The organism is Bacteroidota bacterium (genome assembly GCA_016715425.1).
Lineage (GTDB): Bacteria > Bacteroidota > Bacteroidia > Chitinophagales > BACL12 > JADKAC01.
In genome coordinates this window covers 535,858-593,528 of the sequence record JADKAC010000002.1, presented here as the reverse complement: position 1 = coordinate 593,528, position 57,671 = coordinate 535,858, and the positions used below count along the sequence as shown (strand labels likewise).

The 57,671-nt window shown below is 35.7% G+C and carries 42 protein-coding genes (2 of these 42 only partly in view); 20 read left to right on the top strand and 22 right to left on the bottom strand.

Annotation, left to right across the window (positions count from 1 at the left end; translation table 11 throughout):
- On the top strand, positions 1-256 hold the final stretch of the coding sequence (locus IPN31_04355; GenBank protein MBK8681134.1) for a DUF4411 family protein. The gene continues 266 nt to the left of window position 1, outside the view; the window shows 256 of its 522 coding nt (coding positions 267-522); its start codon lies beyond the left edge, outside the window; it ends in the stop codon at positions 254-256.
- Between the two features lie 366 nt (positions 257-622).
- Here the strand turns inward: IPN31_04355 and IPN31_04350 are convergent, their stop codons facing one another.
- The gene (locus IPN31_04350) at positions 623-2,440 is read right to left on the bottom strand and encodes a M2 family metallopeptidase (GenBank protein MBK8681133.1); all 1,818 of its coding nucleotides are present in this window, start codon (positions 2,438-2,440) and stop codon (positions 623-625) included.
- A gap of 191 nt (positions 2,441-2,631) precedes the next feature.
- On the opposite strand from IPN31_04350, the gene recA reads away from it, so the two are divergent.
- Positions 2,632-3,645 (top strand): recombinase RecA, encoded by a 1,014-nt coding sequence (gene recA, locus IPN31_04345; protein MBK8681132.1) that lies wholly within the window; start codon positions 2,632-2,634, stop codon positions 3,643-3,645.
- A gap of 66 nt (positions 3,646-3,711) precedes the next feature.
- Here the strand turns inward: recA and IPN31_04340 are convergent, their stop codons facing one another.
- Positions 3,712-4,881, bottom strand: coding sequence for a hypothetical protein (locus IPN31_04340; protein ID MBK8681131.1), 1,170 nt, complete (start codon positions 4,879-4,881; stop codon positions 3,712-3,714).
- A gap of 333 nt (positions 4,882-5,214) precedes the next feature.
- Between IPN31_04340 and IPN31_04335 the strand changes: the two genes are divergently transcribed.
- Positions 5,215-6,831 carry a hypothetical protein gene (locus IPN31_04335; GenBank protein MBK8681130.1) on the top strand — a complete coding sequence of 539 codons (1,617 nt, stop codon included), beginning with the start codon at positions 5,215-5,217 and terminating at the stop codon, positions 6,829-6,831.
- A 308-nt stretch (positions 6,832-7,139) separates the two neighbouring features.
- Here IPN31_04335 and IPN31_04330 read toward each other — a convergent pair whose 3' ends face one another.
- Positions 7,140-8,039: an rRNA pseudouridine synthase gene (locus tag IPN31_04330; GenBank protein MBK8681129.1), complete on the bottom strand. Its 900-nt coding sequence runs from the start codon at positions 8,037-8,039 to the stop codon at positions 7,140-7,142.
- A gap of 70 nt (positions 8,040-8,109) precedes the next feature.
- Positions 8,110-8,889 (bottom strand): SMC-Scp complex subunit ScpB, encoded by a 780-nt coding sequence (gene scpB / locus IPN31_04325; protein ID MBK8681128.1) that lies wholly within the window; start codon positions 8,887-8,889, stop codon positions 8,110-8,112.
- A 410-nt stretch (positions 8,890-9,299) separates the two neighbouring features.
- On the opposite strand from scpB, the gene IPN31_04320 reads away from it, so the two are divergent.
- A complete protein-coding gene (locus tag IPN31_04320) occupies positions 9,300-13,400 on the top strand; it encodes a hypothetical protein (GenBank protein ID MBK8681127.1) in 4,101 nt (1,366 codons plus the stop codon).
- Positions 13,306-14,655 carry a T9SS type A sorting domain-containing protein gene (locus IPN31_04315; protein ID MBK8681126.1) on the top strand — a complete coding sequence of 450 codons (1,350 nt, stop codon included), beginning with the start codon at positions 13,306-13,308 and terminating at the stop codon, positions 14,653-14,655. The genes IPN31_04320 and IPN31_04315 overlap by 95 nt, the downstream gene beginning before the upstream one ends.
- A gap of 483 nt (positions 14,656-15,138) precedes the next feature.
- Here the strand turns inward: IPN31_04315 and IPN31_04310 are convergent, their stop codons facing one another.
- The 8 genes from IPN31_04310 to IPN31_04275 all read right to left on the bottom strand — a co-directional run bounded on the left by IPN31_04310 (position 15,139) and on the right by IPN31_04275 (position 25,637).
- Positions 15,139-16,161, bottom strand: a complete 1,023-nt coding sequence (locus tag IPN31_04310; GenBank protein ID MBK8681125.1) for a 2-oxoacid:ferredoxin oxidoreductase subunit beta — start codon at positions 16,159-16,161, stop codon at positions 15,139-15,141.
- A 12-nt stretch (positions 16,162-16,173) separates the two neighbouring features.
- A complete protein-coding gene (locus tag IPN31_04305) occupies positions 16,174-18,021 on the bottom strand; it encodes a 2-oxoacid:acceptor oxidoreductase subunit alpha (protein MBK8681124.1) in 1,848 nt (615 codons plus the stop codon).
- A 117-nt stretch (positions 18,022-18,138) separates the two neighbouring features.
- Entirely contained in the window at positions 18,139-19,653 is a 1,515-nt protein-coding gene (locus IPN31_04300; protein ID MBK8681123.1) for a GH3 auxin-responsive promoter family protein, read from the bottom strand.
- A gap of 480 nt (positions 19,654-20,133) precedes the next feature.
- Positions 20,134-20,883 (bottom strand): LPS export ABC transporter ATP-binding protein, encoded by a 750-nt coding sequence (gene lptB, locus IPN31_04295; GenBank protein MBK8681122.1) that lies wholly within the window; start codon positions 20,881-20,883, stop codon positions 20,134-20,136.
- 1 nt (position 20,884) lies between these two features.
- Complete coding sequence (gene recJ, locus IPN31_04290) at positions 20,885-22,591, bottom strand: single-stranded-DNA-specific exonuclease RecJ (protein MBK8681121.1); 1,707 nt, start codon at positions 22,589-22,591, stop codon at positions 20,885-20,887.
- Positions 22,592-22,596: 5 nt separating this feature from the next.
- Positions 22,597-24,240, bottom strand: coding sequence for a S8 family peptidase (locus tag IPN31_04285; protein MBK8681120.1), 1,644 nt, complete (start codon positions 24,238-24,240; stop codon positions 22,597-22,599).
- A gap of 41 nt (positions 24,241-24,281) precedes the next feature.
- Complete coding sequence (locus IPN31_04280) at positions 24,282-24,914, bottom strand: DUF5011 domain-containing protein (GenBank protein ID MBK8681119.1); 633 nt, start codon at positions 24,912-24,914, stop codon at positions 24,282-24,284.
- A 66-nt stretch (positions 24,915-24,980) separates the two neighbouring features.
- Entirely contained in the window at positions 24,981-25,637 is a 657-nt protein-coding gene (locus IPN31_04275) for a DUF5011 domain-containing protein (protein ID MBK8681118.1), read from the bottom strand.
- Between the two features lie 97 nt (positions 25,638-25,734).
- Here IPN31_04275 and IPN31_04270 point away from each other — a divergent pair, with 97 nt between their 5' ends.
- Complete coding sequence (locus IPN31_04270; protein ID MBK8681117.1) at positions 25,735-26,130, top strand: hypothetical protein; 396 nt, start codon at positions 25,735-25,737, stop codon at positions 26,128-26,130.
- 50 nt (positions 26,131-26,180) lie between these two features.
- Here IPN31_04270 and IPN31_04265 read toward each other — a convergent pair whose 3' ends face one another.
- On the bottom strand, positions 26,181-27,527 hold the full coding sequence (locus tag IPN31_04265) for an FAD-dependent monooxygenase (GenBank protein ID MBK8681116.1): 1,347 nt from the start codon (positions 27,525-27,527) through the stop codon (positions 26,181-26,183).
- 152 nt (positions 27,528-27,679) lie between these two features.
- Between IPN31_04265 and IPN31_04260 the strand changes: the two genes are divergently transcribed.
- Positions 27,680-28,264, top strand: a complete 585-nt coding sequence (locus IPN31_04260) for a diheme cytochrome c-553 (GenBank protein MBK8681115.1) — start codon at positions 27,680-27,682, stop codon at positions 28,262-28,264.
- Positions 28,265-28,319: 55 nt separating this feature from the next.
- Positions 28,320-28,871 carry a DinB family protein gene (locus IPN31_04255; protein ID MBK8681114.1) on the top strand — a complete coding sequence of 184 codons (552 nt, stop codon included), beginning with the start codon at positions 28,320-28,322 and terminating at the stop codon, positions 28,869-28,871.
- A gap of 7 nt (positions 28,872-28,878) precedes the next feature.
- On the opposite strand, the gene kynU is transcribed toward IPN31_04255, so the two are convergent.
- Positions 28,879-30,150 carry a kynureninase gene (gene kynU / locus IPN31_04250; protein ID MBK8681113.1) on the bottom strand — a complete coding sequence of 424 codons (1,272 nt, stop codon included), beginning with the start codon at positions 30,148-30,150 and terminating at the stop codon, positions 28,879-28,881.
- A 92-nt stretch (positions 30,151-30,242) separates the two neighbouring features.
- Positions 30,243-33,371, bottom strand: a complete 3,129-nt coding sequence (locus IPN31_04245; protein ID MBK8681112.1) for a T9SS type A sorting domain-containing protein — start codon at positions 33,369-33,371, stop codon at positions 30,243-30,245.
- A gap of 116 nt (positions 33,372-33,487) precedes the next feature.
- Here IPN31_04245 and IPN31_04240 point away from each other — a divergent pair, with 116 nt between their 5' ends.
- Entirely contained in the window at positions 33,488-35,668 is a 2,181-nt protein-coding gene (locus IPN31_04240; GenBank protein MBK8681111.1) for an AAA family ATPase, read from the top strand.
- Here the strand turns inward: IPN31_04240 and IPN31_04235 are convergent.
- On the bottom strand, positions 35,661-36,677 hold the full coding sequence (locus tag IPN31_04235; GenBank protein ID MBK8681110.1) for an amidohydrolase: 1,017 nt from the start codon (positions 36,675-36,677) through the stop codon (positions 35,661-35,663). The two genes, IPN31_04240 and IPN31_04235, sit on opposite strands and share 8 nt — an antisense overlap.
- Positions 36,678-36,744: 67 nt before the next feature.
- On the bottom strand, positions 36,745-37,263 hold the full coding sequence (locus IPN31_04230) for a 3-hydroxyanthranilate 3,4-dioxygenase (protein ID MBK8681109.1): 519 nt from the start codon (positions 37,261-37,263) through the stop codon (positions 36,745-36,747).
- Between the two features lie 76 nt (positions 37,264-37,339).
- Between IPN31_04230 and IPN31_04225 the strand changes: the two genes are divergently transcribed.
- Entirely contained in the window at positions 37,340-38,131 is a 792-nt protein-coding gene (locus IPN31_04225; GenBank protein MBK8681108.1) for an SDR family oxidoreductase, read from the top strand.
- A 6-nt stretch (positions 38,132-38,137) separates the two neighbouring features.
- Here the strand turns inward: IPN31_04225 and IPN31_04220 are convergent, their stop codons facing one another.
- Positions 38,138-38,647 (bottom strand): peptidylprolyl isomerase, encoded by a 510-nt coding sequence (locus IPN31_04220; GenBank protein MBK8681107.1) that lies wholly within the window; start codon positions 38,645-38,647, stop codon positions 38,138-38,140.
- Between the two features lie 199 nt (positions 38,648-38,846).
- On the opposite strand from IPN31_04220, the gene IPN31_04215 reads away from it, so the two are divergent.
- The 7 genes from IPN31_04215 to IPN31_04185 all read left to right on the top strand — a co-directional run bounded on the left by IPN31_04215 (position 38,847) and on the right by IPN31_04185 (position 47,988).
- On the top strand, positions 38,847-40,808 hold the full coding sequence (locus tag IPN31_04215; GenBank protein MBK8681106.1) for a peptidylprolyl isomerase: 1,962 nt from the start codon (positions 38,847-38,849) through the stop codon (positions 40,806-40,808).
- Between the two features lie 112 nt (positions 40,809-40,920).
- On the top strand, positions 40,921-41,679 hold the full coding sequence (locus IPN31_04210) for a hypothetical protein (protein ID MBK8681105.1): 759 nt from the start codon (positions 40,921-40,923) through the stop codon (positions 41,677-41,679).
- 1 nt (position 41,680) lies between these two features.
- A complete protein-coding gene (locus IPN31_04205) occupies positions 41,681-43,045 on the top strand; it encodes a peptidylprolyl isomerase (protein MBK8681104.1) in 1,365 nt (454 codons plus the stop codon).
- 54 nt (positions 43,046-43,099) lie between these two features.
- On the top strand, positions 43,100-44,065 hold the full coding sequence (locus IPN31_04200) for an AAA family ATPase (GenBank protein ID MBK8681103.1): 966 nt from the start codon (positions 43,100-43,102) through the stop codon (positions 44,063-44,065).
- A 105-nt stretch (positions 44,066-44,170) separates the two neighbouring features.
- Entirely contained in the window at positions 44,171-46,066 is a 1,896-nt protein-coding gene (locus IPN31_04195; protein MBK8681102.1) for an amidophosphoribosyltransferase, read from the top strand.
- 156 nt (positions 46,067-46,222) lie between these two features.
- Entirely contained in the window at positions 46,223-46,474 is a 252-nt protein-coding gene (locus IPN31_04190; GenBank protein MBK8681101.1) for a hypothetical protein, read from the top strand.
- A gap of 20 nt (positions 46,475-46,494) precedes the next feature.
- On the top strand, positions 46,495-47,988 hold the full coding sequence (locus IPN31_04185) for a glycosyltransferase family 39 protein (protein MBK8681100.1): 1,494 nt from the start codon (positions 46,495-46,497) through the stop codon (positions 47,986-47,988).
- A 1,067-nt stretch (positions 47,989-49,055) separates the two neighbouring features.
- On the opposite strand, the gene infB is transcribed toward IPN31_04185, so the two are convergent.
- The 3 genes from infB to IPN31_04170 form a co-directional block, all read right to left on the bottom strand.
- Positions 49,056-51,896, bottom strand: a complete 2,841-nt coding sequence (infB, locus tag IPN31_04180) for a translation initiation factor IF-2 (GenBank protein ID MBK8681099.1) — start codon at positions 51,894-51,896, stop codon at positions 49,056-49,058.
- Positions 51,897-51,994: 98 nt separating this feature from the next.
- Positions 51,995-53,236, bottom strand: a complete 1,242-nt coding sequence (gene nusA / locus IPN31_04175; GenBank protein MBK8681098.1) for a transcription termination/antitermination protein NusA — start codon at positions 53,234-53,236, stop codon at positions 51,995-51,997.
- 37 nt (positions 53,237-53,273) lie between these two features.
- Complete coding sequence (locus IPN31_04170; protein MBK8681097.1) at positions 53,274-53,735, bottom strand: hypothetical protein; 462 nt, start codon at positions 53,733-53,735, stop codon at positions 53,274-53,276.
- 243 nt (positions 53,736-53,978) lie between these two features.
- Here IPN31_04170 and IPN31_04165 point away from each other — a divergent pair, with 243 nt between their 5' ends.
- The 3 genes from IPN31_04165 (at position 53,979) to IPN31_04155 (ending at position 56,848) form a co-directional block, all read left to right on the top strand.
- The gene (locus IPN31_04165; GenBank protein ID MBK8681096.1) at positions 53,979-54,581 is read left to right on the top strand and encodes a hypothetical protein; all 603 of its coding nucleotides are present in this window, start codon (positions 53,979-53,981) and stop codon (positions 54,579-54,581) included.
- A 149-nt stretch (positions 54,582-54,730) separates the two neighbouring features.
- Positions 54,731-55,837 carry a Fic family protein gene (locus IPN31_04160; GenBank protein MBK8681095.1) on the top strand — a complete coding sequence of 369 codons (1,107 nt, stop codon included), beginning with the start codon at positions 54,731-54,733 and terminating at the stop codon, positions 55,835-55,837.
- 402 nt (positions 55,838-56,239) lie between these two features.
- Positions 56,240-56,848, top strand: coding sequence for a hypothetical protein (locus IPN31_04155; GenBank protein ID MBK8681094.1), 609 nt, complete (start codon positions 56,240-56,242; stop codon positions 56,846-56,848).
- Positions 56,849-57,046: 198 nt separating this feature from the next.
- Here IPN31_04155 and IPN31_04150 read toward each other — a convergent pair whose 3' ends face one another.
- A protein-coding gene (locus IPN31_04150) for a PDZ domain-containing protein (GenBank protein ID MBK8681093.1) crosses the window boundary here: on the bottom strand, positions 57,047-57,671 show its final stretch. It continues 845 nt past the right edge of the window; only the last 625 of its 1,470 coding nucleotides appear in the window; its start codon lies beyond the right edge, outside the window; it ends in the stop codon at positions 57,047-57,049.

Sequence of the window (57,671 nt, the reverse complement as noted above, 5' to 3'; positions counted from 1 at the left end):
GCAAAGAATACTACAAGCTGATCCATCCCATAGGCTATTAGTTCACAATATAAAAGGTCGTTCATTGGCAGACCCTTGGTTAATAGCTCATGCAATGGACACAATTGCGACTGTTGTAACCAAAGAAAATATTGATAGTGCCATGAACTCCAAAAGAGTTAAAATTCCAAATGTTTGCAAAAACATGGGAGTAAGATGCATTGATGATTTTAAATTTATAAAAGAAATAGGAGTAAAGTTTTCAGCAAAACTTTAAGTCATCGACGTGTATAGCACGAACCGCCAACATTGGATCTGCCAAAATATGAGCATGACCTATCTATCTTATAATTTCAGCAGTGTTTTTGACTCCAAAGAAATAAATAATTCGCAAAACCCTTCTTAGTAAAAGACACTACTAAAGCCGATAGGTTAAAATTGTATTGCATTTTTAGCCCCGATAGTAGTGGAAAGCCCGCACCCCGTTTTTCACGGGGGCGGACTTGGAACGGATAGCGGGAAATAGCTCCTAAATTTTTTTCTTATTTACTTACTTCCGCCACAAAAAAAAACCCGGCAGCATCTACCGGGTTTCTAATATTATGTCCTTGGTTGGCATCCACGCCAATGCGAATAAACTACATCAAATTGTTTCAGGCAAAGTATAAGTTCTGCCGGCATTTACTTTCTTTAAATATTCCATCAGTGGTGCAAAATAATCTACCATTGGTTTTGCACTCATGGGGCTGCCAATACTTGTTTGCATGGCATCTCTCCAGTCTTCTGTTGCACCTGTTTTCATAACGCCACGCAGGAAGTCACCTGTTTCTTTACTTCCCCAATAATTAGTGGCAGTGGGTGGTTGTTTTAAAATATTGTTTGCGATATACACATGAAATTGAAACAACAATACATTGCTGATACTGTAATCATAATATTGCGCAGCATCATCATTAATATGTGTTTTAGTGGCAGCATCACAATACATTTCACCACGCTCTGTCGGAGGCACTATACCCTGATATTTTTTTACGAGTTCCCACCACTTTGCATTGTATTGATCTTTCGGAAGATTGTTGGCATATAACTCATATTCAAATTCTGTCATCACTCCACTTCCCCAAGGAATATGCACGATAAAATCCAATGCTTCACTCAGCATTTTTAAAGTATCATTGGATACTACACCGGCAGGAATTAATCCCTGACTTTCCAACAATGGTTTTTGTAAAGATGCTAACCCGATCATGCTACCGAATGCTTCATGAAATCCTCTGTTTGCTCCGCCTCTTAATACCATCGGCACATCCGGATTTGAATATTCTATGTAATAATAAATATGTCCTAACTCATGCAACACTGTACTCCACCATTCTGTATTTGCTTCTACACTCATGAGCGAACGCACATCAGCGCCAAGATCCATATGCCATGCAGAGGCATGATTATTTTTATTATATCCTGCATTTTCAGGTAGTGGATACAATGAAGATTTATCCCAAAAACTTTGTGGTAATTCCGGGAAGCCCATGCTCACCCAAAATTCTTCGCCTGTTTCCATTACCCACTTATCACCTTTTTCTGCAAGCACAGGATCAATATTTAATCCTTCCACATTCACCATTGCAGTCCAGTCTTGTCCCCAACGATTCGGCAACCAATGTGCAGGAATATAATCCGGAACAGGCTGTTTGTATTTAGCCGCTAATTCATAACGAGCCCACGTATGTAATTCACGATACAAAGGCCAAACATCCTGAATTAAACTCTGTGTAAGATCACGCATTTCTTGCGTAGTCATTCCATATTCAGAAACCTGATATGCAAAGAAATCAGAATAACCCAGAGGCTGCACACATGCATTTCTTTGATTCCGCAATTCTGCTAATCCATCCTTTAAAGTAGTGCCTACTTCCTTACTTGCTTCCCAAGCGCTCTGACGTTTTTTTACATCCGTTTCATCACGCAATATTTTATCCAGATCATTTGTGCTTACTTGTTTTCCGTTCAGCATGTATTTATATCCGTAAAGTAATTCCACCTGTTTGTTTGTAGCATCAATTCTTTTTTTCACAGCATCACCTGCAGTTTCAGGATTGTTGCCCGCCATAAATAAAATGGCTTCAAATTGTTTTGCTTGTAATGGAGTGAGTTTATCTTTTTCAGCAATAAATTTTTTTGCGCTGTCAATATTTGCAGTGCTGCCTGTATATTTTGCATACGCTTCATCTGCAATTGCAGCATTGTGTGATGCAGTGGTATCACCTTCAATAATTTTTGTATTTAATACCCATTGCCCTTCAGCAGATGCGTAATAGAGTTTTTGATATTCCGCATTGTAATTGTCTAAATATTTTTGTGCATCAGCTTGCACTTTGCTGTTGTCTGCAACTTTTTCTTTTGGAGCACAAGCAGCAATGCTGATTGCGATTAGTGTTAAGTAAAAATAATTTTTTATCATGCTTTTGATTTTAAGTCTGCGAATTTACAATGAATGATTGCGATAGCGAAGTATTTAACATACTTTGTGAACTCTACAGGGAATAGAATGTATTATCAATGCAATTCATTTCCCCGGAAAAAATGTTCTTCAAAAATCCCTACTTTCGCAATACTAATTTTATTTATTCTTAAAAATTTTAAATCCTCTATATGGCAGAGTCTTCAGATAAATTAAAGGCGTTGGGTTTGGCAGTTGACCAACTAAATAAAACATACGGCAAAGGCACAATTATGAAACTGGGAGATTCTCCAGTAGTAACCGGAGATACAATTCCTTCTGGTTCACTCGGATTGGATGTAGCTCTCGGCATTGGTGGTTACCCACGAGGAAGAGTAATTGAAATTTATGGACCTGAATCTTCAGGAAAAACTACACTGGCAATTCATGCAATAGCCGAAGTGCAAAAGAAAGGTGGTATTGCTGCAATGATAGATGCAGAACATGCATTCGATAAATCGTATGCAGAAAAATTGGGAGTAGATACAGAGAATCTGTTAATATCTCAACCCGATAATGGTGAGCAGGCTTTGGAAATTGCCGAGCATTTAATTCGGTCGGGTGCATTGGATATTGTGGTGATAGATTCCGTGGCTGCATTGGTACCAAAAAGTGAATTAGAAGGTGAGATGGGTGAAAGCAAAATGGGTTTGCAGGCAAGGCTGATGAGTCAGGCATTGCGGAAGCTTACAGGTACAATAAATAAAACCGGATGTTGCTGTATTTTCATCAATCAATTGCGAGAAAAAATCGGAGTGATGTTCGGAAATCCTGAAACTACAACCGGAGGAAATGCACTGAAATTTTATGCATCCATACGTTTAGATATTCGCCGCATCGGACAGATAAAAGAGAAGGAAGAATTTATCGGCAACCGGTCGAGAGTGAAAGTGGTGAAGAACAAAGTAGCACCACCATTCCGACAAGCCGAGTTTGATATTATGTATGGAGAAGGTATTTCTAAGTTAGGAGAAATTGTTGATCTCGGTTCCGATACCGGAGTAATTACAAAAAGTGGTTCATGGTATAGCTATGGTGAAACGAAATTAGGACAAGGCAGAGAATCAGTAAAGGAATTATTAAAAGATAATCCTGATTTATGCGCCGAGTTAGAAACGAAAATAAAAGAGAAAATGAAATTGATCTCGGAAGAGAAAAAGAAGTAAAAAATTAAATCCCGGGCGACTGGGATTTTTTGTTGGTTATGAAACATTACTTTAATGCAAAACCATTTATAGCTTTTTAAACAATAAATTTTGAAGCTCAAATGGTACATGAATATCATCAATGCCATCGATTATTTCAATGTCTAATTTTCTTTGAGCTACTCCTTCAATTCTACTTTGAATAGTTTTTTTATCTTTTTCTTGACACTGCAAGTATATTTTTTTAATATTTGTTCCTTTAAAGAATGCCTTATCAACTAAGCTGTTTAAAGTTGGAAATGAATAACCAAATACAATTAAAGTTGAAGCTTTTTCAGGGATAGATATTTTTATATTTCTAAATAATTGTTTTCTATCATCAAGCCATGAATAGGAAATAGAATTATTGAATGATTTTTCTTTTGATAATAACTCATCATTATACTCAATAATCACATTAATAAATTTTGCAATGTGGTTTAAATCATTAATTTCATTTATGTTATTATAAATTGGATTAGATGCAACTATGATTTCTTGAATAATATTTTTATTACTTGAATTGAGCGGATTTGTCAAAGTCGCACAACAACCGTTTATTTTATATAGTAAAGTCTTTGTTAATTGTTCCGGTGCAGGGCTATCCCAAATTTTATTATATCTAACTATACGTTTTGTAATAATATTTTCTTCAAAAGTTTTCTTTTCATGAAGCCAATGAAATCGTTTTTCTATCATCGCTTCCTCTAATTGGTAATCATAATTCCAAGTGAAAAACTTAACTTCATCTGGAATATGGCCACTTCTCGTTAACGACATTAAAGTAGTGAAAAGTGTTTTATACCTTGTATCAACTCCAAAAAAGCATTGATTTAAAAGAAAAAAAATTGAAGTGATTCTTGTTAGTTTAAAAAAGTTTTCCTTATTTAATGTGTTGTATTCTGTTTCTGCCAGAATATCGAGATATGGCTCATGAGACAGCTTATTATTCAGCCATTCGAAATCATGCATAATTTCAATCAATTTAGAGATATTATTTCCTATTCTAATTTGACTTTTTAATTGATTAATTCTAGTTATTAAAAAATTTAACCTATTGGAAATATTAAAAGTTGTTGGTGTTACCTGTAATATACTTTCATGTTCTTTAACCCAAGCTTTATTTTGACCTTCAATTAATTTGTTTATATAACTAACATTTCCATAACTACTGTTTCTACCAGCACTTGCGCCAGCTCCAAATAAATAGATATACATCCTTTTAAATTTTCAATAAAGCTATCTTATATATTTATATCAAGGATTTGATTTGCACAAATTGTTTAAAATTGAGGTACTCACTTTCGTTTTCGCAGCCTATAAAACTCCATTAAGAACAATAATCAGTTTTAACCCTGCGCAATACCATATCAATTTGTTTTGTTTTAAAAATTCCTTTAACTCTGCTTGCAAACCCGCTATTTTGTACTTAATAATTAATATTAATAAAATCAATTATTTCCATCAAGCGCAATGCAAATTGTCTCATTTCCTTTTTAAATATTAAGAGCTTCGTTTATTTTTAGCCTTCAAATTAAACCAACTTATAAAATGAAACCACATTACTCCTCACAATCCTCAACATTCCAATTCCATTATATTTTAATAACTCTATTTTTTACCATAGTAACTTTTACTGCAACAGCTCAACATAATGTGCGTGTTGAACTTAGTGAACAATATTCAGAACCAAATAACTCTACAGTATTTGATGTAGTGGGTTACGATGACGGAGGCTTTGTATTTAGCAGATATAATAGAAAGGGAATATATAATCTGGAAATTTCCTTAGAGAAATACAATAACGCATTAAAATTTTTAACACTAAGAGATTATGAATATGAAATAGATGGAGAAGAAGTGGAATATAACAGTCCATTTTATTTTAATGATAAGCTCTATTTATTGGCAACAACACAAGTTAAGAAAACAAAAAATACAAATGTCTATTATCACGAAGTAGATGCGAACACACTCAATACAAATCGGGATCCTGTTTTATTAAAATCAATTCAGGAATTGGATAATGGTAGTGTGGCTCTTGCGAGTTATGCAATCTCTCGTGATGAGCAAACACTTGCATTTTATGGTTTGCCAGGATATATAAAAAAAGGGATGGCTTTAGCAGGAATTCCCATTAAGTTTAGTTCCGAAAAAGATGAAACAAAGGGAAGCATTTCTGTCTTTGTTGGAAATATGGAGAAAAAATGGGAGCTTGACTTTACATTACCTTATCAAGAAAAATTATATAGCATAACTGATGTAGATATTGACAACAATGGCAATTTTTATTTCATGGGATTATTATATAATGAAAAGGCAAAATCGAAAGTGCGTGGATTGCCAAATTATCAATATATACTAACTGCATTCAGAAATAATGGCAAAGAAAAAGCAGAATATAATATTTCATTAGATGAAAAATTCATTACCGATTGCAGTTTTATTTTAACAAATGATAATAAAATTGTTTGTGCAGGATTTTATTCAGATAAAGGAACTACAACCATTAAGGGTACTTTCTTTATGACCATAGATCCGGAAACTAAAGAAGTATTATCAAAAGGCACCACTGATTTTGATACTGAGTTTTTAAAATTATTTGTATCAAACAGTAAAGCAGAAAAGGGTTCGGAATTAGCAAGTTTCTCTCTTGATGAAATTATAGTGCGTTCAGACGGCGGCGCATTATTAATAGGTGAAAAATTTTATGTTACTACAAGTACATATAGGGATCCCAATACTGGCAAAACTTCTACATCTTATCACTACCATTACAATGATATTATGGTTATAAATATTAATCCTGATAACACTGTTAAATGGGCTACTAAAATTCCGAAAAAACAAACTGCCAGTTCGGGATTTTATTTATCTTATGTATCCCATGTAAAGGATGATATGGTTTATCTGATTTTTAATGACAACGAAAAGAATCTCGATGAAAAGAATCCGGATAAAATTTATTCTTATGATGGAAAGAATTCATTTGCAACTATAGTAAGTATTCAGCCAGATGGCAAGTGGGATAAAAAAGCTCTCTTTAGCAATAAAGAAGTTGGTGTAGTTATGCGTCCCAGCGTTTCGGAGCAAATCAATGATGATGAATTGCTTTTTTATGCAGAGAAAGGAAAAAAGTATGTGGTTGGAAAAGTGACGTTTGATTGAAAGATTTTCGTTCAGCAGCTTACACAACAACATTATAAATTAGCCGAGTTTTGTTTCTGTATAGTTCAAGACTCCTTTAAAAAAATCAATCAATCAGATTTAACTCTGCCCAATCCCAAACTAACTTATTTAATAATAATGAGTAAGCATTTTAAAAATCTCAAAGAAAAATTTTTGCAATAATATTTAAAGCAGATGCGCTTTATTTTCAATAGGAAATTTGCAAAATAAATAGAAGGATTTTATTTTTTTTATTCACCATTCATCTCATTATGCATCGGGACTTTCAGCCATTCACCATTCACCACTCACTTACTTAGGTGTTTCAAAAAAACAACTTCTTTCGGCGAGAGATGTCGCCATCTTCCTCTCGGTAAATCTTTTTTAGTAAGTCCGGAATACACCGTGCGATCTAACTTTTCAATTACATAACCCAAGTGTTCAAAAATGCGGCGCACAATTCTATTCTTGCCAACATGCAATGTAATACCAACGATATTTTTTTTCGTTGGATGTGAATATGCAATATCATCAATTGCTGCAATACCATCTTCTAATTCTACACCATTTGCAATTTGCTGCATATGTTTTAATGATACTGCTTTATCTAATTCAACTTCATATATTTTCTTAGCACTATGCTTCGGATGCGATAACAATTGTGCAAGATCACCATCATTGGTAAACAATAATAAACCCGTTGTATTTCTATCCAATCTACCCACAGGATACACTCTTTCATTTGTGGCATTGGTAATTAAATCCATCACGGTTTTTCTGCCACGTTCATCATCCAAAGTGGTTACAAAATTTTTCGGTTTATTTAAAAGTATATAAACATAATTGGCGGGCTTTATAGTTTTATTTTTATAAGTAACTACATCTTTTGGTTGCACACGATAACCCATTTCTGTAATTACTTTTCCATTCACTTGCACTAATCCGTTTGCAATTAATTCATCCGCTTTTCGCCTTGCAGTAATTCCCGCATTAGCTAAATATTTATTTAACCGAATGCTGGAATCTTTTTTTATTTTGACAGAATTATCTGGAAGAGATTTATTTTTTGTTCCTCGTGATGATTTAGTTTCTGTATCCAATAAATTCTTAGCTACTTTTTTTTCATCTCGTTTTTTATACTTTTCCTTTTCTACTTTTTGGGCATAGTAAGTTTGCTTACGTTCTTTATTTGTTCCTGATTTTTCCATCTCAGGTTCAGTACCATGTTCTTTTTTTAATCGGGAAAAACGAATTGCACGTTCTAATTTTTCCTGCTGCTTAAGCTTGCTCTTTGGATGCAGATCCTTCGGAGTTATCTTCTCCGGTGTTGTTTTCTTCGGAGTTATCTTCTCCGGAATTATCCTCTCCGATGTTGGTTTCTTGGGTGTTGGTTTCTTCGTTGTTTTTTTCATTGTATTCATTTTGTGCGTCATCACGACGCTCGTCTTTTTTTACTTTTATTGTGAAAGTATGATCTTCATGTTCCTCCACATTCACCATTATATCTCCCGGATCACCAATAGCCATATCCTTTTCAAATTCCTTTAATTTGGGTAATTCTTCTATCGAGTTAATTCCAAAGTAATCCATAAAATATTGTGAAGTTCCATATAATAATGGTTTACCTGGTTGCTCAGCTCTTCCTGTAATTTTTACGAGATCACGCTCCATTAATTTTTGAATTGTATAATCGCAATTCACACCACGAATTTGCTCAATATCATTTTTAGTAACCGGTTGAGAGTATGCTATTATTGATAAGCACTCCAGCGCAGCAGTACTTAGTTTGCGTTTTGCTCTTTGCTGTAATAATGCAGAAATAGGTTTATGAAATGCGGGCTTTGAAAGAAATTGGTAACCGCCTCCACTTTTTACTATTTCAAATATGTAGATATCATCTTCATATTTAAGTTCTAGTGCATTTACATATTCTTGAATTGCATCAATACTTATTTCTTCACCACTGTAGGTGAATAAAACAGTCTGCAGTTCTACCAGTGAAATCGGTGATTCCGAACTGAAAATCATCGCTTCAATAATTTTTGATAAATCATTCATCACTTTGCAAAGGTAGATTTTGAGTTTTGTATTATTAATACTGGCTTAAAATAAGAATTAAACAGAGTTTAAAATTTCTTAATATCTAAATGAGGTGAATATTAGATTTGGATAACTCAAGAAGGTAGTCTAGTAACAAATATAAAAATTGTTGCATGTTACAAATATTAGTAAATGCCAACATAAATTAAGAGGAAAATCACTATCAACAGTCTTAAAATGCCTTGAATTGAGGTATTTATAGCCCTAAGTGGGTAATTTTTCCATAACATGCCACAGGTCACATTTCACAATTTCATGTAAATTAATTGTGCTTCAAAGAAATTATTGCAGCCATTTTTAAAAGCTATAGAAAGTCAATTTATTTTTGGCACATCATCACCATTATTTTAACTTTTAAAACTTTATTTATGAAACAGACTTTACCCCTATGGAGAATGTGTCTTTTAATGACAGCATTCGTCCTGATGAGTATTGTTGGATCTGCACAAGCGTTGATTAGCACATGTTGCGAAACAACGGTTTGTGAAGGTGATTCAGTGATTCTCACATCGAGTCCTGGATACGAGTATCTGTGGAGTAACGGTGCAACCACCCCCTCAATCGTCGTGTACGAGTCGGGAGATTTCACAGTTACTGTTACAGATGCAGAAGGTAATACTAGCGTATCACCTGGCGTATCCGTTACCGTTAACCCATTACCTGATGGTAGTTTAAGCCCTGCCGGGCCCATTACCTTTTGTAAAGGCGAATCCACAGAGCTAACTGCAAGTGGCGGCGTTTCTTACGTTTGGAGCAATGGAGCTACCACTTCATCTATTACAGTAACCAAAGCTGGATCTTATTACGTAGAAATAACCAATGAATTTGGTTGTAGCGTAACTATGGGTCCTGTAGTTGTTACTGTTAACCCTAAACCTATAGCCGTTATTACTGGAGGAATTTGCAACTTTTGCGAAGGTGGCTCAGTAATTTTAACAGCAAATTCAGGTGCTTCTTATTTATGGAGTACTGGTGAAACTACTCAATCAATAGTAGTAACCACCGGTGGAGATTATACTGTAACAGTAACCAATGCATTTGGTTGCTCAAATACATCTCTACCTACAACAGTTACAGTTTATGATAATCCTGAACCTGTAATTAGTGCAGATGGTCCAACAGAATTTTGTGATGGTGGTTCTGTTACCTTGACTTCAACTGCAGGTGCTTCATACTTATGGAGTACAGGTGAAACTACTCAATCAATTACTGTTGATGGAACAGGTTGTTATACTGTTACAGTAACCAGCGAATATGGTTGTGAAGGATCTGATGAAATTTGTACAACAGAATATCCAAATCCAGAATGTTCAATAGAAGGTGTCTTAGAAATATGTACAGGCGAATGCACTACATTATCAGCACCAGAAGGATACAGTTACTTATGGAACACAGGTGCAACTACTTCATCGATTGAAGTATGTACAGGTGGTGTTTACTCAGTAACTATCACTAATGAATATGGTTGTTCATCTACTTGCGAAGTAGAAGTAATAGAACATGAAGTACCAATGGTACATGTAACTCCAGACGGTCCAACAGAATTCTGTGAAGGCGGCTCAGTATTATTACAAGCCTCACCAACAGGACCAGGTTATACTTACGAATGGAGATATAATGATGGAAGTGGCTGGGTAGTAGTAGGCTACGGAGACACTTATCTTGCATCATTACCAGGAATGTATCATGTTAGAGTAACGAGTGAATATGGTTGTGAATCAGAATGTGAACCAACTGAAATCATAGTATATGAGAACCCAGTATGTTCAATAGAAGGTGTACTTGAGTTCTGCGAAGGCGCATGTACAACACTGACTGCATCAGGTGGAGTAAGCTATGAGTGGAGCACAGGAGAAACTACAGCATCAATAGAAGTTTGTGCTGGTGGAGTTTATTCAGTTACAGTAACCAACGAATACGGATGTACATCATCTTGTGAAGTTGAAGTTATTATGTATGATACACCAGACCCTGATGTTACAACAAGTTCTTCAACCCCTTATTGTGAAGGACAAACAGTTACATTATGTGCCCAGCCAGACGGTCTGGATTACATGTGGAGCACTGGCGAAACAACACAGTGTATTGAAGTAACAGAAGGCAATACCTATAATGTAACCGTTACTAATGAATATGGCTGTAGCGCTAATTCAGATGAAGACGTTACAATTTTCCATCCGCTTCCTGAAAATGTGGAAGTATCTATTGATGGAGACAATGTTATTTGTGAAGGCGAATGTGCCACATTAACTGTTTCTGCAGAAGGCGATGGTCCATTTACTTATGAATGGAGTACTGGCGAAACAACAGAATCTATTTCAGTTTGTGAAGGTGGTATGTATAGCGTAGTTGTAATGAGTGCTTCTGGTTGTGCTTCAGATTTTGCTTCAATTGAAATAATTGAAAGTGAAATTCCAGTTTGTACAATTGAAGGAATAATTGAATTATGTGAAGGTGGATGTACTACTTTAACCGCACCAGCAGGCTATACATATTATTGGAGCACCGGCGAAACGACTCAATCAATTGAAGTTTGTGAAGGTGGTGTAATTGTATTAACTGTAACTAATGAGTATGGTTGTTATTCAACTTGTACAGCATTGGTTGTTATTAATCCAAATCCAGAATGTTCAATAGAAGGTGACTTAGAAATATGTACAGGCGAATGCACTACATTATCAGCACCAGAAGGATACAGTTACTTATGGAACACAGGTGCAACTACTTCATCGATTGAAGTATGTACAGGTGGTGTTTACTCAGTAACTATCACTAATGAGTATGGTTGTTCATCAACTTGTGAAGTAGAAGTAATAGAACATGAAGTACCAATGGTACATGTAACTCCAGACGGTCCAACCGAATTCTGTGAAGGCGGCTCAGTATTATTACAAGCCTCACCAACAGGACCAGGTTATACTTACGAATGGAGATATAATGATGGAAGTGGCTGGGTAGTAGTAGGCTACGGAGACACTTATCTTGCAACACTTGCAGGAACCTATCATGTTAGAGTTACAAGTGAATATGGTTGTGAATCAGAATGTGAACCAATTGAAATCATAATACATGATAATCCAGTATGTTCAATAGAAGGTGAGTTAGAAATATGTACAGGCGAATGCACTACATTATCAGCACCAGCAGGTTATAGCTACTTGTGGAGTACAGGTGAAACAACTCAATCCATTGAAGCATGTGCAGGTGGTGTTTACTCAGTAACTATCACTAATGAGTATGGTTGTTCATCAACTTGTGAAGTAGAAGTAATAGAACATGAAGTACCAATGGTACATGTAACTCCAGACGGTCCAACCGAATTCTGTGAAGGCGGCTCAGTATTATTACAAGCCTCACCAACAGGACCAGGTTATACTTACGAATGGAGATATAATGATGGAAGTGGCTGGGTAGTAGTAGGCTACGGAGACACTTATCTTGCAACACTTGCAGGAACCTATCATGTTAGAGTTACAAGTGAATATGGTTGTGAATCAGAATGTGAACCAATTGAAATCATAATACATGATAATCCAGTATGTTCAATAGAAGGTGAGTTAGAAATATGTACAGGCGAATGCACTACATTATCAGCACCAGCAGGTTATAGCTACTTGTGGAGTACAGGTGAAACAACTCAATCCATTGAAGCATGTGCAGGTGGTGTTTACTCAGTAACTATCACTAATGAGTATGGTTGTTCATCAACTTGTGAAGTAGAAGTAATAGAACATGAAGTACCAATGGTACATGTAACTCCAGACGGTCCAACCGAATTCTGTGAAGGCGGCTCAGTATTATTACAAGCCTCACCAACAGGACCAGGTTATACTTACGAATGGAGATATAATGATGGAAGTGGCTGGGTAGTAGTAGGCTACGGAGACACTTATCTTGCAACACTTGCAGGAACCTATCATGTTAGAGTTACAAGTGAATATGGTTGTGAATCAGAATGTGAACCAATTGAAATCATAATACATGATAATCCAGTATGTTCAATAGAAGGTGAGTTAGAAATATGTACAGGCGAATGCACTACATTATCAGCACCAGCAGGTTATAGCTACTTGTGGAGTACAGGTGAAACAACTCAATCCATTGAAGCATGTGCAGGTGGTGTTTACTCAGTAACTATCACTAATGAGTATGGTTGTTCATCAACTTGTGAAGTAGAAGTAATAGAACATGAAGTACCAATGGTACATGTAACTCCAGACGGTCCAACCGAATTCTGTGAAGGCGGCTCAGTATTATTACAAGCCTCACCAACAGGACCAGGTTATACTTACGAATGGAGATATAATGATGGAAGTGGCTGGGTAGTAGTAGGCTACGGAGACACTTATCTTGCAACACTTGCAGGAACCTATCATGTTAGAGTTACAAGTGAATTGGGGATCGGCCTTGGGTGTAGTAGGCTACGGAGACACTTATCTTGCAACACTTGCAGGAACCTATCATGTTAGAGTTACAAGTGAATATGGTTGTGAATCAGAATGTGAACCAATAATAATTACAGTTTATCCAAACCCAGTATGTTCAATAGAGGGAGTACTTGAATTCTGCGAAGGCGAATCAACTACCCTAACAGCATCAGGTGGGGTAAGCTATGAGTGGAGCACCGGTGAAACAACAGCATCAATAGAAGTAATGTCAGGTGGAGTTTATTCAGTAACAGTAACCAACGAATACGGATGTACATCATCTTGTGAAGTTGAAGTTATTGTAAACCCAAATCCTGATCCTGTTATTGTTATCAATTGCTATACTACTGTATGTGAAGGAACAGTGGCAACACTAACTTCAACTCCGGCTACTTCTTATTTATGGAGCAATGGAGAAACAACTCAAAGTATAGATGTAACTGAAGCTGGAAATTATTCTGTTACAGTTACTAATGAATACGGTTGTACAGGTACATCAAATGCAATTGTATTAACAATTATTCCAGCTCCTGAAGCATCAATTACTCCGGAAGGAATTACAGAGGTTTGTTATAAAAACCCTGTAGTATATTGTGCTAACGCAGGTGATGGATTAACCTACCAATGGTATAAGAATGGTATGATAATTCCAGGTTCAACTGGTATGTGTTATACTGCTTACATGGCAGGTGATTATCAAGTTAAAGTTACGAATGCTGCTGGATGTAGCTCATGGTCAGGTGTAGGAACAATTTCCTTACTACCTAATCCTGTAGTTAAAATCACAGCACCTTATGGCTTAGATCTTTGCTGTCTTGGAACAGTGGAATTACATGCTAAGCCGATGGCAGGTTATACATACCAATGGTATTTGAATAACGTAGCTATCCCTGGTGCAACAAGCGATGTATATTATGCAACTGAAGAAGGAGCATATAATTATAGAGCTTGGACAGAAGACGGTTGCTCTCGCAGATCTAAATACAAAATTATTTCTTGCGGTTGCGGTCGTGAAGCTGATATAACTGGAACTGAAATTCGTAATTCTTGGATTGAAGTATTCCCTAACCCAACATCTGAACTTACAAACGTGAAGTTTGCACTGAAAGATGCTAAGTCAGGGGTATCTCTTCAGATAATATCAGTTGAGGGACAGTTAGTATACGCTGAATCGTTCAATGATGGTGATGACATCATGTTCACTACATTGGATCTTGGAGACCTTGCAAAAGGAATCTATTTCATAACTATTACTTCAGGTGCCGAAAGGTTAACCGAAAAGTTAATTGTGAACTGACGCTTCTGAAAACAAACATTGTCCTTAAAAAAACCGCTGTCCTTGGACAGCGGTTTTTTTTTTCAACAGTAAAATCTTGAAACAAGAATTTTAATTACATTTCAATTGATAAAGAGGATGTAATGATATTGGATTTATTGCAAAACTGTAATGTCCAAACAAATGATACAAACACGCACAAATTCATAGAGGATAGGCTTTTTCGCCAAATGGAATTTTAAGTTGGACTCTAATTACCAATAAATATCTTCAACAAATAGATTCTTTAATAAATTGGAATAAGGAATTTTTTAATTCAATTTCAAGAAAAAAGAAATGTAATGAATGGAATTGAGAATGATTATTTAAGATTGAATAGTAATGTTATCAGAATTTAAAAATCCGCACACTGTATTCCAATAATAATTGCAAAATGCATTTCCTTCTTTGATTAAAGGTTTTGAAAATTCATTTAAAATTTAGAGTATTCACACTTACTATGAATTATTTTATCTCCCAGGTTTCATTCCCCATTAGCAAAGCATCTAAATCGCCTTGTCCATGTTTTTCGATAGAGAGATGTAATTGATGATTTAGCATATATTCATAAGTTGCACGCTCTGTGGCATAGAATACACCAAAAGGACGGGGAAGATGACCTTCAATAGTTGGATTGTCGTGAATACGAGTAAGTATTTGTGCTTTGTAAATATCTTTTTCATCATGTACCCAACAATCGTCCTTGGAATAACCATCACTGAATTTTATTATCACTGGCGTAAATCCGTCTAGCTTCAATCCCATGTCATCATTTTCACCAAATACCAATGGCTGACCGTCGTGTACAAATATATCATTCAGCTTCTTGCTACTTTTTTCTGTAAAAACTTCAAAAGCGCCATCATTAAAAATATTACAGTTCTGATAAATTTCTAAGAATGATGCGCCCATATGGTGATAAGACCGAAGCAATGTTTCCTGCAAATGTGCCGGATCTCGATCCATACTGCGTGCAACAAATGTTGCATCTGCACCCAATGCTAAAGCAGCGGGGTTGAACGGATGATCAATAGAACCCATTGGGGTACTCTTTGCTACTTTGCCAAGCGGTGAAGTAGGAGAATATTGCCCTTTTGTTAATCCATAAATTTCATTATTGAAGAGTAGAATATTTACATTAAAGTTTCTTCTCAATAGATGAATCATATGATTGCCTCCGATTGATAAGCCATCTCCATCGCCGGTAATAATCCAAACACTCAGATCAGGACGGGTGGCTTTTAATCCGCTAGCAATTGCAGTTGCCCGGCCATGAATACTATGCATTCCAAAGGTATTGGTATAGTATGGAAATCGGGAAGAACATCCTATTCCGGAAATAACCACAATATTTTCACGTGGTAAACCTAGTTTGGGTAGAATTGTATGCACTTGTTTCAGGATGGAATAATCACCACAACCGGGGCACCAACGTACCTCTTGATCTGTGGCAAAATCTTTTGCTGTTAATTGAGACACATCGCTCATATCTTTTTGTTTTTATGCTTGTTCAGCTAGTTCTTTTACAATAATTTCTTTTAATTCCGCACTGGTAATTGGTACGCCTTTTATTTTATTATAAGCGATTGCTGGAATCATAAATTTATCCCTTATCACTTTTACCAATTGACCATTATTAATTTCAGGAATAAGCACTTTATCAAAATTGAATAATATCTCACCCAAGTTTTTGGGGAAAGGTTTAAGATGACGCAGATGTACATGACTTACTGCATATCCATCATTCAATAAATCAGTTACGGCACTTTGAATGGCGCCGTAAGTAGATCCCCAACCTAAGACAAGTAACTTTCCTTTATCATCTCCAAGATCTATTTCCTGATCGGGTAAGAATTGAGCGATGCGCTCCACCTTTTCTTCCCGAAGTTTTACCATGAATTCATGATTGTCCGGGTCATAAGAAATATTACCTGTGATATTTGCTTTTTCTAACCCACCGATACGATGCTCTAAACCTTTTGTGCCGGGAATTGCCCAAGGCCTTGCAAGTTTTTCGTTGCGCTCATACGGATGAAAGACTTCACCATTCATTTTAGGGGGAGCAAATGAAACAGGGATCTCCGGTAGATCTGCAGCTTTAGGAAATTTCCATGGTTCAGCACCATTGGCTATATATCCATCACTTAATAAAATCACCGGAGTCATGTGTTGCATTGCAATACGACATGCTTCAAAGGCTGTGAAAAAAGCATCACTCGGAGTTTTTGCAGCAAGCACAGGCATAGGACATTCACCGTTTCTGCCGTAAAGTGCTTGTAATAAATCTGCTTGTTCTGTTTTTGTAGGTAAGCCTGTACTAGGTCCTGCCCGTTGGATATTAATAATAACCAAAGGCATTTCTAGCATAACTGCCAGGCCCATTGCTTCTCCCTTTAATGCCATACCCGGACCGGAAGTAGTGGTAATTGCCAATTGCCCGCCAAATGCTGCTCCGATGGATGCGCTGATTGCTGCAATTTCATCTTCTGCTTGAAAAGTGCGCACACCAAAATTTTTATATCGGGCAAGATAATGCAGAATATCTGATGCAGGTGTTATAGGGTAAGAGCCAAGAAATAATGGTAATCCGGATTTTTTTGAAGCGGCTATCAAACCCATTGAAACTGCTTCGTTACCCATAATGCTGCGATAGACACCTTTATCCATTGGTGCTGCTGCAACACGATATCTGGAGGTAAACACTTCTGTGGTATCGGCATAACTAAATCCCGCATTTAATGCAATTTTATTTGCTTCCAATATATCAAGTTTCCCTTTGAATTTAAGTTCGAGAAAACGGATAGTGCTATCCAGACTGCGGCTGTACATGTAATATAAAAAGCCGAGTACAAACATATTTTTGCAACGGTCTTTTTCTTTTACCCCGAGCGGAATATCTTTTAATGCTTCTCTTGTAAGTTTTGTAACATCAATTTTTATTAGCGGGTAATTATCTAATGAATCATTTTCCAGTGGGTTTTCAGCATATTCTGCAAGTCGCAGATTTTTACTGTCGAATCCATCGGTATTCACAATAATAGTAGCACCAGGTTGCAATGCTTTTAAATTCACTTTTAATGCAGCTGCATTCATAGCAACTAATACATCACAATTATCACCAGGAGTAAATATTTTCCGACTTCCGAAGTGCAATTGAAATCCCGAAACGCCGGGAAGTGTACCTGCGGGGGCACGAATCTCGGCAGGAAAGTCAGGGAATGTTTGCAGGTCGGAACCTAGCAGTGCTGTGTTGTTTGTAAACTGTCCGCCGGTGAGTTGCATACCGTCACCACTGTCGCCGGCAAACTTAATTACCACATGTTCCAGTTCTTTAATATTGTCAGGCATAGCCTATAGAAATTTCGGTTAAAATAATAAGGCGCAAATTAGTTGAAAATCATTGCATGTTTAATGATAGATGTTATCATTTTCTACATTGTATAAACTTTGTGAATCAGAAATAATTCATTTAGGGAGCATAGCAAGAATTTCTTCAATATAATTCCGCTCATTACTCAGTCGGGGTACTTTATGCTGGCCTCCAAGTTTGCCTCTGGATTTTAACCAATTGTAAAAAGTGCCTTGTGGTGCAATATGAATTACAGGCAGTTCGAGAGCTATATTTTTATATCGCTTTGCTTCGTAATCGGAATTAATGGATTGCAAAGTATTGTCTAAAACTTCTGTAAATATTTTTATATCGTTGGGTTGTTTATCAAATTCAATAATCCATTCATGACCGCCTTTTCCTTCACCAGAAAAATAAATGGGAGCTGCGGTATAATCTTTTATGATTGCACCGGTGGCAAGACATGCTTTGCGAACGGCTTCATCCGAATTATCTACAATTACTTCTTCGCCAAAAGCATTAATAAAATGTTTGATGCGGCCACTTACCTGCACACGGAAAGGATGTGTGGAAGTGAAACGAATGGTATCACCTACTTTATATCTCCACAAGCCGGCATTGGTAGAAATTACCAACCCATAATTTTTGCCCACTTCTACTTCAGCTAAAGAAATGGTTCGGGGAAATTCTTTATCAAATTCTTCCACCGGAATAAATTCATAGAAAATGCCATTGTCCAAAATCAATAGCATATCATCTGCTTTTAATCTATCCTGAAAAGCAAAAAATCCTTCGGAGGCATTATAGGTTTCGATATAATTCATATCATCACCACGAATTAATTGATTGAACTGTTCACGATAGGGTTTGAAACTTACGCCACCATGAATATATAATTCGAGGTTTGGCCAAACATCTCGCAAATTATTTTTTCCGGTTATTTCAAATAGGCGGCGGATTAATACAATGGTCCAGGTGGGGACGCCGGCAATATGAGTTACATTTTGCTTAACGGTATGCTGCGCCATCTTTTCTATTTTCTCCTCCCATTCACTCATAAGTGCAATAGATAGGTTTGGTGTTTTTACAAGATGTGCGAAAATGGGCAAGTTCTGCATCATCACCGCACTTACATCTCCAAAACGGGAATATTCATTGAGTTGATTTACCTGATGGCTACCACCCATTACCAAACCTTTGCCGGCAAATAGATTGGATTCAGGTTGATTGGTTAAATACATTGCCAACAGGTCACGACTCCCTTTGAAATGGCAATCGTCGAGAGACACTTTTGTAACCGGAATGAATTTACTTTTATCGCTGGTGGTGCCTGATGATTTTGCAAACCAGGAAGTGGTGCCAGGCCACAACACATTGTCTTCTCCTTTCATAATGCGTTCGATTTCTGTTTTAAAGAAATCATAATCCTGAACGGGAAAACGATTTTGATAATCTGAAAATGTTTTGATGGAGGTGTAATCAAATCTTTGCCCCCAATTGGTATCTTTTGCTGTTTGCACCAGATAATTGAACATACGCTCCTGCGCATCTAAAGGGTTATCCGCAACGGATTGGATGCGGGAAACTTCCCGAGTAAAAAACCAACTTGCTATGTTATGGAGTAGGTTCACTTGTGATTTTTAAGCCGCAGAGTTACTTACGGGAAACTCTGTAGGAACTGTAAAAATACTTATTGACTGTTGAACATTGAGCAAGAACTTTGACTATTGACTATTGATCAAGAACATTGACTATTGACCATTGACTATTGAGAAGACTAATCAATCAGATTGTAAATTCAAGAGCCCAGATTGTGTGTTCAATTGTTCAGATTGAATATTCGATAGTCCAAATTGAATATTCAATGACCCAAATCGAGTGTTCGATAGCCCAGATTGAGTATTGAATTGTCCAGATTGCGTGTTCAATAGCCCAAATTGAATGTTCGATAACCCAGATTGCATATTCAATAGCACAAATCGAGTGTTGAACTGTCAAGGAGGCGGATTGAGCTGTCAAGGAGGCGTGTTTTTGGGGTTTTTAAAGGCAAAATAAGAGCGCTGAAAACTGGTGAAACGCAATCGGGGCTTATATTACAACAAAATTTTATTCTATTCCCCCTTCACTCCAACCACTTTCTTTCTCAGTTCAAAATTTTGACCGAGATATACTTTGCGCACTTGCGGATCGGCGGCTAATTCTTCGGCTGTTCCTTTTAATAATATTTTACCATCAAATAATAAATAGGAATGATCTGTAATGGAAAGTGTTTCTTGCACATTATGATCGGTTATTAATACACCGATATTTTTGAATTTTAATGTCTCTACAATTTTCTGAATATCTTCAACAGCTATCGGATCAATTCCTGCAAATGGTTCATCCAATAAAATAAATTTCGGATCTGTTGCCAATGCTCTTGCTATTTCTGTTCTTCTTCTTTCACCTCCGGATAATACATCGCCATTGCTTTTGCGCACATGATTTAATCCGAATTCACCAAGCAATACTTCTAACTTTTCTTTTTGTTCTTTCTTCGTCAACTTCGTCATTTCCAAAACAGCAGCAACATTATTTTCAACCGACATTTTTCTAAACACAGAAGCTTCTTGAGGTAAATATCCGATACCGAGTTGGGCACGTTTGTACATCGGTAATCGTGTAATGTTTTTATCATCTAAAAACACATTGCCGCCGGCAGATTTTATGAGTCCAACCATCATATAAAATGTGGTTGTTTTACCTGCACCATTTGGACCAAGCAAACCGACAATTTCACCTTGTTGTACTTGTAGGGAAACATCGTTTACAACTACACGAGTCTTATATCTTTTTATTAAATGTTCGGCACGTAAAATCATATTAGGCTTCGTTGAATTTTATTTCTTTCACATTTAATTGCAGTGTGGTGTTATTATTAAAAACATTTTCTTCTATGGTATAACACAAATTAAAAATAGTATTCTGAGAAATCTTTTCATACAAGTCTCCCATTTGCCACGCAATAGCATCAGCAGCAAATTTTCTATTATCTTTTATTCCCAATTTTAAATGACCATTACCCACAGGTTTTGTGCGACCATTACTCATTACATTTTTGGTCATAAAAACAGGATACATATTTCCGGGACCAAAAGGAGCTAATTGTTTTAGAATATTAAAAAATGCAGGAGATATATCACCGAGATTTATTTCTGCATCAATTTCTATTTGCGGAATTAATTGTTCGGGTAAAATACTTTTACTTACTACTTGCTCAAATTTATTTTGAAATGCTTCTAAATTTTCGGGCTTCAAAGTAACACCTGCCGCATACATATGTCCACCGAATTGCTCCAACAAATCACTACACTCTCTTATCGCTTCATAAATATCAAATCCTTTTACTGAACGAGCAGAACCGGTTAGCATATTATTGGAATGCGTTAATAAAATTGTAGGCCGATAATAATTTTCTAATACACGGGAAGCCACAATTCCAACTACACCTTTATGCCATGTATCGCTGCATAATACAGTGGATTTTTTATCGGGAGTTGCAGGATCATTTGCCAACATCGCCAATGCTTCTAAAGTAATTTGTTTATCAATTTCTTTGCGATTATTATTATGTTCCTGCAATCCATCTGCATTATCTTTTGCATCAATTTCTTCTTGCGATAACAACATGCGCACCGCTTCTTTTGCATCATCCAATCTGCCGGCGGCATTAATGCGGGGACCAAGTCCGAACACAATACTTGAAATAGAAACAGGTGCTGCAACACCACTTACTTGCATCAATGCTTTTATTCCGGGACGAGGATTTGAATTGAGAATTTCCATTCCATAAAAAGCAAGAACACGATTCTCATCAATGATTGGAACAATATCAGAAGCAATACTTATTACGACAAGATCGAGCAAATTAAACACTTCTGATTCGGGAATTCCGTGCGTGGATGCAAAAGCTTGAGCAAGTTTAAAACCAATACCGCAACCACTTAATTCTTTACATGGATAATTACAGTTGGGTTGATGTGGATCGAGCACAGCATACGCAGCAGGAATTTTTTCGCCGGGTAAATGGTGATCGCAAATAATAAAATCTATGTGCAGTGAATTTGCATAATCCATTTTATCATTTGATTTGATACCACAGTCTAAAGCAATTACAAGAGTGCAATTATTTTCTTTTGCATAATCAATTCCTTTGAAAGAAATACCGTAACCTTCTTTATAGCGATCGGGAATATAAAAATCAATATTGGGATAAAATGAGTGAAGAAAAGTGTACATCAATGCTACCGAAGTAGTGCCATCCACATCATAATCACCATACACTAAAATCTTTTCATTATTGCTGATTGCACGTTCGATACGATGCACGGCTTTATCCATATTCAACATTAAAAATGGATTGTGCAAATCACTTAATTCAGGCCGGAAAAATGATTTTGCTTTATCATAAGTATCAATACCACGTTGCACTAATAATTTACAAAGTACAGGGTGAATATGTAATTGATTCTGCAATTGATTAACTGCTGCTTCCTCTGTCGGCTTTACTACCCATCTCTTCTGCAGCATATATTTTAATGTTGAATGATAAATGATTTATTTGCAATTGTGTTTCCTGAATTATCTGTAAGTAATAATTGATAAATTCCATCAGGAAAATTTGCAACAGGAATTTGCAAAGTATTAATATTTGTTGTACTGATTTTTTGAATCAATTGTCCCTGCATATTATAAATTGCAATTGTAGAATTATTATTTAAAACTGCATTTGTATTTAATTGCAGATATGTATTTGCAGGAATTGGAAAAAGTTGAAATTGATTATTTTGAATGATGGTATTTATATTCACCATGCAATCACTATCCATTAATGCAAGCAAAGCATTATTTACATTTAATCTGCCATTAGTAACTGTTATACCATTTAGATCAGGAATAAAATCTGTGGTAGTCATAAAATAATTTTTTAATTGCAATGCAATAGTTTGCGGATCATTTTTATACGCTTGAATAAATCCTTCGCAAGGCGCAGACATTAATAATGCAACAGCCCCAGCAATATGAGGAGCAGCCATAGAAGTACCACTTTGATAATTATAAGCATTGCCAACAATAGTGGAAAAAATTAAAGAACCTGGCGCACCCATATCAATAGATATTTCTCCATAACCCGAACTTGATTTTTCATCATTTTTATTTAGAAGATTTGTTGTTATTAAAAAATCACTGGGACAAGCAGTTGGCATATCGCCAAGCACATCCACATTCACATTTGAATTAATTGTTGCAGCAGCATTTAAAATTCCAAGTCTGCCAAGTGAATCATACATAGCACACCAGATAGGATAATCTTCAGGCAATTGATAATCAATTCCAAAAGAAGAATTGGTAACTACAACAAAAGCACCTTTCTCTCCATTTGTTTCATCATATAATTTACGTTGGTCAAAAACATACGCATACGCTTCTAATGCATTTGATTCATACACTGCCAGACCAATGGATACTGCCATAATTTTTACATCCCAATTTACACCAGTTACACCAAAACCGTTATTTCCTTTTGCACCTGCAATTCCACTCACATGTGTTCCATGAAGATACTCGTCTAACACATCAGTTTCAGTAAGTACATTCCAACCATTAAAATCATCAATGTAACCATTGCCATCATCATCAATTCCGTTGGATGGAATTTCATTATAGTTTTTCCAGAAATTTAAATCCAGATGATTGATATCAAACCCATCATCTATTACTGCAATAACAATAGAATCACCTAATGCAGTTAAACCTCCGGTTGTAATATCCCATGCTTCATCCGCATCAATATCTGCATCTGCAATTCCACCTGTTGTTCCATCATTATAAAAATTCCATTGCAATGGAAAAGAAAGATCATTGGGTATAGTACTTCGCATTTGTAATGTATGATCAAATTCTACCTGCAAGACATCGCTATTGCGAAAGAATAAATTTTTTGTATTTATTGGATTATAAATAAGCGTATCAAATTCTATCAACCATAAATGCATTGATTTAGAAACAGGTTTTATTATTTGAAATGCAATTCCCTGTTTTAAAAAATCATTTTGCAAATTCTCAATAGTAGAATTTGAAGTTAATTGTACAATGAGTCTGTTTTGAATTGTGCTTTGTGAGAAGGCCACTGCATTTGCAAACAAGAAGATACTAATAATTAAAAATTTATATTTCATATTCACTTTAAAGTTAGTGAAATAACCCTGTGCCTGATTATTTATTGCTTAATCCAGATGGATGAACATACTTCAGTTTTGACGCTATCTGTAATACTATAATTCCAAAACAGTGTGTCTGCATTGGTACTCATAATTGCATTGCCAATAAATGTTACAGATGCTTTAGCGGTATCCATCAAAATTATTTCATTATACTGACCGGATAATGTCAAAGTAAAAATTGCTGATAAACCAAAGTTGGAAATATTAGCAACGGTAACTGCATTTTGCGGGCAATCACAATCCTGAATTAATCCGGTATAAATAAAATTTCCTGAGCTACAAGAGTCAAACGCCGAATAGGTAAGGTGATAATAATTTTCTTTATTCAAAATAATATCTACATCTCTGGATGCAGTTCCGGTATTTCCATTTTCATCTTCTACTGAATAAGTAATTGTGTAAGTGCCATAAGTATTTATATCAACCGGATTATTTACAACTACATTTTTTTCCAAATCACTGCTTTTATTATCTGCAACAGAAAATCCCGGATCAATATATGGTACGTTTAAGTAGTGTAAAATTGTATCTGTATTTAATGTAATAACAGGTGCTTGTGTATCTGGTCTCTTACATGCAGATGAAAGAAAAAACAATAAGGCTAAACTTGAAATATAAAACTTGCTCATCTCAGCAAATGTATAAAATAAAAAAACCCGCCAATGAGGCGGGTCTAATTTAAAAATTGTTTAAGATTATAATCTATTGTAGGTTGCATCACAATTAAGTGAAGAAGAACCGTCAGAAGCTACATAATCAATGTTCATTTTCATTGTGGTAATAGTACCTTCAGTTAAAGTACCAGTTCCTGTAAAAGTGGCACCGCCAGTAGTATAATTTACAACTAATACATCTCCTAAATCACCACTGATTGTAGTTAATACATTAACAGTAGTTCCGTAACCACCGAAGTTGTTAATTAAAATCTCGTCAGATCCACTGCCGGGACTGATAGAAGTATCGTAAGTGTAAGTTCCACCATCAGAACATGTTTCAGAAACACTGTATGTTCCGGTATAGCTTGTTTTAACAGCAGCTACCCATACATCACGAGTTTCAGTTCCTGTATTTCCAGCTTTGTCGGTTACAGAGTAAAGTACATCATACTTACCAATCATATCAGTATTAACATCAGATTCATCAGATGTTACAGAAAGAGTCAAGTCACCGTCTTCATTATCTGTGGCAGTGAAGCCGGGCTCAACATAAGTACCACCTAATACAACAGTCATAGGACTATCACCATCAAGTGTAATCACGGGGGAGGTAAGATCATCGTCACCACATCCGGTTAAAACAATAGCACCAGCACCAACAATAAGTGCCGCTGTAAACAATTTAGTAATTTTCATAACGTTTTTTGATTTAAAATTTAGGTAAAAATAATTTGAGTTTTTTAAATATCGTACCTTTGTAGTCAAATATTGTTCCAACATAAAATTAAAAGCAATGAAAATTAGAAATTTAGTAATCATTTTTACGATCGGCCTAATGGCTGCATCCTGCACCGATAAGGCTGCACAAGAAGAAAACGAAAAATTAAGAGCCGATATGATGGCTGCTGACAGTATTTGTACTGCCGATAAGCAAATGTTATTAGACTCTATTAACGCCATTCAATTGAGATTAGACAGCATTATGATGCCACCAAATACTACAGGTGGTAAATCTACATCCTCTACAAAAACTACAACAACAACTACCACAACAGATAAAGGTGGTGTGGATGTAAATAAAAAAGAAGGTGCTAATCAAACTATTGATGTAAATAAGAAAACAGGCGCCAACGAGAAAGTGGATGTAAACAAGAAAACGGGTGCAACCAAAACAGGGGATGATAAATAATCCATTGTTTTAAAAATCATAACCGCTGTGTATTATGCATAGCGGTTTTTTTATGCTTTTACGATTAACTTATTTGCAATCTCATCTAAATATTCCTTATCCCATTTTTCCTCAATCTGTGGCATATTCATTATTTCCGATAACACATTTGCTTGCCGGGTATATTCTTTTAGTGCATCCGCATACGGAAGTTGTGTGAAGCTGACCATACTATATACCGGGATAAATTTATCCGGATGGAGTTGACCAATCTTTGCAGAAATTTTTCTTTTAAATAAAAATTCAGGGTCAGCAACCAGATCACGCATTTCAATAAAATTAAGTCGTGCGAGATCTGCAATAGCATCCGCATTTGGTTTACGGCTTTGCTGAAATTTCTCAATAATTATATTCCAATCTTTCTCACCGGAATCCAATAAGTCATTTAGAATAGTACAATCTTCAAAACCACAATTCATTCCTTGTCCGTAAAACGGAACCACTGCATGGGCAGCATCGCCAATAAGTAAATTATTGCCAACTATCCATGGAAAGCATTTCACTGTTACTAATGAGCCTGTTGGATTTGTAAAAAAATCATTTACTAAATCCGGCATGATAGGCAAAGTATCAGGGAAGTATTTTATAAAATAATTGCGTAAAGAATTCTCATCAACAATTGTTTCAAAACTTTCCGGTCCTTTTGTCGGAGCAAATAAGGTTACTGTAAAACTTCCATCTAAGTTTGGCAGTGCTATCATCATAAAACTTTTTCTCGGCCAAATATGCAATGCGTTTTTTTCAATTAAAAATTCACCTGCTTTACTTCCCGAGGGAATACTTAATTCTTTATAACTATGTGCTTCATAAAGTTGACTGTAATTAAACCCTTCAGTTTTCATCATACTATTGCGAACCATACTGAATGCGCCATCAGAACCAATAATTAAATCTGAATTGTGTTGATACTCTTTTCTGCTTGAATCATCTTGCATTAGTGCGGTATTTCCAAATGGATTTATTTCTAACACTCTTTGATTAAAATGAATGGGTACACCTAATTTTTCCGCCGCATTTATCAATACAATATTTAATCCTCCACGAGAAACAGAATTAATAAATTCTCCTTCTTTGCCATACGGTTGATAAGTGAGTTTACCTTCAATACTATGCATCATTCGCCCGGGCATAGGTATTGCAAGTTTGCGCACTTCCTCCTCCAATCCCACACCTGCCAACGCCTTCCAACCTCTATCACTGATTGCTAAATTAATGGATCGGCCTCCGGCGGTTCCCGCTAACCGCATATCGGATCTGCGTTCAAATATTTCAACTGCATATCCTTTGCGCTTCAAATAAATACTGAGTAATGATCCAACTAAACCTGCACCCATTATTGCAATTGTCTTTACTTCCATGTTATAGTTTTTTATTATTGAACTACCGCAAATTTAGAATTAATAAAAAAGGAGAAGGAGACTAAAAGTGGCTCTAAAAAAAATATAATTTAACTAAAATATTTTTCCGATATCCTTAGCTTCGATAATTCTTTTTACCTAAAACCTAACTAATGAATTACAAAATCTATGGCTTAATTGCAATTATAGCAATTGCAATTGTAGCATGTCAACCGACAACAAAGGACTCAAAGAATGTAGAACTCACAGAAATGTCTCAGGATGAAATGGCTGTCAAAGGCAAGTATCTTGTTTCCATTTTGGATTGTAACATTTGCCACACGCCAAAAATTTTTACTCCTGACGGCCCTGTTCCTGATACTTCAAAAACATTATCGGGACATCCTGCCGATTTTCCTGAGGCTCCTTTTGATCAAGCAACAGTGGGTGCTTATACTTTGGCAAACGCACATTTCAGTTCTTGGAAGGGTGCCTTTGGAACATCTTATGCCGCAAACCTGACACCTGATTCAACAGGTTTGGCAAGATGGACAGAAGAAAATTTTATCAATGCAATTCGTAAAGGCAAGCACTTGGGAATGGATCAACAACGCCCCATTATGCCACCGATGCCCTGGCAGGCATATAGGAATTTGCCTGATGAAGATCTGAAAGCAATTTGGGCTTATCTGCAATCGTTGCCACCAATTAAAAATGCAGTTCCGGTTTATATGCCACCGGTACAAAGCAAGATGTAAAACAAAAATGAGGAGATTGTCTCCCCAAACTTTAATTTTATATAAAATTTTATTTATGCAACAACTTGAAGAACTAAAAACCGTAATTGATTCTGTTTCGCTTGAAGTAAAAAATACCTTCAGCAATTTATCTTCAGAACAATTAAATAGAAAGCCATCTCCTGAATCATGGAGTATCGGGCAAGTATTAGATCACATGATTGTAATTAATGAATCCTATCATATTGTTGTGCAAAATGTGCGCAATGGTTTTTATAAAGCAGGTTGGCTAGGCAACAGAAAAATGATAACTGATTTTTGGTTTAATATGATTTATAAATCTATTCATCCGGATAACCGCAAAAAATCAAAAACTCAAACAATTTGGGAGCCATCAGAAAGTGATGTGGATGCAGATATAGTAAAACAATTTTTAGATCAACAAGAGCGATTGAAGAAATTAATGGATGATAGTAATGATCTTGTTCTTAGTAATACTGTTATTCATTCACCCGCAGCAAAACTTATTACTTATACAATTGGAGATGCATTTAAAATAATTGCTGCCCACGAACAACGACATTTAATTCAGGCAAAAGAAGTGTTGAAAAAAATATTACAGAATTAATATTTTTCTATTTATTCAACAGTTGAACAAATTGCCATACATCTTCAAAAGTATTATACATAGGAACAGGTGCTACACGAATTACATTTGGTTGTCGCCAATCTGCAATCACTCCTTGCTCAGATAATTTGTCGAATAATTGTTTACCATTATTTCCTGTAAGCAAGGATAATTGACATCCTCGTTCACTGGAATTTGCAGGGGTAATAATTTGTAAATGTTGAATGTTATTATGCTGAATTAAATATTCCAAATATCCTGTAAGCATCAAACTTTTTTTACGCAATGCATCCATACCTGCAGTATCAAATAATTCTAATGAAGCACGATGAATTGCCATCGGAAATATTTGCGCATTGCTTTGTTGCCAACCTGCAGCACCGGGTTGAGGAATAAATTTTTTTATCATTTTAAATCGAGTGTCTTCTGCATTGCCCCACCATCCTGCAAAGCGGGGTAAATCAACATTATTGCAATGACGTTCGTGCACAAAAATTCCACTTACACCGCCGGGTCCGGAGTTTAAATATTTATAAGAACACCAACATGCAAAGTCAACATTCCAATCATGTAATTGTAAGGGTACATTACCGGCCGCATGTGCTAAATCAAATCCTGCAACAGCCCCCGCTTTATGTGCAGCATCGGTAATCATTTTCATATCGAATAGTTGACCTGTATAATAATTTACACCGCCAATTAATACCAATGCAAGTGAATCTTTATTTGCATCAATTAACGCAATAATATCTTCAGTACGAATTGTATTTTCTCCCTGTCTGGGTTTTGCTTCTATTATTGCATCATCGGGATTGTATCCATGAAAACGCACTTGCATTTCCGCTGCATATTGATCAGAGGGAAATGCCATGTGTTCCATTATAATTTTATTCCGCTGTTTTGTCGGGCGATAAAAAGAAACCATCAACAAATTCAAATTCACAGTCAGCGAATTCATCACCACCACTTCTAAAGGAGAAGCACCAACTAATCTTGCAACAGGCTGTTCTAAAAAATGATGATAATACAACCATGGACTTTTTGCATGTACATGTCCTTCCACTCCCAGATTTTTCCAATCGGTTAATTCGCTATCAATAAATTCTTTTACTTTTTTTGGTTGCAATCCCAAAGAGTTGCCGCATAAATAAATTGCTTGTTTGCCATTTATCTCCGGTATATGAAATTGATTGCGATATGTATTTAAACTATCATTGAGATCGAGTGACTTCGCATATTCAATGCTATTATGATAATCTGCAGCAGTATTGTGTAACATGTTATAAAGGTAAAGAGTAAATTTTGGTGTAATAAAAAAAGCAGCGGTAAAATTTTATTCACGCTGCTTTTTCTAATATATTATTCGAGATGTTATTCTATTACAAGATTTGTTTTGTATTCAGTATTTCCTGAAATTAATTTCAACACATACATACCTGCCGATAAGCTTTTGCAATCCATTTCTATTGTACGATCTCCAGCACTCAACCATCCGCTGTAAACTAATAATACTTCTTTACCTGAAATATCAAATACAGTAATTGAACAATCTCCCGGTGTCAAAACTGAGTAGTGAATTACCGTTTTGTCTTTAGCCGGATTTGGAAATACGGAGATTAATTCGGAATCAATATTATCCACAGAAGTTTGTAGTGTATTGAAAGTTTCATCTGCAGAATAGCCGGAAGTAATTTCAATAGGAGAAGTTAAACATACACTCTGTACACTCCATTCATATTCTGTATTAATTGTTAAACCAGAAACAACTTTCGAATTAGTGGATGATGTTAGTCCAAGCCAAGTACCACCAACTTCTCTGTATCGGATATCATAAGATTCAGCACAATACATTTCATTCCAATTTAGAGTTACAGAAACATCAGCAAGTTCACTTACTGTTAAGCCTGTTGGTGTTTTACATCCTATTGAAATATTAAATGCATTATCATTTCCGGTTAATGCATAATCAGAACTGTTTACACGAATTCTGTACAAACTACCTTCCACTGCATCAACAGGAATTATGCAAGTAATTACACCAGTTGCTGCCGTGCCTGCCAAAGTTCCGATTACAACAGGTGAAGAAAAACTGCCGCTTGCATCTGATAATTCTGCAGTAAAAATATTGGATGGATTAAATGTGATTGTAGAAGTATAACTTACATCGACACTTTCATAATTACAATATTGTGTAGCTGGGACTATTGTATTTATAACCGGACCTTCTGCAAGATCACTCTGCCAAATTCCACGACCATAAGTAGCTGCAACTATTTTGTTTGAAGTATAATTTATTTCCAATTCATGTATCATCACATTGGGCAATCCGGTTTGAAATAAAACCCAGTCGCTTATAAAATCATCTTTATAAAATACTCCGAAATCTGTTCCGATATATACTCTGTTCGGACTATTATTTTCATACACAATTGTATTCACCGGAACATTTGGAAGTGTGCCTGAAATATTTGTCCATGAGGTTCCTGCATCTTCAGAATAGTATACTTTCTCTCCATCGGCATATCCGCTTAATGCAACATAAACTTTTTCTTCATCCAAATTATTTACAGCAATATAATTTATACCAATGGTGCCCACAGGTAATGTGCTTGTTATATCCGACCAAGCATCGCCTGCATTTGTAGAAATTTTTAAAACATTTAATGAGGCCGCATACACATAATCAGAATTGGATGGAGCTACTGCAAGAGCAAACGCATAATTACCTAATGCAGCCGGTTTTGCTGACCATGAATTTCCGGCATTTGTTGTTTTATAAACACTGCCCAAGGCACCATAATATAAAATCGAACTATTGTTTGGATCCATCACATAAGGTGTTACCCATCCGCCATAAGTTGGCGCTACATAAGTCCAACTTGACCCTCCATTATAGGTTCTATAAATATCACCGTATTGATGCGATAAATACATGGTATCCGGATTTGTAGGATGGATAATTGCTTCCATTCCATCCCAAGTACTCAAGTCCACTTCTTCCCAACTTGTACCATCAAAAAGATTTGTTCCGTTATCTTGCCAACCACTAATTACTCGAGTAGGATCGGCTGCACATAATCCAATTCTATACACTTGTGCAATACGTAATCCATTACTTAAATCTGTCCAGTTACCGCCTTTATCAAATGAAATAAATAAGCCACCATCATTGCCGCTGTAAATAATATTTTCATCTGTAGGATGACAAGCAAAAGCATGATTATCTGCATGCACATAAGATGAGCTTCCGGGTGAATCCCAATTAGATTTTTTTGTCCAACTGCTGGCGCCATTTGTTGTGCTTGCAATTTCAAGTCCGCCGGCAAATATTAAATTTCCATTTACATCCGATACTGCAAATGCATTATCGTAATATCCGTAAAAGTAAGTTTTTGAGGAAGGTGATGTTACACTTGTCCAATTATCTCCACCATCAACTGATTTATAAAAATAGGTTGACCAATTACCTGTAAGCAAATAAATTAAATCTGGATCTGCATCAGTTGTTTCTATAGACATTCTATCACCTGCTGACCCTATATTATTTTCAAATAAACTCCATGTCGCACCGGCATCTGTACTTTTATATACATCCTGATCACCCACCGCATACATAATATCAGCATCACCAGAATTAATAGCCAAATCATGAAAATGTGTATTTTCAACTAAATTCCATGTTGTTCCACCATCACTTGTGCGAAATAATCCGTTGCGAGTTGCTGCCAATAAAATATCCGGATCATCAGGATAAATAATTAAACGTTGCACAATTTCCATTTCCTCTTGCAAGTAAGATAAACCAGTTGGTTCCCAAGTGAAACCACCGTCAGTACTTTTCATTACACCTGCACTATATAATCCACCCCAAAAATCATTATCCGTTTGCCATGTTGCTTCATATCCATAACCATCACCGGTAGCGATATAAATAATATTGGTATTAATTGGATCTATAGCAATATCAGCAATACTTGTTACAGGAATTCCATCAGTTAATGGCAGCCATGTTGCACCTGCATCCGGCGATTTCCAAACGCCTCCGCCGGCAGTACCAATAAAAATAATATCCGGATTAGAAGGATCTAATTGAACTACATTTATTCTTCCTACACCACCACCGTCCGAAGGTACTTCATCAGTACCAAAAGGCTCCCAACCTGCGGATCTTGTTCCATTATTTATTGGTGGATGTGCAAGTGTGTACTCATGCCATTCACGGGCAGCAGTTGCAGGGTCAGGTAATCTTCCTTCTGCATCCAAACGAGTTTGCATTAAATAATACCAACGCATAAATTTTGTGCGCATACCATCCATTTCATTTTCTGTTTGATCCAACAGTGGTTCTTTTTCTTCCTGAGATTCAAGCCAAGAATCAAAATGTGTTTTGATATCTTCAAGTTTTGGCGAGTTACGCATTACAGGCCATGGTTTCACTTGACTGAATGCATTAGTTTGAATCAGCAAACAGGCGATGAGTAATGTGTAAAAAGTTTTCATAGATATAATTTTAATTAAAAATACATCTATTTTTTTGGGTATCAATTTTTGAATCAATAAAAAAAATGAAAATGTATTTTAGAATTTCTGTTAGAGAATTGTAACTTCAACTTTCCATGGAGCCTGATATCTACAACGAAAATTTTAAGCTTGCTGCCGACCTTGTAAATTTTACTTCACAAAATATTTTTCTTACAGGAAAAGCAGGAACCGGTAAAACCACTTTTTTAAAACATATTCGCAATACTTCTTTAAAAAACATGGCGGTTGTTGCACCTACAGGAGTTGCTGCAATTAATGCCGGCGGTGTTACAATGCATTCTTTTTTTCTGTTGCCATTCGAGCCATTTCTTCCAGTCCGTGGCGGATGGGATGCAGGTTACGCAAATCAATCCAACTTGTTTAGTAAAGTGAGATTGAGCAAAGCCAAACGTGAAGTGATGGAGCAGTTGGAATTATTAATTATTGATGAGATCAGTATGGTGCGTTGCGATAAATTAGATGCGACGGATGCAATACTTCGCTATGTAAGAAAAAGTAATTTACCATTTGGTGGAGTGCAAATGGTTTTTATTGGTGATATGTTTCAATTGCCTCCGGTAACTAAAGATGATGAATGGGCAATGCTGAAAAATCATTATGAAAGTCCGTTTTTCTTTCATTCAAAAGTAGTGCGACAATTTCCTCCACTGCATATCGAATTGAAAAAAATATATCGGCAAAAGGAACAGCAATTTATAGACTTGCTAAATAATATCCGCAACAATACAATGGAGCAAAATGATTTTGAAATTTTGCAAAGCAGATATAATCCGAATTTTAAACCGGGAAAGGAAGAAAATTATATTACCATCTCCACACATAATTATAAGGCGGATGCTATTAATGATATTGAATTGCAAAAATTACCCGGCAAAGCTTATACATACACAGGAAAAGTGGAGGGTGAATTCAATGAAAATAATTATCCCACGGATTTGCATCTCACTTTAAAAGAGAATGCACAAGTAATGTTTATTAAAAATGATTCGGGTGAGGATAGAAAATATTACAATGGAAAATTAGCCCGAATAAAAGAATTATCTAATGACAGCATTACCGTAATTACTAATGAAGATAATTTTGAAATAGAATTAGAAATTGAAGAATGGGAAAATGTAAAATACAATTTCAATAAAGAAAAAAATATATTGGAAGAGGAATTGATCGGCAAGTTCCAACAGTTTCCAATTCGGTTAGCATGGGCAATTACAATTCATAAAAGTCAGGGACTCACTTTCGATAAAGTAATTATAGATGCAGGTCAATCGTTTGCAGCCGGGCAAGTGTATGTTGCGTTAAGTCGTTGCACTACTTTAGATGGTATGGTGTTGCTCTCATCTATTCGCAGCAATGTTATTAATACCGACGAACGCATTCTTAATTTTTCTGGAAATGTAGATAAGGAACATCATCTGCATTCTGTTTTGGATTTGGAAAAAAATAAGTATATGTCGGAGCAATTAATAAAAGCATTCGACTATCAAAAAATTATTGATGAATTAACAGAATATGTAACTCTGATTCCTGAAAAAAATATTCCGGATAAATTAGAAACCTATACACTTGCAAAAACTTTATTGGATGCAGCAAATGCACAAGGGGAAATTGCCCGTAAATTCAAAGAGAAATTACCTGCATTGATTGCAGATTATCAGAAATTTCAAAGCACTGCATTTGAACAGAAAGTGCGCAGTGGTGTGCAATGGTTTGCGCAGTCATTAACTGATGAAATTATTCAACCGCTGTTTGATCATTACAATGCACTCTCGTATGCAAGCAAAGTAAAAACGTATAGAAAAGAAGTTGCTGAACTTGTAAAAACATTACAAGGACAATTAAAAAAAATATTACAGGCAAGGTATGGTGATTTATTATTTGCAGATGTAAATGCGTATGAAAAGTTTATTCCGAAAGAAAATAAAGTAGTAGATGTAAAAAAATCAAAACCTGCCAAAGGCGACAGTAAAAAAGAAAGTCTGCAATTATATAATGAAGGTTTAAGTTTAGAAGAAATTGCAAAAATGCGCAATCTTGCAGTAAGCACTATCGAAGGTCATCTTGCGGATTTTGTGCTGACAGGTGAAGTAGATATTTATAAATTACTTACTGAAAGTCAAGTAAAAGAATTATTGGAGATTTTGGAAATGCCCGGAGTAAACTCTGCATCCGATGTGCGCAATAAAGGTGGAAGTAGTTTTAATTACAGTCAAATAAAAGCAGTGATAAATTATAAGGAGAAAAATAAACCTAAATAAATTTTTCTTTGTGTAATCCCAACCATTCTAATGCAGTGCCGTGTAATAATCTTTCTTTAACAGCATCACTCAACGACATACTTTCAATTAATTTTCCGGGATGATGTTCACCTAATGGAAACGGATAATCACTTCCCAAAGCCAATTGATTTTCTCCAAACAATTCAATTAAATATTGCAGCATCATCGGATCGTGTACTAATGTATCGAGATAAAATTTTTGCAGATAATTTCTTGGATTTATTTTATTATCGACCGCAACTAAATCAGGACGTACATTAAATCCATGTTCTATTCTTCCGATTGTAGAAGGGAAACTTCCACCACCATGTGCAAAGGCTACTTTCAAATTTGGCAATCGCTGAAATACACCACCGAAAATCATTGAGCAAATTGCCAAAGAAGTTTCCGCAGGCATACCCACTAACCATGGCAACCAATATTGTTTCATTTTATCTGTGCCCATCATATCCCAGGGATGCACAAAAATTGCCATCTGCATTTTTTCAGCAGCTTCAAAAAAAGAAAATAATTCAGGTGCATTCAGATTCCAATCATTCACATGACTGCCGATTTCAATGCCCGGTAAATGCAATTCATTTTTACAGCGCTCCATTTCTTGAATTGCTAATTGTGGATCTTGCATTGGCAAAGTGCCTAAGCCGATAAATCGTTGCGGATTTCTTGATACTACTTCTGCAATAAAATCATTTTGATAACGGCTGGTTTCCATTGCATGTTCTGCCTTACCCCAATAATGAAACATCACAGGAATTGCACTCAACACTTGTACATTTACTTGTGTTGCATCGCAATCCTGAATGCGCACAGCACCATCCCAACAATTGCTTTCTATTTCACGAAAAAATTTATCACCTTGCATCATCTTCGCACAACCCGGACAGTGATGATCTAAATGTATATAGCGATTATCAAAAAACTTCTCACTCCATTTTGGTAAATGCTCGGGAATTATATGCGTATGAATATCAATTTTAAACACAACAATGTATTCTTTAATAAATAAAAAAAATAGATAATGGTAAAATACGTATTTGCTTTTTTAGCAATTAGAATTATTTCGGTGGCTCCATTATATAGCCACAGCTATTGCAAGTGCGCAATTGTGCATTGCTGTAAAACTGATTCATAATTTCCGGCAATTGTGTAACAATATTATCTAACGGAAAAAATTCTTCATGTAATTTATTATTACACTTTTCGCAGAACCACATGCATGCATCCAACTCATCATCTTTGCGATAGCGTTCAATTACTAATCCAACAGTATTAGGACCACGACGTGGTTGATGAGGAACTCTTGGAGGTAATAAAAACATTTCACCTTCTTTGATAGGAATTGTTTTGGAAACGCCGTTTTCTACAATCCCTACTTCGATATCTCCTTCCAACTGATAAAATAATTCTTCGCCTTCTTCATAATGATAATCTTTTCTACTGTTAGGCCCACCAACAATCATTACGATATAATCATCATTTTTTAAATACACTTGTTTATTGCCCACAGGAGGTTTCAACAGATGTCTGTTTTCTTCAATCCATTTCTTCAAATTAAGAGGTGCTGCTACTGACATAATTTTTTATTTTTGAACGGTATAAATTTAAAGAATTCTATTGCAATCAATTCTTTTCAATTAAATAATACGATATATGGACTTGAACTTACACAATAAAAACGCAATGGTTTGCGGCAGCACACAGGGAATTGGATTGGCAATAGCAGAAGAGCTGGCAAGTGCAGGAGCACAACTCATTTTAGTTGCCCGCAATGAAGCTAAACTTCAGGAAGTTATTTCCACATTACCTGCAAAATATGGGCAAACACATCAATATATCACTGCGGATTTTAATTCACCCGGTGATCTTAAAGTAGCAGTAAAATTATTTTTAGATAAATATGCAGCGCCCATTCATATATTGGTTAATAATACCGGAGGCCCTGCATCAGGTCCGATTACGGCGGCACATGAAGAAGAATTTCGCATTGCTTTTAATGCTCATCTTATTTGCAATCATATTCTTGCCACTGCATTAATTCCCGGCATGCGTGAAAGTGGTTATGGCAGAATAATAAATATTATTTCCACTTCGGTGAAACAAGCCTTACCAAATCTTGGTGTTTCCAATACCATTCGTGCTGCGGTTGGAAATTGGGCAAAAACAATGGCGAATGAATTGGGTAAGGATGGAATCACAGTAAATAATGTGTTGCCCGGTGCCACTAAAACTGTGAGGTTGGAATCCATTATTAAAATCAAAGCGGAAAAAACCGGTAACAAAGAAGATAAAATAAGTAAAGAAATGTTGCACGAAATTCCACTTGGGCGATTTGCTGAAGCGGCGGATATAGCAAATGCAGTTGCATTTTTGTCTTCTCCTGCTGCAGCCTATATCACCGGTATCAATTTACCGGTGGATGGAGGCCGCACTTCTTGTCTGTAATTTTTATTAATGATGGTGATGACCATCCGGACCATGCACATGGCCGTGTTGAATTTCTTCTTCAGTAGCTTCACGTACATCAAGAATTTCACCACTAAAAAACAGGTTCTGTCCTGCTAATGGATGATTAAAATCCAGCAATACTTCTGCATCACCAATATCTGAAATACGGGCACGCACTAACTGACCTTCATTATCACGAAGATTCACAAAAGAATTTACCACTAACAAATCTTCAGCGAGTTTACCATCAATCATAAAAATATCCTTAGGTACATGCTGCACTGCAGTTTCATCCATTTCTCCATAAGCATTGCTTGCAATAATGCCGAATTCGAATTTTTGTCCTGCTGTTTTTTCGGCCAAATTTTCTTCAAATTCAGGTAATAAACTTCCTGCACCAAACAAGAATACAAAAGGACTCTTGTCGTCAACAGTTTCTATCATTTCACCTTTTGCATCATCCTTTTGCAATTTGTAAGTGAGTATAACTACTTTGTTTTTTTCTATTTTCATTCTCATTTAATTGAAACACAAAGGTAAGAAATCGTATAAGGATTGCCGATTAGCTGCTAATCTTTTGAGAATATAGATGCTTGATTTCACTATAATAAATCTTCCTAAAGGGTGTTAAATATGGATTTTCATAAGGTTTGCATTGAAAAAATTATAGCTTTGCATTCTCTTTTTAAAAAGCAATAAAATTTATAGAAGAATGAAAAAGTGGATATCAGGAATAATTGTATTAGTAATTTTTCAATCAATAGCTATTGTATCATTCAGCCAGACAAATGGTGGAGATGCAGTTCTGTTCACAGTTGGCGGAACACCTGTTACAAAATCAGAGTTCGTTTATATTTATACAAAGAATAATCTGAATAAGAAAAATGATTTTTCTCAGGAATCATTAGAGGAATATCTGGATTTGTATATCAATTATAAATTGAAAGTGAAGGAAGCAGATGCTGAGCAAATTGATACCATGTTGAGCGTGCGTACCGAATTGGATAAATATGGTGATCAATTAATTAAATCCAATTTTGATAAAGAAGTTTTGGATGTAGAGGTACAGAAGATTTATAAGCGCATGGAAACAGAAAGATTGGTTTATCATATCATGTCTGCCTTTCCTGCGAATCCAACTCCGGCAGATACTTTAAAATCATATCAAACTATAATTGACGCACAAGCAAGATTAAATAAAGGCGAAGATTTTTCGAAAGTAGCCTCTGCACTTACAAGCGATGTGAATGGCCGCACAAATGGTGGTCGTGTAGGTTGGATAACAGGATTTAGTATTCCTGATATGAATTTTGAAGATGCAGCATACAATACAAAGGTTGGGGGGATATCGCCAATCATTCGTTCTAAATACGGATATCATATTTTAAATGTAAGAGAAGAAAGACCTTCTTCCGGAGAAATAAAAGTAGAGCATTTATTAATGCGTATTAAAGCGAATGCAACTGCACAAGATAGTGCAATGGTGAAAGCAAAAATTGACAGTATTGCTGCCGTAATTAAATCAGGAGAAGTGACTTTTGAAGATATGGTACAACAATACAGTGATGATACGAATACTAAAACGAAGAACGGAGAACTGGATTGGTTTGGTGTTGGAAAAATGACTGCACCATTTGAAGATGCTGCTTTCAGTATTAAAAATGTTGGAGATGTTTCTCAGCCGGTATTAACTTCTTTTGGATGGCATTTGATTAAATTAATTGACAAACGTGGTCTTGCACCTTATGAAGATATGCAAGCAGATATAAAATCACGTATCGAACGCACTGCACAGTACCGAGATATCCGTTCTAATTATATTGCGATGGTGAAGAAGGAAAATAATTTTATTGAATTTCCTGCAAACAAATCGGCTGTGTTAGCAATGTTGGACACTACATTTCTTTCTGGTACATGGAAGCCTGTAAAACTATCTGCAATGACTCAACCGGTATTTACTATTGGTACTTTAGTTTATACGCAGGCAGAACTTGCTTCTTATCTGGAATTAAAACAAAAGACATTAAAGGATAATGATATTGAAACTAAATTCAATAAGATTTATAATATCGCCGAAGAAAATGTTTTGATAGAATATCAATTGGGAAAAGATGATCCTGACTTCAAAAGATTAATGCAGGAATATCGTGCAGGCATTCCCTTGTTTGAATTAACAAATCAAAAAGTATGGTTAGCCGCTGCAAAAGATAGTGCAGGTTTAGAGGCATATTACGAACAACACAAAAATGAATACATGTGGGACGAGCGTGTAGATGCTACAATTTATGAAAGCAATAATGATACAATTGCAACAGCAGTGCGCAAGATGTTGAAGAAGAAAAAATCTGATGATGATATACTTGCAGCCTTTAATACAGATTCTACTTCTCAAGTGATTATCGAAAATAATTTATTCCTTGCCGGACAAGATTCCAATGTGGATCAGCTGAATAAAAAGATAGGCATTGGTGAAAATATTTTAAATAGTGATGGTACTATCACATTTGTAAAAGTGATTAAAGTAGTGCCACCAACACCAAAGACATTGAAAGAAGCAAGAGGCTATGTAATATCCGGATATCAGGATGAATTGGAAAAGAAATGGTTAGGTGATCTGAGAGCAAAGTATCCGGTTCAGGTTAATCAGGAAGTGTTTAATTCGCTTATAAAATAAATGTATCATCCGCAGTTTTCGTATCATAATTTTTATATGTCTTGTAACTGCAATCGCCGCATGTAACACAAAAACAGCTGAACAAAAATCTGAAGAAGAACCACTTGCCCGTGTGTATGATAAATTTCTGTATCCTTCGGAAGTGAAAGGGTTGTTAGGTGAAAATATTTCTCCGGAGGACAGTGCCCAATTCGTAAACTCTTATATTGATAATTGGATTCAGCAAAATATTATTTTGAAAATTGCAGAGGATAACTTGCAACAGGAATTGCCCAATATTAATCGTCAGGCAATAGAATATAAAGAGTCGCTGTTAATTTATGCGTATGAGAAATATTGGTTAACTCAAAATCTGGATACCATTATTAAATCCGATAGTCTGCAAGCATATTACAATAGTCATCTGCAGGATTTTATTTTACAAACTGATATTTATAAACTTTCGTATGCAGTAATTCCCATCGCCAATTCAAAATATGATTCACTGTATTTTTGGTTTAATAAAGATATTGCAAAGTATAGAAATGAACTGGAATCTTTTTGTTTGGTAAATTGCAGTAATTATGTTTTTGAAAGTCAGCAATGGATGAACTCTGAAACATTATTCAATATTCTTCCTGCAAGTATTTATGCAGATGAAAATATGCGCAGCACGAAAACTATTGAAAGTAAAGATGAGAAAAATCGTTACTTAGTAAAAGTGCATACATTTATGAAAGCAGGAGAACAGGCACCCTTTGAATATGTGCAGGAAGACATTCGCAGGATAATGATTAACAGTAAAAAAATCGCATTGTTAAAACGCAATTATCAGAAAATAGTTACCGAAGCGTTACGTATTAACAATGCAGAGATTTATAAAAATGAATAAAATGCCAATCAAAAAATTATTACTCAGTTGTATTGTGTTGTTATCATTTACCGGTGTATTTGCGCAGCCTTTAATCGCCGATAAAATAATTGCACAGGTTGGAGAAAAAATAATTCTGCGCTCAGAAGTAGAAACAATTTATCTACAAGAATCTTCTAATGGTGCTGAATTGCCTCCGGATGTGCGTTGCTATATTATTAAAGAATTAATCACTCAACAATTATTGATTTTACAAGCAGCAAAAGATAGTGTAGTTGTTACCGATGATGAAGTGGAATATGAATTAGACAGAAGGTTGCGCTATTACGAATCACTGTTTGGCTCCAGAGAAAAAATGGAGGAATTCTACGGTAAATCATTTATGGAAATGAAGGATGAATTCCGTGGAGATATCAGAGACATTTTATTATCTGATAGAATGAAAGCGCAAGTAACAGGAGATATTACTGTTTCGCCATCGGAAGTAAAAGCATTTTTTAATAGCATACCAAAAGATTCATTGCCTTACTTTAATGCAGAGGTAGAATTTTCTCATATCGTTATTATGCCGCAGGCAACGGGGGAACAAAAAGAATATGCAAAACAAAAAGCAGAAGAATTGCGACAGCGTCTTATAAATGGTGAAGATTTTTCAGTGCTGGCTTCTATTTATTCTGAAGATCCAGGCTCAAAAGAAGATGGCGGTTATTTAGGGTGTGTTAGTAGAGGAACATATGTTCCGGAATTTGATGCGGCTGCATTTAAATTAAAACCGGGTGAAATTTCCGAAGTAGTACAAACACAATTCGGTTATCATATTATAAAATTAGAAGAAAGACAAGGTGATAAAATTTGTTTACGGCATATTTTAATTACACCACCAATTACAAATTCCAATTACACAATTGCTTCAAAAAAATTAGATAGCATTCGTTCAATTATTATGGCTGGAAATATTTCTTTTCGTGATGCGGCCTCAAAGTTTAGTATGGATGATAATACAAAACGCAATGGAGGAGAAGTATTGAATTCTCAATCAGGATCTACTTATTTTGAAATTGATCAATTGGATCCGGATGTATATTATGCTATAGAAAAATTGAAACCGGGTGAAATATCAGAAGCAATTTCTTTTACTGATTATCAGGGGAAAAAAGGAGTGCGATTTATTTTACTCAACAGTCAAAGTCCACCACATCAGGCAAACCTTACTGATGATTATTATCGCTTGCAAACTGCCGCTAAAAATGAAAAGCAACAAACACTTATTAATGATTGGGTATTGCGCAAAGTGAAAGATGTGTATCTGAGTGTAGATTCTTCATTTGACGGATGTACTGAAATTAATGAACTTGTACAGCGTTCTGTGGAAATGGGAAGTAAATAATATTTTTATAACTGAGTAATGATTTTAATAATCTTAATTTTTTGAAAACATAACATGAAAGAATTTAATAACGATGTAGAGGCGATAGATGCATTAGCCGCAGATTATAACAGATTGCGCAATGAAATTGGTAAAACAATTATTGGTCAGGATGAAGTAGTAAAATATGTGTTGCTTTCTGTGTTTAGCGATGGACATAGTTTATTAGTGGGTGTTCCCGGTTTGGCAAAAACACTATTGATAAAAACTATTGCCGATGTATTGGATTTAAGTTTCAAACGCATTCAGTTTACTCCCGACCTAATGCCGTCGGATATTACAGGAACAGAAATTTTAGATGAACATCGCAACTTTAAATTTTTAAGAGGACCTGTGTTTGCAAATATTATTCTTGCGGATGAAATAAATCGTACGCCACCAAAAACACAAGCATCATTATTAGAAGCGATGCAGGAAAAAAATGTAACTGTTGGTGGTATGCTGCATCCACTTGATTTACCATTCTTTGTTTTAGCAACTCAGAACCCGATTGAACAAGAAGGTACTTATCCATTACCCGAAGCGCAACTCGATCGCTTCATGTTTAATATCACTTTAGATTACCCTTCAGTAAAAGAAGAAATGCAAGTGGTGAAAAGCACAACCACAGATGCAAAAATTACCATGCAAAAAATTATCGGTAAATCAGAAATAATTGCTTACCAACATTTAATTCGCAGAATGCCGATTGCTGATAATGTGTTGGAATACGCAGTAAATCTTGCAACAAAAACTCGACCTGCAACTGCGCAGGCACATGCAAGCGCAACCGAATATTTAAGTTGGGGTGCAGGCCCAAGAGCTTCACAATATTTAGTGCTGGGAGCAAAAAGCCATGCAGCTATCACCGGTAAATATTCTCCTGATATGGAAGATGTGCGGGCTGTTGCCTTACCTATTCTGCGTCATCGTGTGGTGAAAAATTATAAAGCAGAAGCAGAAGGTATTGGTGTGGATGATATAATCAAAGGTTTGTTGTAATACAAACAATTCAACAGTAACCCTTCCTTTTCTAATGCCTACCTTTGGGCACTAATTACTGCAATAAGTAATTAATAAAATTCAACGCAACAAACTGTAAATGTCTTGAGCGATTTTATTACACATGAATGCGGCATCGCACTTATTCGACTCCGCAAACCCTTAGAATATTACCGTGAAAAATACGGCTCCACTTTATATGGCTTAAATAAGTTGTATCTGCTAATGGAGAAACAACATAACCGTGGACAGGATGGAGCAGGTGTGGCTACATTAAAATTAAATACACCGCCGGGACAAAAATATATTGACATGTATAAGTCGCCGGCAGTGAATGCAATTAAAGATGTGTTCGATAATATTTTTTCGCATATCCGTGAAAAAAAAGCAGCCAATCCTGAACATGCAAAAGATATTGATTGGCTAAAAGAAAATGTGCAATATACCGGCGAATTAATGATGGGGCATTTACGCTATGGTACACACGGACATAACAGTATGTTTAGTGTGCATCCGTTTATTCGTGAGAACAATTGGATGACAAGAAATCTTGTGCTTGCCGGCAATTTTAATATGGTAAACAATACGGATTTATTTCAACAATTGGTTGCCATTGGTCAGCATCCAAAAGAACATACGGATACAATTACGGTGTTGGAAAAAATCGGACATTTTTTAGATACGGAAGTGCAATTGTTATTCGAACAATACAAAAATTATCACGACAATAAAACGATAACAGAATTAATTGCAAACGATTTGGATGTAAGTCGTGTATTGAGTCGTGCAGCAAAAGATTTTGAAGGCGGTTATTCAATCATCGGTATGCTTGGACATGGTGATGCATTTTTATTGCGTGATCCAAATGGTATTCGTCCGGCGTATTGGTATGCAGATGATGAAGTAGTAGTTTGTGCAAGTGAGCGTCCTGCAATCATGACTGTGTTTGATGTTGCATTTGAAGATGTGAAAGAAGTGCAACCCGGCCATGCACTCGTTATTAAAAAGAATGGTAAGGTCAGTGAAGTATATTGTCGCAAACCATTGGAAAGAAAAAGTTGCAGCTTCGAACGCATTTATTTTTCAAGAGGAAATGATAAAGAGATTTATCAGGAAAGAAAAATGTTGGGAAAATTATTAACGCCCGATGTTTTAAAAGCGGTGGATTACGATTTAGAGAATACCGTATTTTCTTTTATTCCTAACACAGCAGAAACTGCTTTTTATGGTTTAATAAAAGGTGTGGATGATTATCTGAATGATTATAAATTAAAAAAAATTCGTGAAGCGGGAGATGATTTAGAAACACAGAAAAAAATTCTTGCCTTGCGCACACGAGTGGAAAAACTTGCATTGAAAGATGTGAAGATGCGCACGTTTATTACCAATGATGATGATCGTGGAGATATGGTAAGTCATGTATATGATATCACTTATGGCCAAGTGAAAGATGGAGTAGATACGATTGTTTTAATTGATGATAGTATTGTGCGTGGCACCACATTAAAGAAAAGTATTATTGCAATACTCGATAGATTGCTGCCTAAAAAAATTGTGATTGTTTCTTCTGCTCCGCAAATTCGTTATCCCGATTGTTACGGAATTGATATGAGTAAAATGGGTGACTTTGTTGCCTTCCGTGCAATGGTGGAATTATTGGAAGACAATGGTAAAGAAAGCATGTTGCAGGAAGTATATGAAGAGTGTAAAAAGCAACTTAATTTACCTGCGGATAAAATGCAGAATGCCGTAAAAAAATTGTACGATCAATTTCCTTATGAAGCCATTTCAAAAAAAGTAAGTGAGATTGTAAAATCAAAAAACATTCGTGCTGAAGTAGAAGTAATTTATCAAACAGTAGATAAACTGCATGAAGCAATTCCAAATCATCCCGGCGATTGGTATTTCACCGGCAACTATCCAACCCCGGGAGGCAATCGTGTTGTGAATCGTGCCTTTATGAATTTTATGGAAGGCAAGGATGTAAGAGCGTATGATTGATTTTTTTGTAGAACTGTAGAATTGTTTATTGTGTAATCGTCGAATCGGGGAACTGTGTAATCGAAAAAAAATGGCAATGACGGAAGGTGAGAAATAAGTATTCAGAGAACAGGTAAGTATGAAAACCACTTTTATTATTTTAATTACTTTTGAAAAATGGATTCAAAACAAACAGCGCAACTTTATAAATCTTTAACCGAAGCATTAGATAAAATAAAAGCTGCTTTCCCGGAAAATTTTAAAGAAAAACTGCAACCATTTATGGAAGCAATTGAAAGTGAAAATGATAAAACCGGCAAAGGTATTATTCTCACTACTGTTGAACTTGTAGAAAAATCTAAAAATAAAGGCACCGTTATCGGATTAATGGCTGCATGCAAATTATTGTTGGTAGAAGAAGAGGAATAATTTTTTGAATTTTAATTCTGATGATTAAAATATCTGCCTCCAAAAATTTTTATACTTATCTGATTCTTTTTTTTGGTGCACTTGGAATAAGAATACTTTTTAATTCTTTATTTCCTTATCTGCACGACTGGGACGAACGCTTTCATGCATTGGTAGCCAAGAATATGATGACGCATCCATTCACCCCGATGCTTCGTGCTGATCCTGTATTACCTTATGATGAAATTTCATGGACCGATGGACATATCTGGCGTCATAAACAACCATTGTTTTTATGGCAGATGGCATTGAGTATGAAAATATTTGGTGTCAACTTATTTGCCTTGCGATTGCCAAGTGCAATAATGGGTGCGCTTTCAGTTGTATTCATTTTTCGCATTGGTATTCTATTTAAAAACAAATTCGCAGGATTAATTGCTGCATTACTTTTTACTTTTTCTTCTTATCAATTAGAGCTTACCAATGGTGTTATTGGAATGGACCATAATGATGTGGCTTTTGGTTTTTATATCCTCGCTTCCTTCTGGTGTTATTTTGAATATAAAGCATCACAAAAAAAATATTGGATTTTTCTTATTGGTTTATTTGCGGGTTGCGCAATACTGAATAAATGGTTGGTGGGGTTATTAATTTTTGCAGTATGGGGAATTGAATTGTTATTGCAACATAAAAAGCATTTGCGACTAAAACATTTTTATCCATTGCTGCAATCATTTATTATTTGCTGTATTGTTTTTATTCCATGGCAGATTTATATTTTAAATCAATTTCCTGTACTCAGTCGTTATGAATTTAATTACAATACAAAGCATCTTACTGAATCAGTAGAGGGAATGCAAACAAACTTCTGGTATTATTTTCAAATTTGGCATTTTCAATATTCCTATTACCTGCTTCCTTTTATTGCAATTGCTTTTTGGAAATTGAAAAATAAAATAATTAATACCGGATGGATATCATTACTGTTTCCAATCATAATTGTGTATTTGTTTTTTACTGTAATTACTAAATCGAAAGGTATAAGCTATGTATTTATTGCAGCACCATTTATTTTTCTGTTAGTGGGTTTTGGTGTTACCCAATTATTTATTTGGATAAAAGAAAATTTTAATATTCGTTGGAATAATACATTTGAAGTTCTAATAATTTTATTTCTCATTATTGCAGTTTTTAAACCTCTCACCAATCAGAAATATTATTTTAAAAAAGGAGGACATTATTTGAATGTGGAGAATAAGGAAGCTAAAAAATATAATACTGCTATCTATAAAGAACTCGATTCTATTCTACCTGAAAATTATGTACTACTCAACTGCAAATCTTTTGAGGATATCGAAGCAATGTTCTGGAGCAATCAGAATGTATATCAATTTTATCCCGATGAAGAAAATTATTTTCAACTAAAACAAGAAGGATATAAAATTGCAGTTTTCGTTGCAAGATCGAATTATGAATTACCAGACTATATAGCTAATGATCCTGATGTATTAATTCTGGATAAGCAGTTGAAGTGATTGGGAATAGTATCGGGTATCGGGTATTGAGTATTGAGTAATCAGTGATGAGATTTAGTGAATAGTGAGTGGTGAATAGTGAATAAAAAAATCAGCAATGAGTAATGATTTTTTTTCAAAGTCAAAGTCAAAGTTTTTTGCCAATAGCCAAATGCTAACTGCCAATAGCCATATGGTGAGTAATCTCAATGAACGAAGAGTTTTTTAACCTGAAACTCGAAACCCGAAACATTTTTTATCAATGTCTAAGTCAATCGTTTAAGTTTTTTTTCATTGTCAACTGTTTACTGTTAATTGTTTTGACCCACCTCTTATCCTCCCTTAAAAAAGAAGGGAGGACGTTTATGCAGTGTTATTTTCAAATATGATGTAATAATTATGAGTAGCGTTTAAAAGCCCATTGCAAATAGCATTTAATTAAATGAAGAATGAAAGAATGAGTAATTAGAAATTAGAGGCAAAACCCAGCTGTAAAAAATTTAACCACATAGCAACATAGAAATTGCACGGAGTTCACGAAGAGAAAAAACACGGAGATGCACGGAGAAAAAAAAATATTTTTAATAAACTTGAATTTGATAGAACGATGCTTAAACGTCCTCCCCCTCCTTCGGCGGGTAAACAGTTTGAGGGAGGATAAGAGGTGGGTCAAAACACAATATTGAAGTGCTACAACATTATTTAAGAAAAAAAAACGCAGCTATCCGGAGAAATAAAAAGAAAAATTTAACCACAAAGCGACATAGAAAAAAATAAAGAAAACATAAGAAAAAGAATTCAATAGTAAGCTTATCATTTTCATTCTCCGTAATGCCTATGAGAGTGTTTAACTTGAAGACGAACGATAATTTTTTTAACCCGAAACTCGGAACCCGAAACATTTTTTGTCAACGTTCAATAGTCAAAGTCAAAGTTTTTTGCCAATAGCCAAATGCTTACTGCCAATAGCCTTATGGTGAGTAATCTCTAATGAACGATGAGTTTTTCAACCCGGAACTTGAAACATGAAACTTGAAACCCAAAACATTTCTTTCATTGTCAACTGTCCACTGTCAATTGTCATTTTTTTAAAGCGTTCTCTTAGTTTCCACTTCCTCATAACCTTCAATAATATCACCTTCTTTAATATCGTTGAAGTTTTTAATGGTAAGTCCGCATTCCATACCTGCAGTTACTTCTTTAGCATCATCTTTAAATCGTTTCAAGGAATCTAACTGACCTGAATAGATAACTATACCATCACGTATCAAACGTATTTTCGTATTGCGTGTAATTTTTCCTTCCTGAACATAACATCCTGCAATTGTGCCGAGCTTACTAATTTTAAATGTTTCTCTCACTAATACAGTACAGGTAATTTTCTCTTCCACTTTTGGTGCAAGCATACCTTCCATTGCACTCTTCACTTCTTCAATTGCAGCATAAATAATGCTGTACAAGCGAATTTCTACACCTTCTTTTTCAGCAAGATGACGTACAGAACTTGAAGGCCTCACCTGGAAACCAACGATTACTGCATCGGATGCAGAAGCAAGCATAATATCACTTTCTGTAATTTGACCAACACCTTTATAAATAACATTCACCTGAACTTCTTCAGTAGAAAGTTTCAGTAAGCTATCAGTCAATGCTTCAGCAGAACCATCCACATCGGCCTTGATAATAATATTCAATTCACGGAAAGTACCCAATGCTTTACGACGTCCGATTTCTTCTAGCGTAATATGTTTCTTGGTGCGAATTCCTTGTTCACGAATTATTTGCATGCGACGGGTAGCAGTAGATTTTGCTTCATCCTCATTTGCAAATACTCTGAATTTTTCACCTGCTTGAGGAGCGCCATTTAAACCCAATACTAAAACCGGTGTTGAAGGACCGGCTTCAGCAACTTTTTGATTGCGCTCATTAAACATCGCTTTCACTCTGCCGTAATAAGGTCCTGCCACTATCATATCGCCATTCTTCAAAGTACCTTCCTGCACCATGATATTACAAGTATATCCTCGTCCCTTATCCAATGCTGCTTCAATCGTAGTTCCGATAGCAGGTTTATCCGGATTAGCTTTCAAGTCAAGTAGCTCAGCTTCCAATAAAATTTTCTCCAATAACAGATTTACATTCAAACCGGATTTTGCAGAAATTTCCTGACTTTGATATTTACCGCCCCAGTCTTCAACAAGAATATTTAGTTGAGCAAGTTGTTCTTTTATCCGTTCAGGAAGTGCACCCGGTTTATCAATTTTATTTATTGCAAAAACCATCGGCACACCCGCTGCTTGCGCATGGCTGATTGCTTCACGGGTTTGCGGCATTATTTCATCATCCGCAGCAATTACAATTACTGCAATATCTGTAAGTTTCGCACCACGGGCACGCATGGCAGTAAAAGCCTCGTGACCGGGAGTATCTAAAAATGCAATATGTTTTTCGCCTGTAACCACCACATCATACGCACCGATGTGTTGAGTGATTCCACCCTTTTCACCTGCCACCACATTTGCTTCACGAATATGATCCAGCAGCGATGTTTTACCGTGATCCACATGACCCATAATTGTAACAATGGGAGCACGGAATTTTAAAGTATCAGTCGCATCTTCTTCATCTTTTTCATCTTCCTCATTTCCTGATGCATTGATAAATTTTAATTTGAAATTAAATTCATCTGCGAGTAATTCTATAATCTCCGCATCCAAACGTTGATTAATAGAAACCATCATTCCCAATTCAAAACATTTCATGATTAAATCGGTAGGTGGCACATTCATTAAACTTGCTAATTCAGATAATGAAGTGAATTCCGCAACTTGTAACACATTGCTTTGTGCAGCTTGTAATTCTTCTTGTATCGCTACCTTTTCCCTGTTCACCTGCTTGCGCATTTTCGCTTTCGCTTTCCCCTTTCCGGTTTGTGCTGTACCACTCATTTTTGCGAGTGTGTTGCGCACTTGTTCCTGAATGATGCGTTCTTGTTCTTCGGGATCTACCGTGGTTGTTTTGCGTGTTTCTCTTGCACGTTGTTGCTTGCGTTCGTCTTCTTTTACTTTATCTACATTAATGCGTTGTTGCTTTTTAATGCGTTTTCTTTTCTTTCTTGGATCATCTCCGGGAGCATGTTTCTTCTCCGATTTTTTATCCGGCTGTTGTGGTATTTCAATTTTTCCCATCACCTTAGGGCCGGTGAGGGTTACTCTTTTGGTTAGGATCATTTCCATTTCCTTCGTTTCTGGTACCACCTCTTGTTTTTTCTGTATTACGGGTTCTTCTATTTTTTCAGGTTTCTTTTCTTCCTCCACCGGAATTGGTTCTAGTGTTTTTTCTTGAGGTTTTTCTTCTACCGGTTTTTCTTCTTCTTGTTTTTTCTCTTCTATTTTCTTCTCATCGGGTTTCTTTTCTTCAACCACTTTCTCTTCTACTTTCTTTTCTTCAGGTTTCTTCTCCTCTTTCTTCTTCTTGCCTTTATTATCTACAATTTCTATCGTGTCAATTACTTTCGGCGTCACCAGTTTTTCACTCTTGGCTTTTATCACTTCCTCTTTCACAGGTTCTTCAACAACCGGTTTTTCAACTACTGGTTTTTCTTTTACCGGAGGTGTTTCAATTATTTCAGCTTTGGGTTCTTCTTTCTTTGTTTTAACAGGTTCCGATTTTTTAGCAACTATTACTTCTTCTTCCTGCTTTTCTATTTTACGAGCTAAGCCAATATTTACCTGATCCGCTTTTTCTTTCAGCACTTTATCCTTCGAATATTCTTTCAGTAAGGCATAGAACATCTCCTCATTGAGTTTGAAAGTGGGTTTACTTTCCACCGCATAGCCCTGCTTTTGCAGAAATTCAACAATATGCTGAACTCCTACATTAAACTCTTTTGAGGCTGCTGCTAACCTTATACTTTTATCTTCGGCCATAAATAGTTACACGGTATTTCTACCGAAATTAATTTTGTTTTAACATGTAAAGTTAATCACTATGTACAGCAATTATATTTTTTGCACATAATGACTTGTTATTCTCCATCAAACTCATCCTTCAGAATGCGCATGATTTCACGAATGGTTTCTTCTTCCAAATCCGTACGGCGTACTAAATCATCCACACTTAATTCCAATACACTTTTTGCTGTATCGCATCCAATAGATTTTAATTCGTCAATCATCCATTCTTCTATCTCATCAGTAAATTCATCCAGATCCACATCATAATCTTCTTCTTCTGTATCACGGAACACATCAATATCATATCCGGTAAGTGAACATGCAAGTTTAATATTCAATCCACCTTTACCGATTGCTAATGAAACCTGATCGGGTGAAAGAAATACTCTTGCTCTTTTGCTTTCCGCATCTAATTCAATACTATTAATTTTCGCAGGGCTTAATGCTCTTTGAATTAATAGCGACATATTATTTGTGTAATTAATTATATCAATATTTTCATTGCGCAATTCACGAACAATTCCATGAATTCTGCTTCCCTTCATTCCCACACATGCACCAACCGGATCAATGCGATCATCAAAAGATTCTACTGCTACTTTTGCTCTTTCTCCCGGCGCACGAACAATGCGGCGAATAACTATTAAACCATCAAATACTTCGGGTACTTCCTGCTCCATAAGTTTAGCAAGAAATGAACTATCGGTTCTACTTAAAATAACCAATGGATTGCCATTGCGCAGCTCTACATTTTTTACAACCGCACGAATGGTATCTCCTTTTTTATAATTATCAGAAGGTATCATTTCCATACGTGGTAAAATCAATTCATTACCATCATCATCCAACAACAACACTTCTTTTTTCCAAACCTGATATACTTCTCCGGTTACAATATCTCCGATACGATCGTTGTATTTTTTAAATATTTCATCCTTCTCTAACTCATTAATTTTTTGAGTTAATGCCTGACGAATGGCAAGAATAATTCTGCGACCAAAACTTTCGATATTAACTTCTTCGTAAGTTTCTTCACCCACTTGAAAATCGGGTTCCATTACCAATGCATCAGTTAAAGAAATTTCTGTGGCCGGATTTTGCACCATGCCGTCTTCTACTATCATGCGCCGATGCCAAATTTCAAGGTCACCCTTTTCGGTGTTTACGATAATATCAAAGTTCTCGTCGGTTTCATATTTTTTACGGATGATGGTGCGGAAAATATCTTCCAGCACTTTCATCAGCGTAGGACGATCAATATTTTTCATGTCCTTAAACTCGCTGAATGATTCAACCAATTGTAAACTATTCATATACTTTAGTTTTAATAATTATTCCTTTTGTATTGTATTAAAATGAAATCTTCTTCTTTGTACTTTTTATTTCTTCCAAAGTAAATTCCTCTTCCACAAGTTCCGGTTTCTTGCCTTTTACTTTTACCGGTAATGCAATTTGCAATGTCAACTTCTCTCCATCATATTGCTTTAAAATACCTTCTTTTTTTACACCTGAATGCAATACCAGTTCCACCGTTTTGCCAATATTTTTCAGATACTGTCTTTCCACTTTAAATGGATTTTCCATACCCGGCGAACTCACATCCAACATATAGTTATCGCCAAAAGCCGGATCGTTTTCCATATAGAAATTCAAGTATCTGCTCACCTGTTCACATGCGCTAATGGTAACTCCTGCATCGGTATCCATATAAATTTCAAACTTGCCGTTTGACGGATTATGCCTGATATCTACCAGAAAACAATCCAATTCCTCCAGCTTGGGTGCTAACCACTCTTGTATCTTTTCTTTCAAAACGTCCATATCCGGAAACAAAAGAGGGGACGCCACTGTGTCCCCTCTTTCGAAGTTGCTGCAAATATAAGGGTAACAATTGTAATTATAAAGCCGGGAGAATCAGGATTAGATGGGGTGTGATTAGTGCGGTGAAATATTTCAGAATTAATCTTTTAATTTTAATCAACTGCTCAGAAGAATACAATGAAGATTTCCCACTCCCATTATTTCAATCAACTTATCATACTTCTGGTGATGGTAATGCCATTTCTAAATTGTTCCATAGATGAACCTTCACCATATGTGGAATTTAATATTACAGCCAATACATTTTATGGGGTAAAAATTTTTCTTGATATAAATTCTGATGGCGAAGATGATATCGAATTTACAGGCGGAAAAAGTTCTTCACCGGGAGGCTATCAAAACGAAAATTATAATATCAATATTCTTAATCCCGATTATAGAATTTTAGTAAAATCAAGGGAGGAACCAATTTGTACTTATGAATATATTTTTGATTCACTACCGGCAATTGATTCGAAGAATTGTGATGGTGATGCAGGAACTGTAATTGCCGACAGTACATATATATCTCCTGTAGTATTGCCCGGAGATACTATTGGGTTAAATGGTTTTTTTAGTAATTCTTCACCACTGTTTTTTGCATCCTATTATGGGTATCATCCATATTATGCAAATCCAATTAGCCACTTAAAAGATATTGATGTCTCCCACGGAATTTATTTGGATGGATTATCAGGTTATATCCTCATCGAAAATAAATCAGGATTAAGACAGCGCCTGTATTATGAATTTCATGATTACTTTTTTAGTATTCTGCAACTTCAGCCCGATAATTAATAGGATGAATTATTATTCAATTGATAGTGCAAGTATGTTCCTCAAAACATAGCCTTGTGATCCTGCATTCCAATGCGGTGAAAAGTTAAAATAATCACCGCATTTATGCGGCGTATAATTCATATATTTACCGCACAATAGCTAATTAAATGGCAAAATACATATATGATTATAAGAACTGGACAGATTTTTCCTGGCAGGATAAAGCTATAAATGCAATATTTGGCGAGGTGCGGCTAATGCAAGGTAAGATTATAGGGCAAATGCATAGCTTGGGTTTTACTGTTAAAGAAGAGGCCACCCTCACTACATTATCCTTAGACGTAGTAAAATCCTCAGAAATAGAAGGAGAATTACTCAATTATGATCAAGTACGCTCTTCCATTGCCAGGCGTTTAGGCATCAACACCGCAGGACTTGTACCGAGCAGCCGCCATATTGAAGGTGTAGTAGAAATGATGCTTGATGCCACTCAGCGCCATTCTTTGCCGCTAACTGAAAACCGCTTATTTGGTTGGCATGCAGCACTATTTCCAACTGGCTACAGCGGAACTAATAAAATTGAAGTAGGCCAATACCGCACAGGCAACATGCAGGTGATTTCGGGTGCAATGGGCAAAGAAAAAATACACTATGAAGCCGTAAAGCCAGAATTGGTAAAACCGGAAATGGACAAGTTTCTGGATTGGTGCCAGGATGAAAACCGACTTGATCCTGTTTTAAAAGCGGCTATTGCGCATTTTTGGTTTATCATCATTCACCCTTTTGATGATGGAAATGGTAGAATTGGAAGAGCGATCACCGATATGTTCCTTGCCCGTGCCGAAGGAAGTGGTGAACGCTTTTACAGTATGTCGAGCCAAATACTAACTGAATGTAAACGATATTATGAAGTATTACAAAAAGTACAACATAGTTCGGGCGACATAACTGATTGGCTAGAATGGTTTTTACATTGCCTAAAAAATGCAATGCTTACCACGGAAATTACAACAGAAAAAATATTGCATAAAGCGGAGTTTTGGAAACGACATGAACATACTCGAATCAATCAACGCCAACGATTAATGCTCAACAAACTCTTTGATGGTTTTGAAGGGAAACTACAAACTTCAAAATGGGCTAAAATTTCCAAAACCTCCAACGACACAGCCTTGCGGGACATAAAGGATCTGATAGAAAAAGGCGTTTTGCAACAAACCAATGAAGGAGGACGAAACGCTAACTACGAATTAGTTGACATTAAAACAGAATAACAATTGGCTTGCGAAATGTGATGACGACGATCATGATGATGAGATGTAATTGATTAAATAAAAATGCAAGTCTAAAGGCAGGTTCCTCAAAACATAGCCTTGTGTGTGAGCCTTTGAGAAGCTGCGTATAGATATTTAAATTTTATTATACTATTTATTTAATCCTACATTTCAATGGCAAATAATAAAGTAAAACACCCTCCATCTATTCTTTACTTAAAAATAAATTTGTTTTTTATAATTATCTGATTTAATATAGATAATCCAAAAAGTCTAACCATGAATAATTTAATTATTATTTTGAGTTTTAAATACAAGATGCAAAATGTATTACACCAGAATAATTATTTATCATTTTATTTAATTGTATAACTATCGAATAGACTAATCTAAAATAGGATTATGAAAAAAATATATTTATTAACCATAATAAGCTTATTAATTATTTCTTGTGAAAAAGAAAGCGGCCCCACAAAAATTAACGGCTCCGTAAAGGACAAAACCACCAATGCCGGAATTGAAAATGCCGAAGTAGGCTTATTTGAAACGGATGGTGAAAGTGCCTTTGGCTTAGGCGGTGTTTTAATTGACGAAATATATTCTGATGCCGACGGCAAATTTACTTTTGATTTTGAAGCCCGCAAAGGCTACAGCTATTATGTGCAGGCAATAAAAGACCAATTTTGGAATAACCAAACCGATAATATCACTTTTGTGGAAAATACCGGCGGCGAAACGGATGTTACTGTTTTTTTGCAGCCGGAAGGGTGGTTGAGTATTCGACTACATAATATTAATGTATATAATCCCACTGATTATATAAGTGTTAGTGATATAGGCCTATTTTATGGAAATGCTATTGATACTACTGTTGTTCAAATTATTTATGGAAATCAAGAAAATAGAATTGTTTGGGGCATCGTAATCGATGGTATTCCTCCAGAAGTGAATGAGTTTATTTACATTTATTGTCCTGCATTCGACACTACATTTTACGAAATACTTTATTAACCCTTAAAACCCTCAATATGAAAAATTACGCACTATTTATTGCCATCAGTTTATTTGACTTCCCGCCATATTCCCCCACCGTACCCGTTCATTCCTCAAAACATAGCCTTGTGTGATAGCCTTTGAGAACCTGCGTTTATAGAAATAAAAAAAGGCAGGAAAACATCCTGCCTTTATAAAATATATTGAGTAAAAAAATTATTGCACCACTATCTGCTTGGTTGCAGAAAACCCATTTTGAGTTACATTAATTAAATAATTTCCTTTCGCATTATTTCCCAGGCTTATTACTTTCTCATAGCTGCCTTCAAATCCTTTTAAATCTTCATTATACACTGTAGCACCTTGAATATCTTTTATCGTAATTTGAGTATCACCATTTTGTTTTAGATTAAATTTTAAAGTGAAAGTGCCATTGTTTGGATTGGGATAAAATTGAATTGTTTCAGGATTTAAAATTTCAGGATTCATTGCATCATCTGCATTTTTTTCATCAGCTTCTTTACTGCTTTGCTTAATTACTTTAATTTGCATATTCACATTTTTTCCAGTGCTATCACCCATACAATATGCATAGGTATGTACACCACAAGGTGGAGCCGGATGCATTGGAAATGGATGCATAGAATCCTCATCACCTTTCCACATAAATATTTCTGATTTCCTGCTTTTTAAATTGGTAGTTACTGTATTCTTTTTTCCATTCCGCAGGTAAGTAATTTCTATATCATCGCCCGGATTTTTTGCTTCTATTATTTCTAAAATCGCATTGTAATTATTTACAGAAATTCCATCCAATGCAGTAATAATATCACCCTTCATC

Excerpts from the sequence above, each read along its gene's own strand:
- IPN31_04240 (MBK8681111.1), top strand. The coding sequence starts at position 33,488 with ATGGAGCCTGATATCTACAACGAAAATTTTAAGCTTGCTGCCGACCTT.
- IPN31_04270 (MBK8681117.1), top strand. The coding sequence starts at position 25,735 with ATGAAAATTAGAAATTTAGTAATCATTTTTACGATCGGCCTAATGGCT.
- IPN31_04330 (MBK8681129.1), bottom strand. The coding sequence starts at position 8,039 with ATGGAAAAATCAGGAACAAATAAAGAACGTAAGCAAACTTACTATGCC.
- IPN31_04340 (MBK8681131.1), bottom strand. The coding sequence starts at position 4,881 with ATGTATATCTATTTATTTGGAGCTGGCGCAAGTGCTGGTAGAAACAGT.
- IPN31_04230 (MBK8681109.1), bottom strand. The coding sequence starts at position 37,263 with ATGTCAGTAGCAGCACCTCTTAATTTGAAGAAATGGATTGAAGAAAAC.
- kynU (MBK8681113.1), bottom strand. The coding sequence starts at position 30,150 with ATGTTACACAATACTGCTGCAGATTATCATAATAGCATTGAATATGCG.
- IPN31_04315 (MBK8681126.1), top strand. The coding sequence starts at position 13,306 with ATGTTAGAGTTACAAGTGAATTGGGGATCGGCCTTGGGTGTAGTAGGC.
- IPN31_04305 (MBK8681124.1), bottom strand. The coding sequence starts at position 18,021 with ATGCCTGACAATATTAAAGAACTGGAACATGTGGTAATTAAGTTTGCC.
- lptB (MBK8681122.1), bottom strand. The coding sequence starts at position 20,883 with ATGATTTTACGTGCCGAACATTTAATAAAAAGATATAAGACTCGTGTA.
- IPN31_04220 (MBK8681107.1), bottom strand. The coding sequence starts at position 38,647 with ATGAAAATAGAAAAAAACAAAGTAGTTATACTCACTTACAAATTGCAA.
- IPN31_04165 (MBK8681096.1), top strand. The coding sequence starts at position 53,979 with ATGCCATTTCTAAATTGTTCCATAGATGAACCTTCACCATATGTGGAA.
- IPN31_04255 (MBK8681114.1), top strand. The coding sequence starts at position 28,320 with ATGCAACAACTTGAAGAACTAAAAACCGTAATTGATTCTGTTTCGCTT.
- IPN31_04335 (MBK8681130.1), top strand. The coding sequence starts at position 5,215 with ATGAAACCACATTACTCCTCACAATCCTCAACATTCCAATTCCATTAT.
- IPN31_04245 (MBK8681112.1), bottom strand. The coding sequence starts at position 33,371 with ATGAAAACTTTTTACACATTACTCATCGCCTGTTTGCTGATTCAAACT.
- IPN31_04275 (MBK8681118.1), bottom strand. The coding sequence starts at position 25,637 with ATGAAAATTACTAAATTGTTTACAGCGGCACTTATTGTTGGTGCTGGT.
- IPN31_04260 (MBK8681115.1), top strand. The coding sequence starts at position 27,680 with ATGAATTACAAAATCTATGGCTTAATTGCAATTATAGCAATTGCAATT.
- IPN31_04155 (MBK8681094.1), top strand. The coding sequence starts at position 56,240 with ATGAAAAAAATATATTTATTAACCATAATAAGCTTATTAATTATTTCT.
- infB (MBK8681099.1), bottom strand. The coding sequence starts at position 51,896 with ATGGCCGAAGATAAAAGTATAAGGTTAGCAGCAGCCTCAAAAGAGTTT.
- IPN31_04320 (MBK8681127.1), top strand. The coding sequence starts at position 9,300 with ATGAAACAGACTTTACCCCTATGGAGAATGTGTCTTTTAATGACAGCA.
- IPN31_04265 (MBK8681116.1), bottom strand. The coding sequence starts at position 27,527 with ATGGAAGTAAAGACAATTGCAATAATGGGTGCAGGTTTAGTTGGATCA.
- IPN31_04185 (MBK8681100.1), top strand. The coding sequence starts at position 46,495 with ATGATTAAAATATCTGCCTCCAAAAATTTTTATACTTATCTGATTCTT.
- nusA (MBK8681098.1), bottom strand. The coding sequence starts at position 53,236 with ATGAATAGTTTACAATTGGTTGAATCATTCAGCGAGTTTAAGGACATG.
- recJ (MBK8681121.1), bottom strand. The coding sequence starts at position 22,591 with ATGCTGCAGAAGAGATGGGTAGTAAAGCCGACAGAGGAAGCAGCAGTT.
- IPN31_04215 (MBK8681106.1), top strand. The coding sequence starts at position 38,847 with ATGAAAAAGTGGATATCAGGAATAATTGTATTAGTAATTTTTCAATCA.
- IPN31_04205 (MBK8681104.1), top strand. The coding sequence starts at position 41,681 with ATGCCAATCAAAAAATTATTACTCAGTTGTATTGTGTTGTTATCATTT.
- IPN31_04310 (MBK8681125.1), bottom strand. The coding sequence starts at position 16,161 with ATGAGCGATGTGTCTCAATTAACAGCAAAAGATTTTGCCACAGATCAA.
- IPN31_04225 (MBK8681108.1), top strand. The coding sequence starts at position 37,340 with ATGGACTTGAACTTACACAATAAAAACGCAATGGTTTGCGGCAGCACA.
- scpB (MBK8681128.1), bottom strand. The coding sequence starts at position 8,889 with ATGAATGATTTATCAAAAATTATTGAAGCGATGATTTTCAGTTCGGAA.
- recA (MBK8681132.1), top strand. The coding sequence starts at position 2,632 with ATGGCAGAGTCTTCAGATAAATTAAAGGCGTTGGGTTTGGCAGTTGAC.
- IPN31_04350 (MBK8681133.1), bottom strand. The coding sequence starts at position 2,440 with ATGATAAAAAATTATTTTTACTTAACACTAATCGCAATCAGCATTGCT.
- IPN31_04285 (MBK8681120.1), bottom strand. The coding sequence starts at position 24,240 with ATGAAATATAAATTTTTAATTATTAGTATCTTCTTGTTTGCAAATGCA.
- IPN31_04200 (MBK8681103.1), top strand. The coding sequence starts at position 43,100 with ATGAAAGAATTTAATAACGATGTAGAGGCGATAGATGCATTAGCCGCA.
- IPN31_04280 (MBK8681119.1), bottom strand. The coding sequence starts at position 24,914 with ATGAGCAAGTTTTATATTTCAAGTTTAGCCTTATTGTTTTTTCTTTCA.
- IPN31_04190 (MBK8681101.1), top strand. The coding sequence starts at position 46,223 with ATGGATTCAAAACAAACAGCGCAACTTTATAAATCTTTAACCGAAGCA.
- IPN31_04160 (MBK8681095.1), top strand. The coding sequence starts at position 54,731 with ATGGCAAAATACATATATGATTATAAGAACTGGACAGATTTTTCCTGG.